At 60.0% G+C, this 55,953-nt stretch carries 57 protein-coding genes (2 of these 57 running past the window's edge); 31 read left to right on the top strand and 26 right to left on the bottom strand.

Going from position 1 to position 55,953, the window contains the following annotated elements:
* From ERD78_RS05080 to ERD78_RS05065, 4 genes are all read left to right on the top strand, one after another.
* A protein-coding gene (locus ERD78_RS05080; protein WP_129968137.1) for a trans-sulfuration enzyme family protein crosses the window boundary here: on the top strand, window positions 1–288 show its end. The gene continues 870 nt to the left of window position 1, outside the view; 288 of the gene's 1,158 nt are visible here — the last part of the coding sequence; its start codon lies off the left edge, out of view; its stop codon occupies window positions 286–288.
* A 188-nt stretch (window positions 289–476) separates the two neighbouring features.
* Window positions 477–1,217 carry a transporter substrate-binding domain-containing protein gene (locus tag ERD78_RS05075; protein ID WP_245152332.1) on the top strand — a complete coding sequence of 247 codons (741 nt, stop codon included), beginning with the start codon at window positions 477–479 and terminating at the stop codon, window positions 1,215–1,217.
* Between the two features lie 4 nt (window positions 1,218–1,221).
* On the top strand, window positions 1,222–1,872 hold the full coding sequence (locus tag ERD78_RS05070; RefSeq protein WP_129968135.1) for an amino acid ABC transporter permease: 651 nt from the start codon (window positions 1,222–1,224) through the stop codon (window positions 1,870–1,872).
* Window positions 1,869–2,636, top strand: coding sequence for an amino acid ABC transporter ATP-binding protein (locus tag ERD78_RS05065; RefSeq protein WP_129968134.1), 768 nt, complete (start codon window positions 1,869–1,871; stop codon window positions 2,634–2,636). The genes ERD78_RS05070 and ERD78_RS05065 overlap by 4 nt, the downstream gene beginning before the upstream one ends.
* A 51-nt stretch (window positions 2,637–2,687) precedes the next feature.
* Here the strand turns inward: ERD78_RS05065 and ERD78_RS05060 are convergent, their stop codons facing one another.
* The 6 genes from ERD78_RS05060 to gshA all read right to left on the bottom strand — a co-directional run bounded on the left by ERD78_RS05060 (window position 2,688) and on the right by gshA (window position 8,034).
* Entirely contained in the window at window positions 2,688–4,061 is a 1,374-nt protein-coding gene (locus ERD78_RS05060) for a sigma-54-dependent transcriptional regulator (RefSeq protein WP_245152331.1), read from the bottom strand.
* A gap of 169 nt (window positions 4,062–4,230) precedes the next feature.
* Complete coding sequence (locus tag ERD78_RS05055; protein WP_129968133.1) at window positions 4,231–4,533, bottom strand: hypothetical protein; 303 nt, start codon at window positions 4,531–4,533, stop codon at window positions 4,231–4,233.
* An 84-nt stretch (window positions 4,534–4,617) separates the two neighbouring features.
* Window positions 4,618–4,809, bottom strand: a complete 192-nt coding sequence (locus ERD78_RS05050; protein WP_129968132.1) for a DUF3008 family protein — start codon at window positions 4,807–4,809, stop codon at window positions 4,618–4,620.
* Window positions 4,810–4,894: 85 nt separating this feature from the next.
* The gene (locus ERD78_RS05045; protein WP_167668843.1) at window positions 4,895–5,758 is read right to left on the bottom strand and encodes a Crp/Fnr family transcriptional regulator; all 864 of its coding nucleotides are present in this window, start codon (window positions 5,756–5,758) and stop codon (window positions 4,895–4,897) included.
* Window positions 5,759–5,766: 8 nt separating this feature from the next.
* Complete coding sequence (locus tag ERD78_RS05040) at window positions 5,767–6,270, bottom strand: hypothetical protein (protein ID WP_129968130.1); 504 nt, start codon at window positions 6,268–6,270, stop codon at window positions 5,767–5,769.
* Window positions 6,271–6,462: 192 nt separating this feature from the next.
* Entirely contained in the window at window positions 6,463–8,034 is a 1,572-nt protein-coding gene (gene gshA / locus ERD78_RS05035; protein ID WP_129968129.1) for a glutamate--cysteine ligase, read from the bottom strand.
* Between the two features lie 55 nt (window positions 8,035–8,089).
* On the opposite strand from gshA, the gene ERD78_RS05030 reads away from it, so the two are divergent.
* Window positions 8,090–8,599: a hypothetical protein gene (locus tag ERD78_RS05030; protein ID WP_129968128.1), complete on the top strand. Its 510-nt coding sequence runs from the start codon at window positions 8,090–8,092 to the stop codon at window positions 8,597–8,599.
* Here ERD78_RS05030 and ERD78_RS05025 read toward each other — a convergent pair.
* Entirely contained in the window at window positions 8,526–8,810 is a 285-nt protein-coding gene (locus ERD78_RS05025) for a helix-turn-helix domain-containing protein (protein WP_129968127.1), read from the bottom strand. The genes ERD78_RS05030 and ERD78_RS05025 overlap by 74 nt on opposite strands.
* A 277-nt stretch (window positions 8,811–9,087) precedes the next feature.
* On the opposite strand from ERD78_RS05025, the gene metX reads away from it, so the two are divergent.
* The 4 genes from metX to ERD78_RS05005 all read left to right on the top strand — a co-directional run bounded on the left by metX (window position 9,088) and on the right by ERD78_RS05005 (window position 14,613).
* A complete protein-coding gene (gene metX, locus ERD78_RS05020) occupies window positions 9,088–10,338 on the top strand; it encodes a homoserine O-succinyltransferase MetX (protein WP_129968126.1) in 1,251 nt (416 codons plus the stop codon).
* Window positions 10,335–10,958 (top strand): methionine biosynthesis protein MetW, encoded by a 624-nt coding sequence (metW, locus tag ERD78_RS05015; RefSeq protein WP_129968125.1) that lies wholly within the window; start codon window positions 10,335–10,337, stop codon window positions 10,956–10,958. The genes metX and metW overlap by 4 nt, the downstream gene beginning before the upstream one ends.
* Entirely contained in the window at window positions 10,955–12,202 is a 1,248-nt protein-coding gene (locus tag ERD78_RS05010; protein WP_425331531.1) for a muropeptide transporter, read from the top strand. The genes metW and ERD78_RS05010 overlap by 4 nt, the downstream gene beginning before the upstream one ends.
* A 131-nt stretch (window positions 12,203–12,333) precedes the next feature.
* Window positions 12,334–14,613: a TonB-dependent receptor gene (locus ERD78_RS05005; RefSeq protein WP_245152329.1), complete on the top strand. Its 2,280-nt coding sequence runs from the start codon at window positions 12,334–12,336 to the stop codon at window positions 14,611–14,613.
* Between the two features lie 131 nt (window positions 14,614–14,744).
* On the opposite strand, the gene ERD78_RS05000 is transcribed toward ERD78_RS05005, so the two are convergent.
* The 3 genes from ERD78_RS05000 to ERD78_RS04990 all read right to left on the bottom strand — a co-directional run bounded on the left by ERD78_RS05000 (window position 14,745) and on the right by ERD78_RS04990 (window position 16,803).
* Complete coding sequence (locus ERD78_RS05000; RefSeq protein ID WP_129968123.1) at window positions 14,745–15,446, bottom strand: glutathione S-transferase N-terminal domain-containing protein; 702 nt, start codon at window positions 15,444–15,446, stop codon at window positions 14,745–14,747.
* Window positions 15,447–15,517: 71 nt separating this feature from the next.
* A complete protein-coding gene (locus tag ERD78_RS04995; protein WP_129968122.1) occupies window positions 15,518–16,297 on the bottom strand; it encodes an exodeoxyribonuclease III in 780 nt (259 codons plus the stop codon).
* A gap of 98 nt (window positions 16,298–16,395) precedes the next feature.
* Window positions 16,396–16,803, bottom strand: coding sequence for a DoxX family protein (locus ERD78_RS04990; protein WP_129968121.1), 408 nt, complete (start codon window positions 16,801–16,803; stop codon window positions 16,396–16,398).
* Window positions 16,804–16,930: 127 nt separating this feature from the next.
* Between ERD78_RS04990 and pyrE the strand changes: the two genes are divergently transcribed.
* Window positions 16,931–17,599 (top strand): orotate phosphoribosyltransferase, encoded by a 669-nt coding sequence (gene pyrE, locus ERD78_RS04985; protein WP_129968120.1) that lies wholly within the window; start codon window positions 16,931–16,933, stop codon window positions 17,597–17,599.
* Window positions 17,600–17,646: 47 nt separating this feature from the next.
* On the opposite strand, the gene gatB is transcribed toward pyrE, so the two are convergent.
* From gatB to gatC, 3 genes are read right to left on the bottom strand one after another with little or no spacing between them, the layout of a single operon-like run.
* Window positions 17,647–19,101 (bottom strand): Asp-tRNA(Asn)/Glu-tRNA(Gln) amidotransferase subunit GatB, encoded by a 1,455-nt coding sequence (gene gatB / locus ERD78_RS04980; RefSeq protein WP_129968119.1) that lies wholly within the window; start codon window positions 19,099–19,101, stop codon window positions 17,647–17,649.
* Entirely contained in the window at window positions 19,101–20,627 is a 1,527-nt protein-coding gene (gene gatA, locus ERD78_RS04975) for an Asp-tRNA(Asn)/Glu-tRNA(Gln) amidotransferase subunit GatA (RefSeq protein WP_129968118.1), read from the bottom strand. Before gatA ends, gatB begins: the two co-directional genes overlap by 1 nt.
* Before the next feature lie 14 nt (window positions 20,628–20,641).
* Window positions 20,642–20,950: an Asp-tRNA(Asn)/Glu-tRNA(Gln) amidotransferase subunit GatC gene (gene gatC / locus ERD78_RS04970; RefSeq protein ID WP_129968117.1), complete on the bottom strand. Its 309-nt coding sequence runs from the start codon at window positions 20,948–20,950 to the stop codon at window positions 20,642–20,644.
* Window positions 20,951–21,180: 230 nt separating this feature from the next.
* On the opposite strand from gatC, the gene ERD78_RS04965 reads away from it, so the two are divergent.
* Genes ERD78_RS04965 through rodA form a run of 5 tightly spaced genes read left to right on the top strand, consistent with a single transcriptional unit; the run spans window position 21,181 to window position 26,910 of the window.
* A complete protein-coding gene (locus tag ERD78_RS04965) occupies window positions 21,181–22,224 on the top strand; it encodes a rod shape-determining protein (RefSeq protein WP_129968116.1) in 1,044 nt (347 codons plus the stop codon).
* Between the two features lie 56 nt (window positions 22,225–22,280).
* Entirely contained in the window at window positions 22,281–23,171 is an 891-nt protein-coding gene (mreC, locus tag ERD78_RS04960; protein WP_129968115.1) for a rod shape-determining protein MreC, read from the top strand.
* Window positions 23,149–23,727: a rod shape-determining protein MreD gene (mreD, locus tag ERD78_RS04955; RefSeq protein ID WP_129968114.1), complete on the top strand. Its 579-nt coding sequence runs from the start codon at window positions 23,149–23,151 to the stop codon at window positions 23,725–23,727. Before mreC ends, mreD begins: the two co-directional genes overlap by 23 nt.
* A 16-nt stretch (window positions 23,728–23,743) precedes the next feature.
* A complete protein-coding gene (mrdA, locus tag ERD78_RS04950) occupies window positions 23,744–25,777 on the top strand; it encodes a penicillin-binding protein 2 (RefSeq protein WP_129968113.1) in 2,034 nt (677 codons plus the stop codon).
* On the top strand, window positions 25,774–26,910 hold the full coding sequence (rodA, locus tag ERD78_RS04945) for a rod shape-determining protein RodA (protein ID WP_129968112.1): 1,137 nt from the start codon (window positions 25,774–25,776) through the stop codon (window positions 26,908–26,910). The genes mrdA and rodA overlap by 4 nt, the downstream gene beginning before the upstream one ends.
* A gap of 28 nt (window positions 26,911–26,938) precedes the next feature.
* Here rodA and mutY read toward each other — a convergent pair whose 3' ends face one another.
* From mutY to ERD78_RS04930, 3 genes are all read right to left on the bottom strand, one after another.
* Window positions 26,939–28,021: an A/G-specific adenine glycosylase gene (gene mutY, locus ERD78_RS04940; RefSeq protein ID WP_129968354.1), complete on the bottom strand. Its 1,083-nt coding sequence runs from the start codon at window positions 28,019–28,021 to the stop codon at window positions 26,939–26,941.
* An 83-nt stretch (window positions 28,022–28,104) separates the two neighbouring features.
* Complete coding sequence (locus tag ERD78_RS04935; RefSeq protein ID WP_129968111.1) at window positions 28,105–29,013, bottom strand: cell division protein FtsX; 909 nt, start codon at window positions 29,011–29,013, stop codon at window positions 28,105–28,107.
* Window positions 29,010–29,678 (bottom strand): cell division ATP-binding protein FtsE, encoded by a 669-nt coding sequence (locus ERD78_RS04930; protein ID WP_129968110.1) that lies wholly within the window; start codon window positions 29,676–29,678, stop codon window positions 29,010–29,012. Before ERD78_RS04930 ends, ERD78_RS04935 begins: the two co-directional genes overlap by 4 nt.
* A gap of 164 nt (window positions 29,679–29,842) precedes the next feature.
* On the opposite strand from ERD78_RS04930, the gene ERD78_RS04925 reads away from it, so the two are divergent.
* From ERD78_RS04925 to ERD78_RS04900, 6 genes are all read left to right on the top strand, one after another.
* Entirely contained in the window at window positions 29,843–30,859 is a 1,017-nt protein-coding gene (locus tag ERD78_RS04925) for an amino acid ABC transporter substrate-binding protein (RefSeq protein ID WP_129968109.1), read from the top strand.
* Window positions 30,860–31,005: 146 nt separating this feature from the next.
* Complete coding sequence (locus ERD78_RS04920) at window positions 31,006–32,187, top strand: amino acid ABC transporter permease (protein ID WP_129968108.1); 1,182 nt, start codon at window positions 31,006–31,008, stop codon at window positions 32,185–32,187.
* Entirely contained in the window at window positions 32,187–33,287 is a 1,101-nt protein-coding gene (locus ERD78_RS04915; protein WP_129968107.1) for an amino acid ABC transporter permease, read from the top strand. Before ERD78_RS04920 ends, ERD78_RS04915 begins: the two co-directional genes overlap by 1 nt.
* A gap of 12 nt (window positions 33,288–33,299) precedes the next feature.
* Complete coding sequence (locus ERD78_RS04910) at window positions 33,300–34,040, top strand: amino acid ABC transporter ATP-binding protein (protein WP_129968106.1); 741 nt, start codon at window positions 33,300–33,302, stop codon at window positions 34,038–34,040.
* Window positions 34,041–34,191: 151 nt separating this feature from the next.
* Entirely contained in the window at window positions 34,192–35,196 is a 1,005-nt protein-coding gene (locus tag ERD78_RS04905; RefSeq protein ID WP_129968105.1) for a Bug family tripartite tricarboxylate transporter substrate binding protein, read from the top strand.
* Between the two features lie 262 nt (window positions 35,197–35,458).
* On the top strand, window positions 35,459–36,121 hold the full coding sequence (locus tag ERD78_RS04900) for a YiaD family glycine zipper/OmpA-like lipoprotein (RefSeq protein ID WP_180029187.1): 663 nt from the start codon (window positions 35,459–35,461) through the stop codon (window positions 36,119–36,121).
* Window positions 36,122–36,272: 151 nt separating this feature from the next.
* On the opposite strand, the gene ERD78_RS04895 is transcribed toward ERD78_RS04900, so the two are convergent.
* The gene (locus tag ERD78_RS04895; RefSeq protein ID WP_167668842.1) at window positions 36,273–36,665 is read right to left on the bottom strand and encodes a helix-turn-helix domain-containing protein; all 393 of its coding nucleotides are present in this window, start codon (window positions 36,663–36,665) and stop codon (window positions 36,273–36,275) included.
* Between the two features lie 159 nt (window positions 36,666–36,824).
* Here ERD78_RS04895 and ERD78_RS04890 point away from each other — a divergent pair, with 159 nt between their 5' ends.
* Window positions 36,825–37,580, top strand: coding sequence for a response regulator transcription factor (locus tag ERD78_RS04890; RefSeq protein WP_129968103.1), 756 nt, complete (start codon window positions 36,825–36,827; stop codon window positions 37,578–37,580).
* Here the strand turns inward: ERD78_RS04890 and ERD78_RS04885 are convergent.
* Window positions 37,556–38,821 (bottom strand): D-amino acid dehydrogenase, encoded by a 1,266-nt coding sequence (locus ERD78_RS04885; protein ID WP_129968102.1) that lies wholly within the window; start codon window positions 38,819–38,821, stop codon window positions 37,556–37,558. The two genes, ERD78_RS04890 and ERD78_RS04885, sit on opposite strands and share 25 nt — an antisense overlap.
* Before the next feature lie 168 nt (window positions 38,822–38,989).
* Between ERD78_RS04885 and ERD78_RS04880 the strand changes: the two genes are divergently transcribed.
* Window positions 38,990–39,478, top strand: a complete 489-nt coding sequence (locus ERD78_RS04880) for an Lrp/AsnC ligand binding domain-containing protein (RefSeq protein ID WP_129968101.1) — start codon at window positions 38,990–38,992, stop codon at window positions 39,476–39,478.
* Here the strand turns inward: ERD78_RS04880 and proB are convergent.
* From proB to ERD78_RS04855, 5 genes are all read right to left on the bottom strand, one after another.
* Entirely contained in the window at window positions 39,459–40,634 is a 1,176-nt protein-coding gene (gene proB / locus ERD78_RS04875) for a glutamate 5-kinase (protein WP_129968100.1), read from the bottom strand. The genes ERD78_RS04880 and proB overlap by 20 nt on opposite strands.
* A 90-nt stretch (window positions 40,635–40,724) precedes the next feature.
* Window positions 40,725–41,846, bottom strand: coding sequence for a GTPase ObgE (obgE, locus tag ERD78_RS04870; protein WP_129968099.1), 1,122 nt, complete (start codon window positions 41,844–41,846; stop codon window positions 40,725–40,727).
* A 127-nt stretch (window positions 41,847–41,973) separates the two neighbouring features.
* Complete coding sequence (gene rpmA, locus ERD78_RS04865) at window positions 41,974–42,234, bottom strand: 50S ribosomal protein L27 (protein WP_129968098.1); 261 nt, start codon at window positions 42,232–42,234, stop codon at window positions 41,974–41,976.
* Between the two features lie 28 nt (window positions 42,235–42,262).
* Window positions 42,263–42,574, bottom strand: coding sequence for a 50S ribosomal protein L21 (gene rplU / locus ERD78_RS04860; protein ID WP_129968097.1), 312 nt, complete (start codon window positions 42,572–42,574; stop codon window positions 42,263–42,265).
* Between the two features lie 112 nt (window positions 42,575–42,686).
* The gene (locus ERD78_RS04855) at window positions 42,687–43,628 is read right to left on the bottom strand and encodes a LysR substrate-binding domain-containing protein (protein ID WP_129968096.1); all 942 of its coding nucleotides are present in this window, start codon (window positions 43,626–43,628) and stop codon (window positions 42,687–42,689) included.
* 177 nt (window positions 43,629–43,805) lie between these two features.
* On the opposite strand from ERD78_RS04855, the gene ERD78_RS04850 reads away from it, so the two are divergent.
* Genes ERD78_RS04850 through ERD78_RS04840 form a run of 3 tightly spaced genes read left to right on the top strand, consistent with a single transcriptional unit; the run spans window position 43,806 to window position 47,071 of the window.
* On the top strand, window positions 43,806–44,789 hold the full coding sequence (locus ERD78_RS04850; protein ID WP_129968095.1) for a Bug family tripartite tricarboxylate transporter substrate binding protein: 984 nt from the start codon (window positions 43,806–43,808) through the stop codon (window positions 44,787–44,789).
* Between the two features lie 60 nt (window positions 44,790–44,849).
* Window positions 44,850–45,728 carry an N-formylglutamate amidohydrolase gene (locus ERD78_RS04845; RefSeq protein ID WP_129968094.1) on the top strand — a complete coding sequence of 293 codons (879 nt, stop codon included), beginning with the start codon at window positions 44,850–44,852 and terminating at the stop codon, window positions 45,726–45,728.
* Window positions 45,729–45,775: 47 nt separating this feature from the next.
* Window positions 45,776–47,071 (top strand): Zn-dependent hydrolase, encoded by a 1,296-nt coding sequence (locus ERD78_RS04840; RefSeq protein WP_129968093.1) that lies wholly within the window; start codon window positions 45,776–45,778, stop codon window positions 47,069–47,071.
* Between the two features lie 84 nt (window positions 47,072–47,155).
* Here ERD78_RS04840 and argJ read toward each other — a convergent pair whose 3' ends face one another.
* Together argJ and ERD78_RS04830 are read right to left on the bottom strand one after the other, a co-directional pair.
* The gene (argJ, locus tag ERD78_RS04835; protein WP_129968092.1) at window positions 47,156–48,382 is read right to left on the bottom strand and encodes a bifunctional glutamate N-acetyltransferase/amino-acid acetyltransferase ArgJ; all 1,227 of its coding nucleotides are present in this window, start codon (window positions 48,380–48,382) and stop codon (window positions 47,156–47,158) included.
* Window positions 48,383–48,512: 130 nt separating this feature from the next.
* Window positions 48,513–49,049: a MarR family winged helix-turn-helix transcriptional regulator gene (locus tag ERD78_RS04830; RefSeq protein ID WP_245152328.1), complete on the bottom strand. Its 537-nt coding sequence runs from the start codon at window positions 49,047–49,049 to the stop codon at window positions 48,513–48,515.
* A gap of 292 nt (window positions 49,050–49,341) precedes the next feature.
* On the opposite strand from ERD78_RS04830, the gene ERD78_RS04825 reads away from it, so the two are divergent.
* The 5 genes from ERD78_RS04825 (at window position 49,342) to ERD78_RS04805 (ending at window position 55,585) form a co-directional block, all read left to right on the top strand.
* Window positions 49,342–51,753: a bifunctional salicylyl-CoA 5-hydroxylase/oxidoreductase gene (locus tag ERD78_RS04825; protein WP_129968091.1), complete on the top strand. Its 2,412-nt coding sequence runs from the start codon at window positions 49,342–49,344 to the stop codon at window positions 51,751–51,753.
* A complete protein-coding gene (locus ERD78_RS04820) occupies window positions 51,750–52,565 on the top strand; it encodes an SDR family NAD(P)-dependent oxidoreductase (RefSeq protein ID WP_245152327.1) in 816 nt (271 codons plus the stop codon). Before ERD78_RS04825 ends, ERD78_RS04820 begins: the two co-directional genes overlap by 4 nt.
* 26 nt (window positions 52,566–52,591) lie before the next feature.
* Window positions 52,592–53,443, top strand: coding sequence for an enoyl-CoA hydratase family protein (locus ERD78_RS04815; RefSeq protein WP_129968090.1), 852 nt, complete (start codon window positions 52,592–52,594; stop codon window positions 53,441–53,443).
* Between the two features lie 73 nt (window positions 53,444–53,516).
* Window positions 53,517–55,166 carry an AMP-binding protein gene (locus tag ERD78_RS04810; protein ID WP_129968089.1) on the top strand — a complete coding sequence of 550 codons (1,650 nt, stop codon included), beginning with the start codon at window positions 53,517–53,519 and terminating at the stop codon, window positions 55,164–55,166.
* A gap of 8 nt (window positions 55,167–55,174) precedes the next feature.
* Window positions 55,175–55,585, top strand: coding sequence for a RidA family protein (locus ERD78_RS04805; RefSeq protein ID WP_129968088.1), 411 nt, complete (start codon window positions 55,175–55,177; stop codon window positions 55,583–55,585).
* Window positions 55,586–55,631: 46 nt separating this feature from the next.
* On the opposite strand, the gene hemL is transcribed toward ERD78_RS04805, so the two are convergent.
* Window positions 55,632–55,953: the 3' portion of a glutamate-1-semialdehyde 2,1-aminomutase gene (gene hemL, locus ERD78_RS04800; RefSeq protein WP_129968087.1), read on the bottom strand. The gene runs 956 nt beyond the window's last position; the window shows 322 of its 1,278 coding nt (coding positions 957–1,278); its start codon lies off the right edge, out of view; its stop codon occupies window positions 55,632–55,634.

Below are 55,953 nucleotides of genomic sequence, written 5' to 3'. Positions count from 1 at the left end.
CGCGACTACAAGCCGGGAGGATGCCTGTTCTCCCTGATTCTGCAGCCGGCGCCCGATCGGGCCTATGCGGCATTTTTTGATTCGCTTCGCCATTTCGCCATTGGAGCAAGCTGGGGAGGCGTTCATAGCCTGGCTGCATTCTATCCCGCCACATTGCAGAAGAACCGCCCGTTCCCTCTGACGGATCAACCCATCATCAGATTATCGATTGGTCTGGAGCCGACTGGACCGCTGATTGATGATCTGTCGAATGCGCTTGCGCAGTACGAGCGGCATGCGAGGCCTTGATTGACTGAGTCCGGCCGGAACGTATGTGGATGGCCGGCAATTTAACGACAGTAGAACTTCAGGAGACGACCAATATGTACAGCCTTACATCGACAGCTTCAACAAAAAATATGCTCAAAACCGGCCTTTGCGCCCTGTTCCTGACGGCTGCCGCCTGCGCACACGCGGGCGATTCGCTGGATCGAATCATGAACACGCAGGTAATCCGGATCGCCAACACACAGACCAGTCCGCCCTGGAGCATGTTGGGCGCCGATAACAAACCGACAGGCTATGACGTTGCCGTGGCAAAGGAGCTGGCCAAGCGCATGGGCGTCGCCAAGGTGGAATTTGTCGCCGACACGTACAAGAACTTTGTGTCTGGACTGAAAACCAGCAAGTACGACTTGGTGATGAATGACCTCACGCCAACCACCGAGCGCAAAAAGCAGATTGACTTTTCGATTCCGTATGGCGTGGAGCAGTTTCGAATTTTCGTACACAAGAAGGACACCGATATTGTCGACCAGGCGACGCTGGCCGGAAAGCGTGTCGGTGTGTCTTCTGGCTCGTCCAATGAAAGCTGGTCGCGAGCGCATTTGACCAATTCAGATATCCGGACATATGACAATGGTTCGCTCATATTCCGAGATCTGGCCATAGGGCGCATTGATGCTGTGATTATTTCCCATTTCGGTGGCATGAAATACGCCAATGCGAACAACGTCCCAACCAAGGAGGTGGGTCAGCCTCTGACTTATCAGCTCGCGGCGGCCGGGTTGGCCAAGAACCAGCCGGAGCTGTTGGCCGCTGTGAACAAGGGGCTGGAAAGCATGCTGAAGGATGGCACGATCGAGAAGCTGAGCAAGGAGTTTGTTGGCGCAGACTATGCCATGCTCGAATCCATAGAGAAGGCCAAAGCAGAGATCGCGGCGGCTTCGGGGAACTAGCGTCATGATCGAACTATTCCTGCGTGCGCTGCCCATGCTCAAGAGTGCGCTACTGATGACGATATGGCTGTCAGCGGTGTCGTTCCTGCTCGGATCCATACTCGGGCTGCTGATCGCGTTCTCGCGCATTTCACGGTTTCCGGTTTTGCGTGGATTTGCGTTCTGCTATGTGTCCATATTTCGGGGCACCCCCTTGCTGGTGCAGATGCTGCTGGTCTACTTCGGCCTTCCGACCATCGGTATCGCGCTGGATCCGGTTGCATCTGCAATCACGGCGTTGACTTTGTTTTCGGCTTCGTATCTCAGCGAGAATTTTCGAGCCGGCATACTGGCAGTGGATAAAGGGCAATGGGAAGCGGCCATGTCCATGGGCATGGGCTATTGGGTGTCGATGAAGCGCATTATTTTGCCTCAGGGCCTGGTTATCGCCATTCCCACGGTGGGCAGCCGGCTGATCGCTCTGGTCAAGGATACTTCTCTTGCCTCCACGGTCACGGTGGTCGAGTTGACGCGCGTGGCGGATCAGGTGGGCGCGGCGACGTTTCGCTATATGGAGATGTTCCTTACAGTCGGCGTGATCTACTGGGTGATCAATCAGATGCTGACAATATTGCAGACCTATCTTGAAGGCCGGTTTGCGGGGCGATATCTATGAGCATTAAGAATCAGTGTGCGGTACGCGTGCGGGGGCTGGAGAAGCGGTTTGGCGCCAATCAGGTACTGCACGGCGTGGATCTGGATGTGGATGAGGGCCAGGTCGTGGTGATAATGGGACCTTCTGGTTCGGGCAAGACCACGTTGCTGCGTTCGCTCAATTTTCTGGAAATCCCAGACGGCGGTTCGATTGAGGTTGCCGGTATTCGCGTCGAAACGGGGGGACGTGTGCAGGGAAAGCAGGAACGACTGGCGATACGCAATATTCGGCGCAGAACCGCCATGGTATTCCAGGCCTTCAATCTTTTTGCACACATGACCGCCATCGCGAATGTCATGGAAGGCCTGGTCAGCGTCAAGCATATGCCCAGGAACCAGGCAAAGAAGCGTGCAATGGACCTGCTGGAGCAGGTTGGACTCGCTCACAAGGCTGATGAATATCCGGTGCGGCTGTCGGGCGGCCAGAAGCAGCGGGTTGCCATTGCACGCGGGCTGGCTATGGAGCCACAGGTGATTCTGTTCGATGAGCCGACCTCTGCGCTGGATCCTGAATTGCGTGATGAGGTGCTTTCCATCATGCGGTCGTTGGCAAACGAAGGCATGACCATGTTGGTCGTCACGCATGAGGTGCGGTTTGCCAGGGAGGCCGCCGACCGCATTGTATTCATGGAGGATGGGCGGATACAGCATGACACGACGCCGGAGCAGTTTTTCTCTCAACAGGATAATGAGCGCATTTCGCGCTTTCTGGGGCGTATTGCCTAGCCGTGTCGGGCAAAGCCTGTACGCCGGGGCTGCAGGCCGCCTGCGGGGCGGTCAGGCTTCGGTTTCTATGTTGCTGTAGCCATACTCGTCGAGCTTCTTGTACAAGGTCTTGGTACTGATGCCGAGAATCTGCGCCGCCTGCTTTTTGGCACCGCCGGTCTGTTTCAGCGTTTCCAGAATGATCTGCCGGTTTGCATCCGCCAGTGGTATGCCGACCGGCACGGCGATTTCCGTACCGCCTTGGAAGGCAAGACTGCGTTCGAGCGGGTTGAACTCCCCCTGGATTTCATCGTCCGCGAGGATATAGCTTCGATAGACGTAGTTCCTCAGTTCCCGAATATTGCCCGGCCACGCATAGCGCCGCAGCATTTCTTCTATGTTGGGTGCAAACCGCTTGTCGCTGCCGTGCTCTGCGTTGAGTTCATCGAGGAAATGCTGTGCCAGCAACACGACATCGTCGTCTCGATCACGCAAAGGCGGAAGCTCCAGCGGAAATACGCTGAGCCGATGATATAGATCCTCTCGCAGCAGGCCCTGCGCCACGGCATGCTCGGGGTTGCGGTTGGTGGCGGCAATCACGCGAACATCCGCCTGAATTTCCTGATTCCCGCCGACAGACATGAAGCTGCCTGTTTCCAGCACGCGCAACAGTCTTACTTGCAGCTCCGCCGACATTTCGGTGATCTCGTCCAGGAAGAGCGTTCCGCCCTGTGCGCGGTCAAAGTAGCCCTTGTGATCCCGGTCGGCGCCTGTGAAGCTGCCTTTCTCGTGCCCAAATAGCTCGCTCTCTATGAGATTGGGTGAAATGGCGCCGCAGTTCACCGGTACGAACGCCTGATCGTATCGCGGACTGGCCAGGTGTATCGCCTCGGCGGCGATTTCCTTGCCCGTACCGCTTTCTCCAACCAGCAATACCGTGGCGTGCGTCGGCGCCACTTTGTGTATGTAGGTGCGAAGCAGCTGCACCGCGCGCGACGTGCCTTTCAGCCTTGCAAAGCATTCGTGGGTTGGCGGGCTGCCGGACTCCGCCTTTCTGTTGCGGGCCGTGGTCAGTACCGCGCGCAGACGGTTCAGGCTGATGGGTTTGCGCAGGTAATCTGCGGCGCCGGCGCGTAGCGCGCCGATTGCGCTTTCCAGCGTGGCTCTGCCGGACATGAATATGACGGGTGTATGTGCGGGGCCGAACTCTTTCCAGAAGGCCATGCCGTCGCCGTCCGGCAGTTGCACATCAAGCAGTACAACATCTGGATTGTTGGCCAGTGCTTCCTTGGCTTCTCGTATGCTGCCTGCTGTGTCGGCCGTATAACCCTCGCCCATGGCAATTTCGGCAACCAGCTCACAGATCGCAGGCATGTCGTCGACAACGAGAAGATGCGGCATAAGAAGAGTGAACCAGGGAACGAGGGAGGATGCATGTTGCAGCATGCATTCGTTCTAACTTTTTATGCCTTGATAATAGGACTTTTGCTGAAGGGTATTTGTTATAGCGGCAAGTTTAATGTAACAAATCGTACTTGAGACGCACATCGTTCTCGTGTAAGTCGTTGTTGCGGGCGGCATGCGGAGCGCATTTCGCTATTCGCGGTCTTGTTATTCAAGTGTCAGACTTTGAATGGTCCTCTTTGTGGCGCGGTGCATTTTGAACAGTACCCTCGGCCCGGTTTTCGCGTTCCACATCGTGGCCCTCAGGGTATCCCGCGGTATGTCCGTAGGCCTTGCTGCGGTTGAATTCGCCGGTTTCTCCCGCAGGGAGATCCGGATCATGAAAACCTCCCTTGCGCTGCCCGGGGTTTTTCTTCAGCGAGGAGAGGTAGACATAGTCTTCCTCGTCCGGCAACTGTTCAAATGGCTTGGCTCCGTGGTTCTGGTAGTCGCGTATGTCTACTTTTCTGGGCATGGTGAAACTCCTCCAAACGGCTGGCGTTAAAGGCGCCAGCGTCCGTGCACCTTCTGTGTCCGGCGTTACAGGCTGCCGGGATGGTCAGCTTGATTCGGATTTGTGCTTGGGTTTGTGGCGGGTCTCGGTATCGGCGAACTCGTGAAGTTCCTTCTTGCTCATGGACTCGTACATGGACTTGGACGGACCCTTGAGTTCACTGACCTTTTTCTTGCCTTCTTTGGCCGCAAATGCGATGCCTGCCGCTTGTTGCTGTGCCTTGGATTTTGCCGGCATATGACCTCCGCTATGTGTTGCGGTGTCCCGGGTGGCACACCGCGGTGTTTATTGACGAAGAGCAAGCAAGCGGCGTTCCTGCCTGCTAGATCGACATTTCACCTAGGCACGAGGAGAAGGCGTAGCCCGGGATGGAGGATGACCCGGAAAGGGCGTTGTTTGCGTCTGCCGTGGCTGGGTAGCGAGGGGGCGGCAGGTCGACTGCCCGGCACAGCCCTTCGATATCGAGCAGCGCAAGATTTCGGTTGCGCCCGTCTATCAGGCCCGCTCGTTTGAAGGCGTTGAGCTGACGGGAAAAAGTTTCGGGTGCAATGTTCAACTGGCGGGCGAGTACGTTCTGCTTGTGCGGGAGTACAAGCGACTTGCTGCGCTGGCGCATGTAGATATTCAGGAAGTAGGTCACCATGCGTTGGGCCGATCCGCTGATGGTAAGCAGATCTATCCGGTTCAGCGACTGGGAGATGCGGCTCGCCATGCCCTCCAGCATGCTGTAGCACAGATCGGGCGAGGCGCGCACGGCGTCGAGCAGGTGTTCGCGATGCAGGCGATAAACAGCGCTGCATAGCGAAGCCTGGGCTGATAGAGGATACTTGCATGGTGCGACAAACATGGTGGTTTCGGCCAGCAGGTCTCCAGGCATCGTGGTGTGGAAAATCTTGTTGTCGCCGTTGTAGCAAGGCCGGTACAGCACGATGCTGCCCATATGAACAAGGTAAAAATAGGCTGCCGTGTCACCCATATGGAATAGATGCTGCCGTGCCCTCAAGCGTATCAGGCGCGCGTCGGTGGCGAGCAGGCGCAAGGCGTGGTGGTTGGCCTTGCGGAAAGCCGGCAGCGAGGCCAGCCGGCTGATAAGCGCCTGTTGGTCGGTCTGGGTAGCTGGTTGGCATGCGGTATGCGAGTGCCCGCGGGCAGGGCCTGGACTGCGGTAGGCGGCCGATCGTTGCATGGGGCCCGTCATGCAGGCGCGCTCATTGTGGAGGCGTTCGGTGCGCCGTGCATGTAAGCGGTATAAGCCTTGCTTCCCGCATAGCAAAGCACGAGCGTTGTAGCGCACGCTGCCGCAGTGCGCCACCGCCTGTCGCGATTGAGGCCGGTGGATATACGCTCGGTGCAAGGCGCAGCGAGGGCATCGTTGCACAACGATGAAACAGGTTTTTCAGCCGCTTCTGGCTGGCTGCAGCCCGCGCGGCAATGAGGATGCAGCACGATGTGGCGAAGGCCGGCACCAGACAGGATGCTGCGGGCGGCGCGCAGCGTGGCCTGATCGGGCTGTGGGGGATGGGACGGATGGAGTATGGCGTGTACCCGGCAGCCGCGGGCTTCTTGGGCAATATGGGGCAGTTGCAGGGCGCCCATGCGTCTGGGCTTGCCATTGCGGCCGAACAGCACGTAGGGTAGAACGGATTGTGGGTGAAGGCGTTCTACGCGTGGAAGTGCGAGGCGCAGGTGTTTCTTCATGGCGGGACAAGGCAGAGAAAGCGAAATAGGAGAGGCGAATTGATGATTGTCACGAAATGATACGTAAAATCATCTAGCCATAAATTGACGATCGTCATTACCCGTCTAAATGGTATTTTGGCTACGCCGCTGAGCCAGGATTAGCCCGCGCGCAGGCCGCTCGTGTGCTGCCTGCATGGGGCGCAGGCAGCGTTATGGCCGTGGTATGCCCAGTGCCTGGTTGTAGCGCGCGACATAGCCGTCAAAATCGATGGTGTCGCCTGCTTCGAGCGCTGCCTGTTGCGAGATAGAGTCCCGGGCGGCGCGGGCGTACTGGCGCTGCGTCTCGGGGTCGAGAGGCTGAGCCTTCAGCGCGGCGCTGTGTTCCTGGCTCTGCCGCAGCGTGAAGTCGTGCAGGCTGAGACCACTGTCTCGTAGATCGGCCAGCAATCGCGCCGAGGGTGTAAGCGCCGAATCGCATAGCTTTTTGCGTTGCGTTTCGATGGCGTCGCCGTAACCTGTTTCCCCGAGCGCGTTATCGAGCAGCGTCGCATAGCCCGCAATGCGATTGACCAGCTGCATACCCCAGTCCTGCAATGAAATCGAGCGCCCCTCGTCAATCAATACAAGACCTGGCTTGCGGCCTTCCTTGACCACGGTCTTGAAATTACTGTGGCTGTTGACGCAGAAGCCGTTGTCCGGGAACAAGGCGCTGTCTTCCGCGGCGCAGAAGAGCAGGAAGGCATCCATGAAATGCGCTGTCTGGGTGCTGATGCCGATGGGTGAATAGGGGTCGATATCCAGGCAACGGACTTCGATGTATTGCACACCGCGTTCGGCGAGCGCGGAAATAGGCCGTTCGCAGCGTCCTGTGGTGCGCTTTGGCCGTATGCTTGAGTAGTACTCGTTTTCGATTTGGATGATGTTGGTGTTCAGCTGTATCCATTCGCCATTGCGATGGGTGCCGATGGCCTCGTAGGCCGGCCATGGCGTGGTTACGGCCGTGTACATGCGCGCCAGGAAGGTTTCGAGGTCGTTGTAGCACAGCTGTAATTCGGCCTGGGCTTTGTTGTTCTGGTAGCCCAGGTCGCTCATGCGCAGGCTGGTGGCGTATGGCAGATGAAGTGTGTCGGGATCCAGTGTCTCCAGCGCATGGCGCGAGGCGTTGCGCATAAAGCTGCGCGAGACCGCCGGCGATGCGCCAAACAGATACATGAGCAGCCACGAATACCGGGAGAAGTTGCGTATCAGGGCCATGTAGCCGCGCGAGCGGCGCTGCGTGTCGTCGCCTTTCATGCCCAGCAGCGCCCAGAGCGCCTCGGGTACTGAAAAGTTGTAGTGCACGCCGGCGATGCATTGCATGGCCTTGCTGTATCGTTCGGCCAGGCCCCGCCGGTAGACATGCTTGAGCATTCCGGTGTTGGATGTGCCGTACCAGGCGATGGGAATATCGGCTTCCGAAGGCAGGAGCGCCGGCATGGATTGGTTCCAGAGCAGCTCGTTGCCGAGTTGGGCGGCTACGTAGCGGTGGGTGCGCGTAAGCTCACGCAGCAGGCTTTCGGTAGAATCATGCGTACCGGTGATGAGCTCGAGCAATGCCTCGGAATAGTCGGTGGTGATGTGCTCGTGCGTGAGCGCCGCGCCCAGTTGCGGCGGGTGGGGAGTGCGTGCAAGCGCGCCCTGGACATCGACTCTGAGGCTTTCTTTTTCGATACCCCGCAATATGCCTCGCAGGAGGGGGAGATTACGGGCGAGCGTTGTGTGGCCTGCGCTGCTGAGAGTCATGAGGTCATGTTCAGGGTTGGTTGCGGTTTGGTGGCGATTTTAACTGAGGTATGGGGTGTTACGTATAAGTCTTGTCGTCCTGCTTGGCATTGTGCTGTGCGGCTGTTCACCAGACTATAACTGGCGGGAGGTCACACTGAATGACGGCGCGGGTACCGCTTATTTTCCCGATAAACCCAAGACACAGAAGCGGGACATGCAATTCGAGGGGCACACCATCGTATTTGCGCTGACCAGCGTCGCGGTCGATGATGTGCTTTTCTCTGTTGGCCACGCCATCCTGCCGGAAGCGTTCCGGCAGGATGCGGCCGCGCGCCAGCGTTTTACGCAGGCGGTGCTGGCATCGCTGTATCAGAACCTTGGACACACGCCGCCCACGACCTTGCCGGACGATGGCCAGGCCTTTGTTATCGAAGGGCGTTCGGCGCATGGCCCGGTGCGCCTGCAGGCCGCATTGTGGCTGACGGATCGGGTGTTGGTCGAAGGCCTGGTTACGGCTGATACCCGGGATTTTCCGGCGGCGCCGGCACAGGAGTTTCTGCGCGGGATAACCCCGGCGCGCTGATGCCCGGCACCAATCCTGCTGTCAACGCCATGGTAATGGCGGCCTGGCGGCTGTGCACGCCCAGCTTGCGGCAGGCATTGTGAATATGAAAATTGACTGTGCGCTCGGTGAGGCCGAGAATCACCCCGGTTTCCCAGCTTGTCTTGCCCGTTGACGCCCATTGCAGGCATGTCAGCTCTCGGGCGGTGAGCGGCTTGTTTCGATAATTCACGCGACCGACTCCATTGTTTGCATTACGTATTTAAATGTAACAAACAATAACGTAAATAGGAATCATTACCAATGACAAATTTGCACTAACTGAGCGGGCAGGGGCCATGGGCCCGCAGGAGGGGATATCCCCTCGGCTTGTAGGGTGGCGAAGCGCTCGCGGGCCGCACAGTGATAAACTACCGTTTTTCGGGCTGCAGACAGCCTATTGTTACGTAGAGCGCCGATTTGCTTGATCTGCTTGCGGGCGCCTCATAAATCCAGCTAAAGAGGTCCATATGGCCGAAATATCTACTATCACCGCAACGCCCATTCCTGTTCCCGTTGCTGGCGCGTCCTCCGGCCCGGATGCCAACGGCTCCGTTGGCATCGTCTCCCCCCAGATCATCCCTTTCAGCGAGCCTTTGCATCTGGCCAGCGGACAGGTGCTGCCTCATTACGAACTGGCGGTGGAAACATACGGGCACCTCAACGAGCGGCGCAACAATGCGGTGCTGGTCTGCCATGCGCTGAATGCATCGCACCACGTGGCGGGCATCGCCGCCGACAACCCAAAAGATATCGGCTGGTGGGACAACATGGTTGGTCCGGGCAAGGCTGTCGATACAGATAGATACTTCGTGATCGGCGTCAACAATCTGGGTTCCTGCTTCGGATCCACAGGACCTGCAAGCATCAATCCGGCTACCGGGAAACCATGGGGCGCATCGTTTCCCATGCTCACGGTCGAGGATTGGGTGCAGGCACAGGTTCGTCTGGCGGATCATTTCGGAATTGAAAAATTCGCCGCCGTCATGGGCGGCTCCCTGGGTGGCATGCAGGCATTGAGCTGGGCTATTACCTGTCCCGAGCGCATTGGCCATTGTGTCGTCATTGCCAGCACGCCGCGTCTATCCGCGCAAAATATCGGGTTCAATGAAGTCGCGCGCCGCTCCATCATCAGTGATCCCGATTTTCACGGTGGCGACTATTACGCGCACGGAACGGTGCCGCGCCACGGCTTGTCCGTGGCGCGCATGGTGGGGCACATCACCTATTTGTCTGACGAGGACATGGCATCCAAGTTTGGCCGCGCCCAGCGTGCGCCTGGCGACAATGGCGCCTTCCACTATGGCTACGATGTCGAGTTCGAGGTCGAGTCCTATCTGCGCTATCAGGGCGAAAAGTTTTCCACTTATTTTGACGCCAACACGTATCTGCTTATTACGAGAGCACTCGACTATTTCGATCCCAGCCGCAATTGCGGTGGCGATCTGGCGAGCGCACTGCAGCCGGCCCAAGCGGACTTCCTGCTGGTTTCCTTCACGACCGACTGGCGTTTCCCACCGGAGCGCTCCCGCGAGATCGTGCAGGCTCTGCTCAAGAACAAGCGCCCGGTGACCTACGCGGAAATCAATGCGCCGCACGGCCACGATGCATTTCTGCTGGATGATGCGCGGTACCACGCGGTGGTGCAGGGGTATTATGATCGGATCGCCGCGGGGTTGGGGCTGCCGGAACGTCGGCGTACCACAGGAGTGCTGGCGTGAACCAAGCTACTGTTGCCCCGCGCCATGTGCGTGCCGACCTTGTTCGCATTGCAAGCTGGATCGCGCCGAACAGCAGGGTGCTGGACCTTGGCTGCGGCGACGGCACGCTGCTGGCTTATCTGCAAAACAGCAAGAATGTGGTTGGCGCGGGTGTGGAGCTCAATGATGAATCGGTCATTGCCTCGGTCCGGCGGGGCGTGCAGGTAATACAGCAGAACCTCGAAGAGGGCCTGGCGCTTTTCGATAATCAGCAGTTCGATACGGTTGTGCTGTCGCGCACGCTGCAGTCTATGCATCACACCGAACATATTCTGCGCGAGATGGCGCGTGTGGCGCGCTATGGCATAGTGTCCTTTCCCAATTTCGGCCACTGGCCCCATGGCTGGTCCATCCTGCGCGGACGCATGCCCGTCACGGGCGAAATGCCCTATCAGTGGTTCGACACACCCAATATTCATCTGTGTACACTCAAGGACTTCCAGGATCTAGCGGCGTCGCTTGAGTTGCGGGTAACGCAAATGGCCACTTTCAACGGCAATCGTGAGATCAAGGTGCTGCCAGGTTGGCGTAGTACGCTGGCCGTCTACCGTTTCGAGTCGCCTCTCTTCAAGGAGTCCTGACCATCGTCCGCCTGTCCGGTGTCTATGCCAGCCCGCGCGTATTCCCTTTGCTGCTGCTGGGCTTTGCGAGCGGCCTGCCGCTTGCGCTGACAAGCGGCACACTGCAGGCATGGGCGACGCTCGACGGCGTCTCGCTGCAGAACATCGGCTTTCTGACGCTGGTTGGCACGGCCTATACGCTCAAGTTCCTGTGGGCGCCGCTGGTGGACCGGTACGCGCCTCCGTGGCTTGGCCGACGGCGTGGCTGGGTGTTTCTCACGCAGATACTGCTGGCGCTTTCCGTGGCTGCCATGGGCACTCTATCTCCATCTGCGCACCTTGGTTTGCTGGCGGCGCTGGCTGTTCTGGTGGCATTTCTGTCGGCCACGCAGGATATCGCCTTCGACGCCTACAGCACCGACGTTCTGCGACACGAAGAGCGCGCGGCAGGCGCGGCGGTCAAGGTGCTGGGCTATCGGCTGGCCATGATAGTCTCGGGCGGCCTGGCGCTGGTAATCGCCGATCGCTGGCTGGGCTGGCACAATACGTATTATCTGATGGGCGCCTTCATGGCCTTATGCTCTGTGGCCACTGTGTTGGCGCCGGAGCCTGAAGTCGCCGCAAAAACGCCGGCCTCGCTGGTCATGGCCGTTGTCGAGCCGCTGTCAGAGTTCTTCAGTCGCCGTGGCGCATGGTCCATCCTGGTGCTCATTGTCCTGTACAAGCTGGGAGATGCATTTGCAGGCGCCCTGTCCACGACCTTTCTGTTGCGCGGCGCGGGTTTCAGCGCCACAGAAGTGGGCTCCATCAATAAGATCTTCGGTCTGGCCGCGACTATCGCCGGTGCCCTGGCTGGTGGCTCCATTATGGCCCGCTTGGGCTTGTATCGCTCGTTGATGCTGTTCGGCGTGCTGCAGGCGATATCCAATTTTGGCTATTGGGTGCTGGCTGTCACGCCCGCGCACCTGTATTCCATGGCGCTGGTTGTGGCAATTGAAAATCTATGTGGCGGATTGGGCACTGCGGCTTTCGTGGCATTGCTCATGGCATTGTGCCGGCGCGATTTTTCGGCGACGCAGTTCGCGCTGCTGTCCGCCCTGTCTGCCATCGGCCGCACTTATCTGGCTGGCCCGCTTACGCCGGTGCTGGTCGAGTCGGTGGGATGGCCTGGCTTCTTCGCCCTTACGGTCGTGATCGCTCTGCCTGGCTTGCTGCTGCTCTATGTGCGGCGGCCGGAAATCATGCAGCTGGACAGATCTGAATGAGACCGGCTCCCTTCAGGGAAGGGTGGCCATTGCTTTGCCGTTACGCATATATTCTTTACAAAACCTTGCAAACAGGATCACAATAAGAATCTTTCGTGTTTAGATTCCCTTTTTTCTTGCAACAGTCTTTCGTGATCTTCACCAAAGGCCTGCCCTCGATTATGCCTATCAAGACATTGCCCTTCATTTCTCACCGCCTGCCTCGTGTTTCCCGCTACGTCACCCAGATGCGTTCCGCCGCGTGGATTGCCGCGTCGTTGTCCTTGGCTGCCGCAGCACAAGCGCAGACTGTGTCAGATTCGACATCACACGATAGTGTAGAGACACTTGAAACTGTGACCGTGCAGGCAAGCGCGGATGCGTCGGCCAGCGGGCTGTCTCCTGTTTATGCAGGAGGGCAAGTCTCGCAGGGAAGCCGCGTCGGCATCCTCGGCAATATTGATAGTATGGATAGCCCTTTCAGTAGCACTCAGTACACAAGTCAGCTGATACAAGATCAGCAGGCTGGAAGTGTGGGGGACATTCTTCAGAATGATCCAGCAGTCCGAAACGCCCGCGGATATGGAAATTACCAGCAGGTCTATATGATCCGCGGGTTTCCTCTGTACTCCGACGATATAACGTATAACGGCCTCTATGGGCTTCTGCCACGTCAGTATCTGGCGAGTGAGTTTATCGAGAGGTTGGATGTGTTTCGTGGCGCAAGCGCATTTCTGAATGGTGCCGCACCGGGAAATAGTGGCGTCGGCGGATCTGTCAACGTGGTACCCAAGCGCGCTCCCAATGAACCATTGTCACTTGCTACTTTAGGGTGGGAAAGTGGTAATCAAGGCTATGCGTCAGTAGATCTGGCTCGGCGTTTTGGCCCTGATGACAGCACAGGCATTCGTATCAACGCTGCGCGTCATGCGGGAGGTACGGCGGTGGAGGATGAACACCGCGAGCTGAATATGCTTGGGCTTGGTTTGGACTGGCGCGGCGAAAGAGTGCGTTTATCTGCAGACATAGGCTGGCAGGAGCATAACCTGGATCGTAGCCAGCCAAGCGTGACAATCAGCCCCGGGTTAGCGATCCCTGATGCCCCCGACTCGAGTAACAGTCTTGCACCCGATTTCACATACTCGAATGAGAGAGATGTATTCGGTACGATTCGGGGTGAAGTGGATCTGACTGATAAAGTGACTGCGTGGGCTGCTGTGGGTGCAAGAAGTAGCAAAGAATCTTCGTTTCTTTCTTCGCTGACAGTTCTAAATTCCGCTGGTGATATGTCGGTGTCAAGCTCGACGTTCGGAAGAAAGGATCTGATAAAAACGGGAGAAATTGGCTTGAGAGCTAAGTTCGACACTGGAGGTGTCGGACATACCATAAATGCCTCGGCCAACTACTATAATTTCGAAAGTCGTAACGCTTACGTGTTCTTTTCAGATGCGGGCACGTCCAATTTATACGACCCGCGCTATGTCGCGAAGCCGCAGGTGCCGTGGATCGCAGCCGGCGACCTCGATAATCCATATATGCAGTCCAGCACGACGACAGCCAGCTATGCAATCTCGGATACGCTATCGCTCCTCAATGATCGTGTATTACTGACTGCCGGATTGCGTCATCAAAAAATCGAGAACAAATCGTACGACGCTGCAACCGGCGAATATACGCCTCCGCGTACGTCGACCAGTCGCACAACCCCTGTCGCTGGAGTTGTGTTCAAGGCAACGGATGAAATTTCATTATATGCAAACTACATTGAAGGTCTGACCACGATCGGCCCTGCTTCTGGCTTTCCCCCACCAGCCAATCTGGGGGAAACGTTTGAAGCAGTTCGCACCAAGCAGAAAGAGGTTGGAGTCAAATATGATGGTGGCCGTTTTGGAGGAAGCTTGGCACTATTTACGACCAAGCAGCCGCTGGCTTATATCGATCCCACAACAAATTTGTATGGGCCTTATGGTGATCAACGAAATCGTGGTGTAGAGCTGATGATGTTTGGTGAACCCCTGCGTGGTTTGCGTCTTTTGGGTGGTGTAACTTGGCTCGACGCGGAGCAAATGAATACGCAAGCTGGAGTTACTGACGGAAATCGCGTTATTGGTGTGCCACGTACCATGGCAAATTTTGGGGTGGAGTGGGATGTCCCTAAAGTGGACGGACTTACTTTAACGGGCCGTGCGGTTTATACATCATCTGAGTATGCGGATGCCGCTAATACGCAAAAATTGCCCTCGTGGACCCGGTTTGATGTTGGTGCTCGCTACATGACTGATGTGGGCGGCCATTTGCTCACACTGCGGGCAAATGTAATCAACGTTGCAGACAAGAATTATTGGGCTTCTGCGGGCGGTTTTCCAGGGAGTGGGTATCTTGTCTTGAGCACACCGCGGACATTCATGCTGTCGGCCACCCTGGAGTATTAAAGACTAGGATAAGTACATTATCCGCGCGTATATCTGGCTGAGCCCTTGCAGTTACTCAAGATTATAAGTGTACGAAGATGTCTGATAACGTTCGACATCTTCGCTCAGAAATGCGCAATTATTAGACTGTATTAGCCGCGAGGCGGAATATTCAGGCCCTTCTGCACGGCGGGGCGGGCGACGAAGGCATCCAGAACGCGCTGGACGTCCTTGAAGTCGCCGAAACCCACCAGATCGCCGGCACCATAGAAGCCGACGAGGTTGCGTATCCATGGAAAGGTGGCGATGTCCGCAATGCTGTACTCGTCACCCATGATCCAGGCACGGTCTTTCAGATGGCTATCCAATACCTTGAGCAGCCTGCGAGACTCATTGACGTAGCGGTCGCGCGGGCGCTTGTCCTCGAAATCCTTGCCGGCGAATTTGTGGAAGAAGCCGACCTGGCCGAACATGGGGCCGATACCGCCCATTTGAAACATCAGCCATTGCAATGTCTGATAGCGTTCGCCGGCGTTCGGCGAAAGAAAGCGGCCTGACTTGTCGGCAAGATAGACGAGGATCGCGCCGGACTCAAAAAGCGGCAGCGGTTGCCCGTCCGGGCCTTGTGGGTCGATGATGGCAGGGATCTTGTTGTTGGGATTCAGGGAGAGAAATTCCGGCGACGTCTGGTCGTTTGTGTCGAAACTGACCAGATGTGCTTCGTAGGGCAGGCCGGTTTCCTCCAGCATGATGGATACCTTGACGCCATTGGGTGTAGGCAGCGAGTACAGCTGGATGCGGTCTGGATGACGAGCCGGCCATTTGCTGGTGATGGGGAAATCGGATAGTTGCATTGATCGGAACTCCATCTGAAAGGTCATGAGCTATGGTAACGCAGTACGTGAAAGCGCCGTGCTTACGCCCGTCATTCATAGTCGTAATCGATGATCAGCGGCGCATGGTCGCTGAAGCGTTCGTCCTTGTAGATGGTTGCTTGCTGCGCCGTGGCGGCGATGGCTGGTGTCGCGATCTGGTAATCAATGCGCCAGCCTACGTTTTTGGCCCATGCCTGCCCGCGGTTGCTCCACCAGGTATAAGCGTCGCCAGTGGCATCTGGATAGAGGCTGCGGTATACATCCACCCAGCCTATGTCGTCGAAAACGTGTGTAAGCCAGGCACGTTCCTCGGGCAGGAACCCGCTGTTCTTGCGGTTGCCTTTCCAATTTTTCAGGTCGATTTCCTTGTGGGCGATGTTCCAGTCGCCGCACAGAATCACCTGGCGGCCACAGCGGGCAAGGTTCTCGAGGTGCGCGAAGAAATGCTCCATGAACACGTACTTGGCGGCCTGGCGATGGTCTCCGCTGCTGCCGGAGGGCAGGTAAACCGAGATGATGGATAGCGTATCGTAGACGAGTTCGAGATAGCGCCCTTCGGCATCGATTTCGGGCACGCCAAGGCCCTGAATGATTTTCAGCGGCTGCGTGCGTGCATAGAGCCCCACGCCGCTGTAGCCCTTCTTCTCGGCGTAGTGGAAAAAGCCGTAATAGCCCTCGGGGTTGAGCATCGCCGCTGTCAGGTTGTCTGCCTGAGCCTTGAGCTCCTGCATACAGACGAAATCGGCATTCTGCTTGGGCAGCCAGTCGAGAAAGCCTTTGTTGACGGCGGAGCGGATGCCATTGAGATTCGCCGATATGACACGCAGCATGATAGGTTCCGGAAAGAGTGAATATGGCTTCGAACGGCACCCGGCTGTCTGCCAGGTGCCGCACGGCATTTATGACGGATTGAATGCGTTTGTGGTGGCTATGCCTTGTTGCGTGCCGAATCCACGCTCCACGGGCCAGGGCCTGCGAAGAAAATATACAGGTAGGCAAAGCAGTACAGAATGGCCGCGTCGCCGCCATTGAGCACCGGCAGGAACAGGGCGCCCTTGGCTGCCACATGGCCAATAAAGTAGGCTGCCGCCGTGAAGCCGGATGCCAGAAATGCGGCGGGACGGGTAAACAGGCCAATCAGAAGCAGCGCGCCGCACACGAGCTCGATGATGCCCGCCACGCCCATAAGGGAGGCGAGCTGCAGGCCGTCGAACATGCCCACATGGGGCACGCCGAACAGCTTGGCGGTGCCGTGCAGCAGGAGCAGATAACCTGAAACGATACGCAAGATACTCAATACACGTGGCGTCCAGATGGTGCATGCATTCGAACTCATGGTGACCCCCAATTGAAAGATAGCCGTCTGGCGCGAATCGGCCCATCGGCATGGGCAGTGTAATGGAAGGTCTGCGAAAAAGTATATCGATGTACGATAATGTCGGTTTTCCCAAACACCATTTATTATGAGTCCTTCAAGTCACCGCGCCGATTTCGTTCGTTTTTCGCTGGAACAGGGCGTATTGCGCTTTGGCAGCTTCAAAGTCAAGTCAGGCCGCATCAGCCCCTATTTCTTCAATGCGGGCTTGTTCAACACCGGCCGTTCGGTGGGTCGGCTCGGCGGTTTCTATGCCCAGGCGCTTGTCGATTCCGGATTGGCCTTCGACATGCTGTTCGGGCCCGCCTACAAAGGGATTCCGTTGTCGACAGCCACGGCGGTGGCGCTGGCTGATCATCCTGGCTGGACAGGTGACGTGCCCTTTGCCTTCAATCGCAAGGAGGCCAAGGATCATGGGGAAGGCGGAACGCTGGTGGGCGCGCCGCTGCAGGGCAGGGTGGTCATCATAGACGATGTCATAACCGCCGGCACGTCAGTGCGGGAGTCTGTGGATATCATTCGCAACGCCGGCGCGGAGCCGGCCGCCGTGGTCATTGCCCTGGATCGCATGGAGCGCGCGGGGGCCGACGATGCATTGTCGGCGCATTCCGCCGTACAGGACGTGGCCGCCACCTACGGCATGCCCGTGGTGAGTATTGCATCGCTGGAAGACATCATGGCAGTGCTGCGCGATGATCCTGCGCTTGGCGAGCACAAAGAGGCCGTGGCTGCCTACCGCTCCCGCTATGGCGTGTAGGCTCTGCCGCGCGTCAGGCGTGTGCGGCACGACCTGACGCCCTGCGCCTAGCTCAGCTTTTGCTTGAGCAGCTCATTGACCTGTTGCGGGTTTGCCTTGCCTTTGGCCGCTTTCATGACCTGGCCAACCAGCGAATTAAAGGCTTTCTGCTTGCCCGCGCGGTACTCCTCGACAATGGCCGGATGCGCCGCCAGGACCTCGTCTATCATGCCGCTGATGGCGCCCGTATCGCTGATTTGCTTGAGGCCGCGAGCTTCGATGATGGCGTCGGGGTCGCCGCCGTTTTCGCCCGCCCACATGGCACTGAAAACATCGCGCGCCATCTTGTTTGAGATGGTGCCGTCTATGATGCGGGCAATGAGTGCCGCCAGCCTTGCTGGTTCGACCGGGCACGAGGAAATTTCGCGCTCTTCACGATTCAGCGCTGCCGATACCTCGCCCAGCAGCCAGTTGGCGGCCAACTTGGCCTGACCAGCCGGCAGCGCGGCGGCGCAGGCCTCGAAATAGTCTGCCATCGCCCGGTCCATGGTGAGCTGGGCGGCGTCGTAGGCAGTCAAGCCAAGATCGCGCTCGAAGCGCGCGCGTTTTTGGGCCGGCAACGCCGGCATGCTGTTGCGCACTTGCTCCACCCACTCCGTGGCGATGATCAGCGGAGGCAGGTCGGGATCTGGAAAATAACGGTAGTCATGCGCATCCTCTTTACTGCGCATGCTTCGTGTTTCGTCGCGATCTGCATCATACAGGCGGGTTTCCTGCACGATTTTTCCGCCATCTTCCAGTATTTCTATCTGTCGGCGAACTTCGTACTGGATGGCGCGCTCAAGGAAGCGGAAGGAGTTGACGTTCTTGGTTTCCGTGCGGGTACCGAATTCCGCCTGGCCTTTGGGGCGCACGGAGACATTGGCATCCATGCGGAAAGATCCTTCCTGCATATTGCCGTCGCAGATACCCAGCCACACGACCAGCGCATGCAGGGCGCGCCCGTACGCCACCGCTTCGGCAGCCGAGCGCATCTCGGGTTCGGAGACGACTTCAAGCAGCGGGGTGCCGGTGCGATTGAGGTCGATGCCGGTTGATGATTCGCCGTGAGGGCCACGGAAGTTTTCATGCAGAGACTTGCCCGCATCCTCCTCCAGGTGAGCCCGGGTCAGGTTGATGGTTTTCTCGACGCCGTCGACGAAAAAGGAGATCTTGCCTCCCTGGACGACGGGAATCTCGAACTGGCTGATCTGATAGTTCTTGGGAAGGTCAGGATAGAAATAATTTTTGCGCGCGAATACCGACAGGGGAGCAACGTGGGCATCGACGGCCAGGCCGAACTGAATGGCCCGCTCGACAGCGCCGCGATTGAGCACCGGCAGGCTGCCCGGGAGCGCCATGTCGACCTCATTGGCCTGCGTATTGGGCAGAGCGCCAAAGCGCGTGCTGCTGTCAGAAAAAATCTTGGACTGGGTGGAAAGCTGTACGTGCGTTTCCAGCCCGATGACGATTTCCCATTCCATTATGCGTGTTCCGGTTTGCGTTGATGCCAGTCTGTTGCCTGCTGGAAGCAGTCGGCCAGCGCCAGCAGCTTGCCTTCGCTGAAGTAGTTGCCGATGACCTGCAGGCCTATGGGCAGCCGGCCGCTTTCGCCGCCAAAACCGCAGGGCAGCGACATCGCGGGCAGGCCGGCGAGGCTGACGCCCAGCGTGTAGATATCGGCCAGCCAGTCGGCGACGGGATCCTCGCGGTTTTCGCCTATGCGCTTGGCGACGGTCGGCGTGACGGGGCCCATGATGACGTCGCATTGGTGGGCAAAAGCCTGCTGGAAGTCATTGACGATCATGCGGCGCACCCGCTGGGCTTGCAGATAATAGGCGTCGTAGTAGCCATGGGACAAGACGTAGGTGCCGACCATGATGCGGCGCAGGACCTCCGAGCCGAAGCCTTCGGTGCGGGATCGGCTGGTCATTTCGGCCACGTCGCCATATTGGGCGGCGCGATGGCCGTAGCGAACGCCGTCGTAGCGGGACAGGTTGCTGGAAGCCTCGGCGGGGGCGATGACGTAGTAAGTGGGTATGGCCAGCTCGGTGCGGGGTAGGGAGATGCCAACGCGTTCTGCGCCCATGGCTTCGAAGCTGGCGAGGGCCGCTTCAATGGCGCTGGCGACATCGGGCGCCAGACCTGGGCCAAAGAATTCGGCGGGTACACCGATACGCAGCCCTTTCAAGGGCTGGCTGCCTGCTTGCTGACAGCGTTCTGCCTGGGCTTGGAACTGCGCACGGATGCGGCCGGGCGCATTGGTTTGGCCGTCGCAGGTTTCGAGGCTGGTGGCGTCGCGGGGGTCGAATCCGCTCATGGGATCCAATAATTCAAGCAGGTCGCGCGCATGGCGGGCGAGTGGGCCGGCCTGATCCAGGCTAGAGCCGTAGGCAATCATGCCGAAGCGCGAGACCGTGCCGTAAGTGGGCTTGATGCCGCTGACACCGCACAGGGCAGCTGGCTGGCGCACTGAGCCCCCGGTATCTGTGCCTGTGGCCGCCATGACCAGGCCTGCCGCCACTGCCGCTGCAGACCCGCCCGACGAGCCGCCCGGCACGGCGTCGTGATCCCAGGGGTTGCGCACTGGGCCGAAGGCGGAGTTCTCGTTGCCCGAACCCATGGCGAATTCATCGCAGTTGAGCTTGCCCAGGCTGACGGCGCCCGCTTCGCGCAGCCTGCTGACCACCGTAGCGTCGAAAGGGCTGACATAGCCAGCCAGCATTTTGCTGGCGGCCGTGCTGCGCCAGCCTTGCGTGACGAATAAGTCTTTGTGGGCAATGGGGATGCCCGCCAGTGGGGCGGCCTTGGCGCCGGCGGCGAGCAGGCTGTCGGCTTCATCGGCCTGGGCAAAGGTAAGTGCTGGATCTATATGCAGGAAGACATTAAGCGACTGGGCCGCCTGGGCTGCCTGCAGCGCGCTGGAGGCAAGCTCGCGAGCGCTGACGCGATGTGCGCGCAATGCGTCGCGCATGGCGGCGATGCTGTCGAATTCGGTGTGCAGGGACATACTGGATCGCTTTGTTATTCGATGACCGTGGGGACCAGGAAGAGGCCTTCGTGCCGGGCAGGCGCATTGGCCATGAGCGCATCGCGCTGTTCAGCGGTATGCGTGGCGGCAGCCGCGTCTGGCCGCAGGCGCAGGCTAATGTCCTGGTGCGCCGCGAGAGGGTGTGCCATGGGTTCGATGCCCTGGGTGTCGACAGCCTGGAGCTGCTGGATGAGCTGCAGGATGCCGTTCAGCTCGGCCTGTGCCTGCGCGCTTTGCTCGGAAGTCAGTTCGATGCTGGCCAGGCGTGCGATGCGGGCCACATCTTGCTCGGTGATTGCCATGGATGCGAGGGATGGGAAAGGGGTTGCGACGGAGGGCCGCGGTGCCGTTGGAGGCGAGAGGCCCTGGTTACATAATAAATATGCCGTTAATTGAGCTATTTCAGAGGCAATTATAAGTTATCATTGCTGGTTTAATTCGTTAGTCAAATTTCAGGCGCCTATGCTGGGCTGGTCGGCTGCCCCGCGCTGACGGATTCCCTTCTGTATTCCTTTGATATCATCGAGCGCCCATGTTCGGATTCCTTCGCAGTTACTTTTCCACCGACATGGCGATCGACCTCGGTACCGCCAATACCCTTATCTACGTTCGCGGCAAGGGTATCGTGCTGGATGAGCCATCGGTCGTCGCCATTCGCCACGACGGCGGCCCCAGCGGCAAGAAAATCATTCAGGCGGTCGGGCGCGAAGCCAAGCAGATGCTGGGCCGCGTACCGGGCAACATCGAGGCCATCCGGCCCATGAAGGACGGTGTCATCGCCGATTTCACCGTCACCGAGCAAATGCTCAAGCAGTTCATCCGTATGGTGCATCCGCGCAGTATGTTCGCACCCAGTCCGCGCATCATTGTCTGCGTGCCTTGCGGCTCCACCCAGGTCGAGCGGCGCGCAATCCGCGAGTCGGCGCTGGGCGCGGGGGCCAGCCAGGTCTATCTCATCGAAGAGCCCATGGCGGCGGCCATCGGCGCCGGGCTGGCCGTATCCGACGCCAGCGGATCCATGGTGGTGGACATCGGTGGCGGTACCACCGAAGTGGCCATCATCTCCCTGGGCGGCATGGTGTACAAGGGTTCGGTGCGCGTCGGCGGAGACAAGTTCGACGAAGCGATCATCAACTACATCCGCCGCAATTACGGCATGCTTATCGGCGAACCTACCGCCGAGCTCATCAAGACGCAGATCGGCTCAGCTTTTCCGGGCTCGGAAATCCGCGAGATCGAGGTCAAGGGCCGCAATCTTTCCGAGGGCGTTCCCCGCAGTTTCACGGTATCGTCCAACGAAATTCTCGAATCGCTCACCGATCCGCTCAACCAGATCGTGTCCGCCGTCAAGACGGCATTGGAGCAGACGCCACCGGAACTTGGCGCCGATATCACGGACAAGGGTATTGCGCTCACCGGCGGGGGCGCCTTGCTGCACGATCTCGACCGGCTGCTCCAAGAGGAAACCGGCCTGCCGGTTGTTGTGGCTGAAGATCCTCTCACGTGCGTTGTGCGCGGCTGCGGGGAGGCTCTCGAGCACCTCGAGCGCCTGGGCACGGTGTTTATTTACGACTGATTCTCTGCTTTCCGGGCCCGGCAGGCGGGGCGCCGGGCCATTTAGTTCTTTTCCCCATGCAAGAATCCGGCACGATCAGGCTCTTCAAGCGCGGCCCCACTGCCGAACTGCGGCTGCTCGTGCTTGTGATTCTGGCCGTGGCCCTTCTGGTGGGCGACGCACGCTGGGCGGTGCTTGAACCCGCCAGGCAGGCCATTTCCGTCTTTCTGTATCCCTTCCAGCGCCTTATGCTTGCGCCGCGCGATGCGGTGGAGCACTTCAACGACTGGAAGGACGCCGCATCGCTTGCGCGTTCCGAGAAAGAGGCCCTGCAGCGCCAGCGCATCGAACTGGCGCAGCTGTCCACCCATGCGGCACAGCTTGCCACCGAAAACGAACAGCTTCGCCGCCTGCTGAAAGTGGCGGACGAAGTGACCCAGCCGTCCGTCGCGGTCGAAGTGCTTTACGAGCCGCCCAATGCGTTCTCGCGCCACCTGATTTTCAACAAGGGATCGTCCAGCGGCATCAAGCCGGGGATGCCGCTTATCGACGAGGGCGGCATAGTCGGGCAGATAGTGCGCGTCACGCCTTTCACCTCCGAGGCGGCTTTGCTTACGGACGACACGGTGTCCATACCCGTCCAGGTGCTGCGCAACGGACTGCGGCTCATTGCCTTCGGCGGCAATGTATCCGGCAAGGTCGAAGTGCGCTATCTTACGGGTGATGTCGACCTGGTGCCCGGCGATGTGCTCATTACCAGCGGCATAGGCGGGCTCTTTCCGGCGGGGCTCTCTGTCGCCACGGTCGACACCATCGTGCGCGATCCAGCCACGGGCTTTGCCCTTGCGCGGGCCACCCCCTTGTCGCATCCGGAGCGCCACCGGCATTTTCTGGTCCTGCTGGTCGATGTATCGCCGCAGGATCTTGATCAGGAAGGACTGAGCCATGTCCCCGCAATCGGACAATAGGGCGCGCGTGCTGCGCCGGCCCGCGTCGTCGCTCAGCTCGCTCGAACCCATCGACACCTCTCCGTTCAAGCGGCCGTCCAACTGGCTGTTCGTCTGGTTCACTGTCATTCTGATATGGCTGATTTCGCTGTTGCCATGGCGTCTCTGGCAGCCTGCGCCCGACCTGCTGCTGCTGGTGCTCGCCTTTTGGTGCCTGCATGAGCCCCAGCGTGTAACCATGCTCACCGCCTTTGTGTTTGGCTTGCTTATGGACGTGCACGACGGCATGCTGCTGGGCGGCCATGCCCTGGTCTATTCCCTCGCCGCCTACGGTGCCGTCATGCTGCACCGGCGCCTCCAGCATTTCAATGCGGTCATCCAGGCCATGCACATGCTGCCTGTGTTTCTGGTGTCCGAAACGCTGGGCCAGCTTGTCTACGCCTGGGTTGCAGGCGAGTGGGGAGGCTGGCAGTGGCTTTGGTCCGTGTTGTTCACCGCGGTGCTCTGGCCGCTGGCTGACATCCTTCTGTTGCTGCCCCAGCGTAGGCTGGACGAGAAAGACGCGGGCTCGGTCTAGGTCGACGCGAGAGCCTATGTTCGAGTTCAAGAAAACCACCCACCACCAGAAGCGGCGCATGATGATACGCGCCCTGGTGGCGGGCGCGTTCGTCATGGTGTGCTTCCTGGGCCTGGCCGCGCGGCTATGGTATCTGCAGGTGGTCCGCTACGAGGGTCTGGCCGCAAGGGCCGACCGCAACCGTATCGCCATTGTCCCGCTGCCGCCGAGGCGGGGGGAAATTCTTGACCGGAACGGCGTGGTGCTCGCGCGCAATTATCGCGATTACACGTTGTCGGTAACGCCCGCCAACATGGACCGCGATGTGGCGCAGATGCTCGACGACCTGGGTCATCTTGTATACCTGAGCGCGGGAGACCGCCGCCGCTTTGTCCGCAATGTCGGCCAGACCGGGCGCTATTCCTCCATTGTGCTGCGGAACAACCTGAACGACGTCGAGGCTTCCTGGTTTGCCGCCCACGCCTACAAGTTCCCAGGTGTGGAGTTGAGTGCAAGATGGGTGCGGGAGTACCCCGAAGGCGAGGCCGCCGCGCACGTCCTGGGCTATGTGGGGCGCATCTCGGAAGCGGACCAGGACATGCTCGAGAAGGAGGGGCGTCTTGGCAACTACCGCGGCAGCAATACCATAGGCAAGAAAGGGATAGAAAAAACCTGGGAAGAGGCGCTGCATGGCCGTACGGGAATAGAGGAGGTCGAAGTCACGGCGACGGGCCGGCCCGTCCGAACCTTGAGCCGGGTCGATCCCCTTCCGGGCGCCAACTTGCATCTATCGCTGGATATCAACCTGCAGAAGGTTGCCGAAGCGCAGTTCAAGGGCGAGCGCGGCGCCTTGGTGGCCATCGAGCCGCGCACGGGAGAAGTGCTGGCGTTTGTATCGGCACCATCGTTCGATCCGAATCTGTTCATAGACGGCATCGATGTCGAAAACTGGCGCAAGCTCAATGAGTCCCCCGACCATCCCCTGATTAACCGGCCGTTGTACGGCACCTATCCCATTGGCTCGACATACAAGCCATTCGTTGCTCTGGCTGCGCTTGAACTGGGTGTGCGGTCGGCCACCGAACGCATTCCGGATCCAGGCTATTTCGAACTCGGAGGCCAGCGCTTTCGCAATGCGGGCGGCGCCGTGTATGGCCCCACCGACATGCATCGCGCCATCGTGAAGTCGTCCGATACGTATTTCTATTCGCTGGGACCTGAAATCGGCGTGGACAGGCTGCACGACTTCACAAAGCAGTTCGGTTTCGGACAGATCACCGGCATAGATCTGGACGGCGAGCGTCGGGGCATTCTGCCCTCGAAGGAATGGAAGCGGAAAACCTACAAGAAGCCCGAGCAGCAGCACTGGTATGCCGGGGAATCGGTATCGGTGGCGGTGGGCCAGGGATATAACGCGTTCACGCTGTTGCAGCTTGCGCAGGCTACGGCCGTGCTTGCCAACAATGGCGTTTATATGCGCCCTCACCTTGTCAGCGACGTGGAGGATGTGCGCACGGGGCGGCTCAAGCCTACTGTGACCAAGCCCATGTACACCATTCCGCTAAAGCCTGAGAACCTGAAGGTCATCCACGATGCCATGGCGGATGTGGTTCGCGTCGGGACGGCCCGTGCCGCTTTTAAGGGCGCCACATACCAGGCGGCTGGCAAGACCGGTACGGCCCAGGTATTCAGCTTGCGGGGAGAGCGATATCGCGCTGACCAGCTTGATGAGCGTCTGCGCGACCATTCCCTGTTCATGGCATACGCCCCGGTGGAAAATCCCCAGATCGCGGTGGCCCTGATCGTTGAAAACGGCGGGTGGGGCGCCACCGTGGCAGCGCCCATTGCGCGTACCATTTTCGATTACTGGCTCGATCCGGACAGGCGGCGGGCCCGTGAGCTTGCGGCGGATGCGGTGGGGGCCGTTGCGTCTGGCGGCCTGGCGGGCGTTGAGGCCGCCGAGGCAAAAATCCGGGATGCCCACGATGGCAATGCGCCTGATGCCCCCCGCCATACGCCGCCGGTCGCGCGGCCGGAAACCGATCCCGCCAGCACGGAGGCAGGCCGATGAAACGCATACTCTACTGGCTGCATCGCGCCTTTGGCGCCTTTGATCCGCCGCTGCTGGCGCTGCTGGTCATGATGGCGCTGCTGGGGCTGACCGTCATGCATTCGGCCGTCGGCGGAACCGACTGGCGTTTTGCCGATCAGTCCCGCAATTTCCTGATTGCCCTTGTTGTAATGTGGGCGATTGCCATGACGCCGCCGCCTGTATTAATGAAAATGGCGCCGTATTTCTATGGCCTGGGCGTGCTGCTGCTGCTTGGCGTGGAATTTTTTGGCGAGACCAGCAAGGGTGCGACGCGCTGGCTGGACTTGGGTGTGGTGCGCATCCAGCCATCGGAAATGCTCAAGATCGCTGCCCCCATGATGCTGGCCTGGTATTTCCATCGGAATCAGGGCCGTCTGCGCGTGGTGGACTTTCTGGTGGCCGGCGTACTCCTTGCCGTTCCGTTTGGGCTCATCGTCCTGCAGCCTGACCTGGGCACGGCCCTGTTGGTCTTTGCCACGGGCTTTTTCGTCATCTATTTTGGCGGCCTGTCATTCCGGTTGCTCATACCGCTCACCATCGCCATCGTCATTGGCTTGGGCACGCTGGTTTACTACGAGAAGGACATCTGCCAGCCCGATGTCGATTGGGTGGTACTGCACGATTACCAGAAATTCCGGGTTTGCACATTGCTCGACCCGAGTTCCGACCCCTTGGGCAAGGGCTTTCACACCATTCAATCCATGATAGCCGTCGGATCCGGAGGCATTTATGGAAAAGGCTACATGAAGGGCACGCAGACCCACCTGGACTTCATCCCCGAACGCACCACCGACTTCATTTTTGCCGTCTACGCCGAGGAGTTCGGCCTGTACGGAGGAATCATGATGCTGGTGCTCTATCTGTTGATCATCGCCCGCGGCCTGACCATTGCCATGCGGGCGCATACCCAGTTTGGCCGGCTGATGGCCGGATCCATGGCCATGATGTTCTTTGCCTATGTCTTTGTGAACGTCGGCATGGTAACCGGCATATTGCCGGTGGTCGGGGTGCCGTTGCCTTTCATGAGCTACGGCGGGACGGCCTTGATGACATTGGGCATAGCCAGCGGGCTGCTGATGAGCATCGGGCATTACCGGCCTGTGCGACACTGAAAGCCTGCTGCCGGCCGATTGAGGCCGATCAGGCGCCGGACTGCGCCGGAAACAGGCCCGTCAATATCTTGCGCACGGGCGCGGGCAGCGCGGTATCCGCTAGGGAGGCTATGGGAACCCAGGCCCTGGCATCGGTTTCTCGCAAGGCGGGCGGGACGTGGCTGGCTTGCAGCAGCCACGGGTCTATATCCAGCCGGAAGTGTGTGAAGACGTGCGTCAGGCCCGCCATGCGTTGCGGAGAACCCGCCGCGCCGCAGGCAGCCTGCAGATCCTGGGCCTGATCAAAGCGTGGAAGGCTCCAAAGGCCGCCCCAGATGCCTGGCGAAGGTTGCTCCTCAAGCAGTATCTGATCATCGCACACCGCAACCAGCATGGCACAGTTTCGTTGAGGTATGGGCTTTTTTGCGCGCGGCGTGGGTAACGACTGCTGGCAGCCATGCTGCCGGGCATGGCAGTCTTGAGTGAGCGGGCAAGCATCGCAGCGCGGCCGCGAGCGGGTACAGACCATGGCGCCAAGATCCATCAGGCCCTGAGTGTAGGCCGTCATGTCCAGATCGGCGGGTGCGTTGTCCACCATGGCGCGAGCCAGCCCCCAGAGAGCATTTTCAGTGCGACGCAAGCCTGGCTGGCCGTGTACGCCGAAAAAGCGCGCAAATACGCGCCTCACGTTGCCGTCCATGATGGGGCTGCGTTCGCCTTGCGAAAAGGCTGCGATGGCGGCAGCCGTGGAAGCGCCGATGCCGGGGAGGGTGGCGATGTCCGCGGCCTGAACGGGAAAGCGCCCATCCCATTCATTGCAAACCACCTGAGCGCAACGGTGAAGATTGCGCGCGCGGGCGTAGTAGCCCAGCCCTGCCCAGTAGGGCATGACTTCTTCCTGTGTTGCGCTGGCCAGCGTCTGGATATCGGGAAAGCGTTTGAGGAACCGCTCGTAATAGCCTACGACAGTACTGACTTGCGTCTGCTGGAGCATGATTTCCGACAGCCAGATCCGGTAGGGGTCGCGCGTGTCCTGCCAGGGCAGGCCGCGGCGGCCGTGTCGGATCTGCCAGCGCGCAATCTTTGCCGCGAACTCCTTGGTGATGTGGGGAGCAGGCGCTGCGGAGGCCATCTGCATCGTATTGCCGCCGGAGGTGTCCGTAGCGGATTGCGCAAGCGGGCGCCCGCCCAGGGAAGCCTTGGGAACGTTAGCCATCAGACCCGCGTATTGCGCGTTACGGACCAGCGGGCGGACAGTGCGCACAGGATGACGATGATCAGGAGGCTGAGCAGCAGGTCGAGACGGTCGGGCAGGTGCAGTTCAAGTTCTGCGCCATAGCTCCTGGCCAACCTGGCCAGGGCGGCATTGAGGGGAAACAGGCAAAGCGAGGCGAGCCCGACAGCCACGGCGCTGGATATCAGGCCGCTGAGCGCGCCCAGGTAGAGGAAAGGCCGACGGACGAAGGATTCCGTGGCGCCGACCAGGCGCGCAACGCCGATTTCCTCTCTTTGTGTCAGCGCCTGCATGCGCACGGTATTGAAAACGGTGGCCAGAACGACCAGGGTGACCCCGCCGGCCAGCAGAATCAGGCCGATACGCGCAAAGCGCAGCAGAGCCTCGAGGCGGCGGACCCACTCGCTGTCCAACTGTACTTTGTCCACCTGATCGAGCTGCTGCCACGATTGCGCCAGCGTGGTGGCGACGCCGGAGAAATTTTCGGTTTCGCGCAGTGTGACGACGACCGCGTCAGGTAACGGGTTGCCCGGCAAGGCCGCCAGCGCATCGCGCCAGGACGGGTTGTCCTTGAGCTTTTCCAGAGCCTGGTCGCGTGTAACGACGCGCGCCTGCTGGATGTCGTCCGCATAGTCGCGCCGCAGCCGCTCGGCCAGGCTATTTGCGGCGGACGGCGGCGCCGACAGTTTCATGAAAAGCGTGATCTCTGGCGATACCGGGATATCGCGGGCGACGGGCTGTACCGAGACCAGGATGGACGCGGCCAGCAGCGGGATGGTCAAGGCCAGGCTGATGACCATAATATTGGACAGCGACGAAAAGGGCTGCGTGAGCAGCCGCCGCAAAGCAACGCGCAATGCGTAGCGGTGTTGTCTGAGCCAGCGTCTCATGCCACACCTCTCAAGTCGAAGAAACGGCCGTCCTCTATGCGCAATGTTCGCGATGCGTAAGAGGTCATCAGCGGCTTGTCGTGCGACGCTATGAGCGTGGTGACGCCGACCCGGTTGAAGTCGCGGAACACATCCAGGATGCGGCGGCCGGTTTCCTGGTCGAGGTTGGCCGTGGGCTCGTCGGCGATCAGAATGGTTGGCCTGTTGACGATGGCCCGTGCAATGGCCAAACGCTGCTGTTCGCCGCCTGATATTTCAACAGGATTGAGGTCCTCCTTGCCTGCCAGGCCTACTTTTTCCATGGCCGCGCGTGCGCGGTTGCGGGCCTGGCGTCTGTCGAGACCAATGACCGCCAGCGGCAGCATGACATTGTCGATGGCACTGCGGTCATAAAGAAGATGCATGTCCTGCAGTATGACGCCCACGGCGCGGCGCAGGTAAGGGCGCGCCCGGGCCGGCATCCTGTCGATGCGATGGCCGTTGACATGCACGGATCCGCGGCTGGGCGGCTCCAGGCCTCCTATGAGTTTGAGCAGCGTGGATTTACCCGCTCCCGAAGGCCCGGACACGAAAATGAACTCGCCGGGCTCGACGCGAAAATTAATGTCGGCGAGGATATTGCGCCCGCGCCCATAGGATTTGAAGACGTGCTGGAATTCGATCATGACGGAAAAAATGTGTGAAGCCTAATGATAACGTTCCGCAAGGGATATCCCTCATGTTTTTAATAATTACCAACAGCTACGATGCAAAACGAAAAGATTCGCTGGCACCGGCCACACCCGGCCACGTGCTGGTCAAATGATACCTACAACCAAGAGGTACCCTTATGAAATTCGTCACAGCAGCAGCTCTGGGTTTATCAATCTTTGCATTTGGCGCCGCGGCACAGGCAGGAGAGACTTATGATGCCGTCAAGGCCAAAGGCTACGTCCAGTGCGGCGTGCATACCGGCTTGCCGGGGTTTTCCATTGCCGACAGCAAGGGCCAATGGTCCGGCATCGACATTGACATGTGTCGGGCGATTGCCGCCGCCATGTTCGGCGATGCCAGCAAGTTCAAGACTACGCCGGTGACGACGCAGCAGCGTTTCACGGCGCTGCAGTCTGGCGAGATCGACGTGCTGACGCGCAATACCACCGCCACCATGACACGCGACACCACGCTGGGTCTGATGAGCGCCGGCATCAACTACTATGACAGCCAGGGCATCATGGTGGCCAAGAGCCTGGGCATCAAGAGTGCCAAGGAACTGAGCGGTGCAGCCGTATGCGTGCAGCCGGGCACCACGACGGAACTGAATCTGGCCGACTGGTTCCGTTCGCACAATCTCGAATTCAAGCCTGTGGTTATCAACAGCCCGGACGAAGCGATGCGCTCCTACGCGGCGGGCCGGTGCGATGCCTATACAACCGATAAATCGGGTCTGGCCACTATACGTACCACGCTTGCGAATCCGGACGACCATGTGATTCTGCCGGAGGATTTTTCCAAGGAGCCGCTTGGTCCCATGGTGCGGCAGGGCGACGATACGTGGTTCATGGTCGTGCGCTGGGCGCTCAATGCCATGATCGAGTCCGAAGAGTACGGCATTACGTCCAAGAATGTCGACGAGATGCTCAAGAGCTCCAACCCCAATATCCAGCGAATCCTGGGTGTTACAGGGGAAATGGGCAAAGGCCTCGGCCTGGACAAGAAATGGGCTTACAACATCGTCAAGCAGGTGGGCAACTATGGCGAGTCGTTCGAACGCAATCTTGGCATGAGCACACCCATGAAGCTTGAGCGCGGCCTGAACGCGCAATGGAAGGATGGCGGCCTGATGTACGCCTGGCCGATCCGCTAAGCCTGGCGGACGCAGGCAGAGTTGCCGCGGGAAGGGCCCGACCATCCGTCTGGCCCGCCTGCCCAGTCATCCGGACGCCGAGGCGTGCCGGTGGCTGGCGCGGTTCAGGCCTGCGGCGCGGTTTACATTTTCTGTAGCTGGTACCCATGGCGACCAAAGCTCCCGCTCCCCGTCCAAAGCGGCGCCTGTCCTGGAACGATCCTGGCATACGCGCGCTGATTTATCAGGTCCTGGTTGTAGGCATAGTCGGTGCCATCATCTGGTATCTGGTCTCCAACACACTGCACAATCTGGCTGTTCGCAACATCGCCACCGGTTTCGGTTTTCTGCACCGGGAGGCTGGCTTCGCCATCGGCGAAACCATGGTGGACTACACGCCTGCCGATACCTACGGTCGTGCCATCTGGGTAGGCATACTGAATACCCTGCGTGTGTCGGTCATCGGGATTGTGCTGGCCACGATATTCGGCACCATCCTGGGTGTGGCGCGTCTGTCTTCCAACTGGCTGGTGTCACGCATGGCGGGCATCTATGTAGAGGTGATGCGCAACATTCCGCTGCTTTTACAGCTGTTTTTCTGGTACGCCATCATCACGGAAATCATGCCTGGCCCGAGGCAGGCACTGCACCCCATTCAAGGCATCTTCATTTCCAACCGGGGGCTGAAGCTGCCCGCGCTGGTTGGCGACGGGCTAGACTGGATGCTGGCTGGCCTGGGCATTGCCATTGTGGCCATCCTGGCCATTGCGCATTGGGCCCGCAGGCGTCAGGAAGCCACAGGCAGGATCTTTCCGCTGGGGCGCACGGCCGTATTGCTGATTGTCGCGCTGCCGGTGCTGGCCTGGCTGCTGGGCGGTGCGCAGCTCAAGATCGAATACCCCGAACTCAAGGGCTTCAATTTCCAGGGCGGCATTACGCTCAGCCCTGAGTTTGCTGCCCTGCTGGCCGGTCTGGTGCTTTACACTTCGGCATTCATTTGCGAGGTGGTGCGCTCGGGCATCCAGGCTGTCAGCAAGGGGCAGTGGGAGGCAGCCGGCTCGCTCGGGCTGCCGCGTGGGCGCATGTTGCGGCTGGTGATTCTGCCGCAGGCGCTGCGCGTGATTGTGCCACCCATGACCAGCCAGTACCTGAATCTCACCAAGAACAGTTCGCTGGCCGTGGCAATTGGATATCCGGATATTGTTTCCGTGGTCAACACCACCTTGAATCAGACTGGCCAGGCTATTGAAGGCATTCTCATTATCATGGCGGCCTACCTGACCGTCAGCCTGTCCATCTCCATATTCATGAACTGGTACAACAAGCGCATAGCGCTGGTGGAGCGTTGATGGCTGCCAATCCCGCTACCCTGAACTCGGGCGACCGTCCGCCCCAGATGCACGAGGGCATCATTGGCTGGCTGCGCACCCGTCTGTTTTCCACGCCGCTCAACGCCTTGGTGACCGTGCTGATCGCATGGCTGCTGCTGATGTCCATCCCGGCGCTGTTCGAATGGCTTTTCATCAAAGCCGATTTCGGCGCGACGACATCCCAGGAGTGCCGGGCTTCGGGCGGCGCATGCTGGGCTTTTATCGCCGAGAAGCACCGGCTTATTCTATTTGGGGTCTATCCCTACGAGGAACAATGGCGGCCATTGATTGCAAGTGTCATCCTGGTGGCGGTCATAATCTGCAGCTGCATGCGCCGCTTCTGGCGCCCGTCGCTGGCCCTGATCTGGATCGTCGCGCTAGTGGTGGTGGCCGTCCTTATGTGGGGAGGGGTGCTGGGCCTGCAGTACGTCTCCAATGACCGCTGGGGCGGCTTGCCGCTCACGCTGATCCTGTCCACCTTTGGCATTGCCTTTGCATTTCCATTCGGCCTGCTGCTGGCGCTCGGACGACGCTCAAACATGCCGGCGGTCAAGGCAATCAGCGTCATCTATATCGAGCTGATCCGCGGCGTACCGCTTATCAGCCTGTTGTTCATGTCGTCGGTGATGCTTCCCCTGTTTCTGCCGGAAGGGTTCAGCATAGACAAACTGCTGCGCGCGCAGATCGCCATCATCCTGTTTGCGGCCGCCTATATTGCCGAAACGGTGCGAGGTGGCCTGCAGGCTATTCCCAAGGGGCAGTACGAGGGGGCCGACTCGATCGGCCTGACTTACTGGCAGCAGATGCGCAAGATAATTCTGCCGCAGGCGCTGAAGGTGGTTATTCCGCCGCTGGTCAGTATTTTCATCGCCCTGTTCAAGGATACGTCGCTGGTTGTGATCATTGGTATTTTCGACCTGACTCAGGCGGCCAAGACGGCTGTGTCGGATGCGGCATGGCGCGGGTACAGCACGGAAGCCTACCTGTTCATTGCTGTCATCTACTTTATTTTCTGCTTTTCGATATCCCGCTACAGCAGGCACTTGGAGCATGTGCTTGCGCGGGGGCACGAGCGTTGAGGGAGTACTAGCATGGCCGAGGCCATTATCCGCATGGAAGACGTCAACAAATGGTATGGCCAGTTCCATGTGCTGCGCAATATCAACCTGGATGTGGCACCCAGTGAGCGCATTGTTATCTGCGGGCCTTCGGGGTCGGGCAAATCCACGATGATACGTTGCATCAATCGCCTTGAGGAGCATCAGCAGGGCCAGATCATCGTGGATGGCACGGAACTCACCAACGACCTGAAGCAGATCGAAGCCATACGGCGTGATGTCGGCATGGTTTTCCAGCACTTCAATCTTTTTCCCCACCTTACCGTGCTTGAGAACTTGACGCTGGGGCCGGTATGGGTGCTCAAGAAGCCTAAGGCGGAGGCTGAAGCCACGGCCATGAAATACCTGGAGCGCGTGCGCATTCCCGATCAGGCGTCCAAGTATCCTGGGCAGCTTTCGGGCGGGCAGCAGCAGCGCGTGGCCATTGCGCGTTCGCTGTGCATGAACCCCAAGATCATGCTGTTCGATGAGCCAACCTCGGCGCTGGACCCGGAAATGGTCAAGGAGGTGCTGGACGTCATGGTGGGCTTGGCCCAGGAAAGCGGCATGACCATGCTGTGCGTGACGCACGAGATGGGTTTTGCGCGCAAGGTTGCGGATCGCGTCATTTTCATGGATCAGGGTGAGATCATCGAAGAGAATACGCCGGACGAGTTTTTCGACAACCCCCAGAACGAACGCACCAAGCTTTTCCTGAGCCAGATTCTGCACTGACGTCCGGGGGCGCCAGATTGCCGTGCGCCGCTCGGCAGAGATTGCGGCATTTGCTTTCCCTGTTTGCCGGCGGCCGGTCCACTTGGACGGAACGGCCGAATTTGGTGTAGGGTTATGGCTTTCCTTCTCCACACATAACAAGGTATTTCATATGTTTGCCCGTTTGAAGCCTGCCTCCAAGGTTGCCGCGCTGCTCGCAGCCACTGTCCTGGCACTGCCGGCTGCCCATGCCGCGGAGGCCGCGGATGATTACCCATCCAAGCCCATCACTTTTGTCGTGCCGTATTCCGCTGGCGGTCCGCTTGACGGCATGGCCCGCCTCATGGCTGAAAAGGTCAAGGATGACCTGGGCAGCGTTGTGGTGGAAAACAAGCCTGGCGCGGGCGGCAATATCGGCGCCAGCTATGTGGCCAAGACCAAACCCGACGGTTACACGCTGATGATGGGTGCCGTGGCCATCAACGCCATCAACCCCTGGCTCTACAAGGATTTGCATTTCGATCCGATCAAGAGCTTCTCGCCGGTAACGCTGGTGGCATCGGTACCAAACGTGCTGATCGTCAACAAAGAGTTTGCCGACAAGAACAAGATCGGCAGCGTTCAGGATCTTGTCGACTTTGCCAAGGCGCATGACGGCGAATTGAACTTCGGATCGGGTGGAAACGGCAGCGCCGGCCACCTGGCCGGCGAGCTGCTCAATGTGCGCACCGGCATCAAGACCGTCCATGTTCCCTATGCTGGGGCGGCACCCGCGAAACTGGCGCTTCTTGCCGACCAGGTCAATTTCATGTTCGATAATCTGGCATCGGCGGCCAGCTTGATCAATGATGGAAAGGTCAAGGCGCTGGCGGTCACGACAACCGACAGATCCACCATTTATCCGGATCTGCCCACCATGCAGGAAGCGGGCGTCGAGAACTTCGACCTGGGAACGTGGTTCGGCGTGTTTGCCACGGGCGGTACGCCGCCGGCCATTATCGACAAGCTGAATGCTGCCTATTCCAAGGCGCTGATGGACCCGGAAGTACGCAAGAACCTGCGCACCATGGGGTCGACCGCGGAGCCCAATTCACCCGAGGCATTTGCCGCTTTCGTCAAGAGCGAATTGGCCAAGTACAAGGAAGTCGTGGCTGCATCCGGCGCCAAGCTTTTCTGATCAAGGACAGACCAGACGAACAAGGGCCGCGCATGCGGCCCTTGTTCATGCGATGCCGCAAGCCTTCCTCCCGACACTGGCCTCTCGCGGCCTGGCGCTACTCCTGGAAAGGCGGGCGTAAACGGCGGTTGCCGGCCGCCAAACCGTCAATAAAAGTCAATTCCGCTTACCCTGAATAACAATGTAACACCGTGTTCGCGAATCATTGCTAGCATGGGTGCCCAGGCAGACTGCGCTGCCCACTAGCAATAAGGAGAATGACATGAAGGTAACCATGCGGACAGGCCAACTCGCCACGGCAATCACAGCGATTGCCTTGATGGCTGGCTGCGCGAACATGAACCAGATGGGCACTGGCGGCAAGACTGCCGTGGGTGCCGGCGCGGGAGCCGCAGTGGGCGCCGGCCTTGGCGCGCTCATTGGCGATAGCAGCGAGGCGGCGGCCATCGGCGCCGGCATTGGCGCTGTGGCTGGCGGCATCGCGGGCTACAACTGGTCCAAGGTGAAAAACGATGTGGAGCAGTCGGGCGCGTCCAATCTGGGTGTGGACGTGACCGAGATGCCCGATGGCACACTGCGCGTGAACATTCCTAGCAATGTGTCGTTCGATACCGGCAAGTACCAGCTTAAGCCGGCGCTTCTGCCTGTGCTTGACAGCGTTGCCCGCGCTCTTGTCCAGCATCCAGAGCTGCGCGCGAAATCCATCGGCTATACCGACAGCACTGGCTCGGCGTCCGTCAACCAGACATTGTCGGTGAACCGTGCCACCGCCGTCACCAACTATCTGGCGCAGAAGGGCGTCCCGGCGAGCAATCTGACGGCCGAAGGCCGCGGCCCCAGCAATCCTGTGGGCGATAACGCCACGGCGGAAGGGCGTGCCATGAACAGGCGCGTCGAGCTGTATCTGTACGCGGTCCAGAAATAGTAAGCCGCGCCGTTGTACGGCTGAAGAAGAAGGCCCCCGCAAGGGGGCTTTCTTTTTTGGGGAGCCAGGGTGCTGATTGGCTGCGTGATTGGCGTGCCGGCGCGGCACGGCAAATAATGTGAGCTGGCCGGCTTGCGTCGTTCGGGCCGGCTTAGCGCTTTCTTTGAAAAGACTGCGTCAGGCTGATCACCGTGTCTTCGATGATGGCGCGCTCGGCATGGCTCAATGCCCAGTATTCATCGGCCGAGATGCCGGTAAATGGCCAGCCGGACGGCAGGCCCCGCATTATGGCCATGGGCTGGCTGATCCGATTGCGGGACAAGCCTGATTCGTCGGCCTCCATAGGGCCCGTGCCATAGGCCAGCCACGCCGCATTCACCCTCAATACCTGGGCAAGCGCAACCAGATCCTTGGCGGACTTGCGGCTGCCATTCTCGTAGTTGGAAATAGCGCCCTGCGAAAGGCCACAGGCCTGGGCCAGCTCCTGCTGGTTTAGGCCGCGTTGGCGCCGAGCATAACGAAGGCGGTCAGAAAACAGATTCACGTTTGTGATTGAACGATGTAATGACACCACAGTGGTGATAATCACAATTACAAACGTGATTTGTTGTTGTAAACTTATGTAAAAATATAATTCTTTGAGTATCTTAATGGTGCCAGGCCGATTGGCCTTGTTGCCATTCGCCAATAAAACGAGGCTCGCTTGACTCAGACAATCTCATACGCCACGCCGGCTATGCAGCCCGCCGTCATGCTTTTTGCACCGCCAGGCATCGAAACATCCATTGGCAATTGCCTGCGCCGCGGTGATGAGCTCGAAGCCCACGGCTTTCGCGTGCAGCATTGCACAGACATGCCGGCGTTGTGCCGGGCGGTTCATCATCACGCCAACGCCGGCAATCTGTCGGCCATTGTGCTGGGCGGGGCGCATGCCCAGAACTGCATTGCGGCGTCGCAATTGCGCGCGCTGCACCCAGCCTTGGGCATCGTTGTGCTGGTGGACAGCCATCACGAATCCAGCCTGCTTCATGCGCTGCAAAGCGGGGCTGATTGTTATTGCCCCGCGTCGGCGTCGCCTCAACTGGTTGCCGCGGTTCTATACCGTCTGCTCTGGCGCCTGGATGCGCTGGGCGCGCGTGCCGACACGGCGCGCAAGGCCGTGTGGTCGCTGCCTGAGCAGGCCTGGATACTCGCAAGCCCCGACGGCAAGCGCATTGCCCTGACTACAGGCGAACGCGCATTCCTCATGGCACTGCTGGCCGCACCCAACCAGCGTGCAACGCATACTACCTTGATTCAGGCGGTCAATGCAGCCTACGAGCTGGAATCCTCCACGTTTCTGCAGAGCCGGCTCAGTGTGCTGGTCAGTCGTCTGCGGCGCAAATGCTCGGAGCAGGGGCTGGGCCTTCCGCTGAAGTCAGTGCACAACTGGGGCTATATGTTTACGGGAGCCGTATAACGGCTGATGGCTAGATCGTCGCTGCGGATTTCCGTTGGCTTGCCAGACACAATATCGGCAATCAGTTGTCCGCTGCCGCAGGACATCGTCCAGCCCAGCGTGCCGTGTCCCGTGTTCAGGTACAGCCCGCGCACAGGCGTGGGTCCGATAATCGGTGTGCTGTCCGGCGTCTTTGGCCTGAGCCCGGTCCAGAACTTCACGTCGCCAGGCTCGCGCGCGCCAGGAAATAAATCGTCCACCACCATTTCCAGCGTTTGCTGGCGCTTGGGATCAAGGGTTTTGTCAAAGCCCTTGATCTCGGCCATGCCCCCAATGCGTATCCGCTGGTCAAAACGCGTGACGGCGACTTTATAGGTCTCATCCAGCAGGGTCGATACCGGTGCGCGCCTGTCATCGGCGATTGGCACTGTGATCGAATAGCCCTTCATGGGGTAGACAGGCAGCCGCATCGCGGCGCTCAGCAATTGGGTAGACCATGATCCAAGTGCCACCACATAGGCGTCGCCCGTTACCAGCTCAGTGCCGCATTGCACACCGCGCACGTTCGAGCCTTCGATGTGAATGCGATCTATGGAAGTGTTATAGCGAAAATCCACGCCTGCCTCGGCGGCAATGGCAGCCAGACGATTTGTGAACAGGCTGCAGTCGCCTGTTTCGTCATCTGGCGTGCGCAACCCGCCGACGAGTGCATGCGTCGCATGTGCCAGGCCGGGTTCAACCTCGACCAGGTCGGCGCCATCCAGCAGCTCGTAGGCCACCCCGGCATTCTGGAGTACTTCAATGTCCTTGCCCGCCTGGTCCATCTGGGATTGTTTGCGGAACACCTGCAACGTGCCTTGTCGACGCCCCTCGTACTGAATGCCGGTAGCCTCGCGCAACGTGCTCAGGCAGACGCTGCTGTATTCCGACATGCGTATCATGCGTTCCTTGTTGATGGCATATCGGTGCGCATTGCAGTTGCGCCACATCTGAAACATCCACCAAAGCTGGAACAATGTGCCGTCCGGCCGGAACGACAGGGGCGGATGTTCGGCAAACAGCCATTTCAATGCCTTGACAGGCACGCCAGGGGCAGCCCACGGCGAAGAATAGCCAAAGGACACCTGTCCGGCATTGGCAAAGCTGGTTTCAAGGGCCGGGCCTGCAAGGCGCTCAAGCACGGTAACCTCATGTCCCGCCTTGGCCAGGTAATAGGCGCTGGTCACGCCAATCACGCCCGCGCCCAGTACTATGACTTTCATCAGTACGCTCGCTCAAGTGAATTTGGGCAGATGATAAGTCAGATACTCAATAAAATTTTATTGAAAATCGTGGCTTTTCAGTAAAATCTGCTGATTCAACAAGACCGCCATCATGCCTTCCCGGAGGCGCACATGAAGTGGCCAAGCCGAAATTGAGGGAGTACTGTCTTGCGCATACAACGAAAACCGGTTGCTACGCTCGATCGGCTGGATCGCCATATTATCGACATTCTCCAGCGCGACGGTCGCATATCCATGACGGATCTGGCCGATCAGGTCGGGCTTACCGTTACGCCTTGCATAGATCGCGTCAAGCGGCTGGAGCGCGAAGGTATTATTACGGGCTATCACGCAAGCATATCGCCGGCCGCGCTCGATGCCGGCCTGCTGGTGTTCGTGGAAGTCACCATATCCCATAAGTCCGATCGCAGTTTCGATGACTTCCGGCGTGAGGTGCTGGCTATACCTCACGTCATGGAGTGCCATCTGGTGTCGGGCGACTTCGACTATATGGTCAAGGCCCGCATACGGGAAATCGGCCAGTATCGCAATCTGCTGGGCGATATATTGCTGCGTCTTCCGGGCGTCACGCAAACCAAGAGCTGCGTGGTCATGGAGGAAATCAAGGAAACGATGTTTATTCCGGCTCAGAAGTAAGCCCGCCGCCCGGCGTAGTGCGTACAAACACCATGTTGTCGCGGTGCATGAGCTCGGGGTCTGACATGCTGCCCAGGATGTCGGCAATACGGCGGCTGGGCTGGCGCAGAATGCGTCGCGTGTCGCGCGCCGAGTAGTTGATGAGGCCGCGGCCCCACTCGATGCCGTCGGGGCCGACACAGGCCACCACGTCGCCGCGCTCGAACTCTCCCTCGACCGCGGTGACGCCGACCGCAAGCAGGCTTTTGTGGCCTTGCATGAGGGCATTGACCGCGCCGGCGTCCAGCATCACGCGGCCCCGCAGGCGCAGGTGGTTGACCAGCCAGCGTTGGCGCGCAGACCGTACGGGCAGCAGGGCGCGCAGCGTCGTGCCGATGGACGCGCCGTCAGCCAGGCGAAGCAGTACATCTGGCTCGCGGCCGGATGCAATCACTGTATTTCCTCCGCTGTTTGCCGCGCGCTTGGCCGCAAGCACCTTCGTGAGCATGCCGCCAGTACCGATGCTGGTGCCGGAGCCTCCCGCCATGCGCTCCAGCGCCGGATCGCCTGCCTTGGCCTCGGTTATGAGTTGTGCATTGGGATTGTTGCGCGGATCGGCATCATACAGCCCCGCTTGGTCGGTAAGTATGACCAGCGCTTCCGCTTCAATAAGATTGGTGACCAGTGCGCCGAGCGTGTCATTATCGCCCAGCCGGATTTCATCTGTCACCACGGTGTCGTTTTCATTGACGATGGGTACTACGCCCAGCCCCAGCAGTGTGTACAGCGTGCTTCGGGCATTCAGGTAGCGGTGCCGGTCAGCCAGATCCTCATGTGTGAGCAGGATTTGCGCCGTGCGTATGCCATGCCGGGCAAAGGCGACCTCGTAGGCCTGCACCAGCCCCATCTGCCCGACAGCCGCAGCCGCTTGCAGCTCATGCATGGCATTGGGCCGGCGCGGCCATCCGAGCCGCGCCATTCCTTCGGCAATGGCGCCGCTGGATACCAGCACCATCTGTTTCCCGTGGGCATGGAGAGCGGCAATCTGCCCGGCCCATTGGTCGACTGCGGCCAGGTCCACACCCTTGCCTTCATTGGTGACCAGGGACGATCCCACTTTGACGACCAGCCTTCTGGCCTGGGATACGGCAGACGATTGTGGATTGGAAGCAGCCATGGACGGAAACGAAAGAATATGCGGTCGGGAAGCCTGTGGTGCGGTATGGATGGAGCAGGCCCGGGATAGGGGCGGGCCGGGCGAGGCAGCTCAGGCCGGGGGCGCCGTGTCGGGAGTGCCGCGATTTTCGTCGAATCGCGGGTCTTCCGCCACATAGCTGCCGTCGGCCTTGTCCTGTACCTCGTTGTCCAGCCGGCGCTGGGCGTCCAGCCATTCCTGGAGCTTAAGCATAAGATGCTGTGTGCCGACGCCTGTAAGTGCCGAAATGGCAAATACGGGGTCGGTCCAGCCCAAGGCCTGAACCAGCGCCCGCTGGACGGATTCGGGCTCGGCAACCATGTCGAGTTTGTTGAGAATCAGCCAGCGCGGCTTGTTGTACAGATCGGCATCGTAGCGCCGCAGCTCCTCGGAAATGGCACGGACCTCCGCCTCGGCCTGGGCGACGATATCGGCATCGGGATCGGGCGATGATACATCGACCAGATGGAGCAGAACCCGCGTGCGTGACAGATGCCGCAGAAATAGGTGGCCGAGCCCGGCGCCCTCGGAAGCGCCTTCGATCAGGCCCGGAATGTCGGCGATGACGAAGCTGTGCGAGGGGGAAGTGCGTACGACCCCCAGATTGGGATGCAGTGTGGTGAAAGGGTAGTCAGCCACTTTGGGCCGGGCGTTTGATACCTTGCTGATCAATGTGGATTTGCCCGCATTGGGCATGCCCAGCAGGCCAACATCGGCCAGTACCTTGAGCTCCAGCCGCAGCTTGCGCTGCTCGCCCTCCTTGCCGTATGTGAACTGGCGCGGTGCGCGATTGGTGCTGGACTTGAAATGCAGATTGCCGAGGCCGCCCGCACCGCCGGCGGCAAGCGTGGCCTTCTGGTTATGGCGGTCCAGGTCGAAGAGCTGCTCTCCGGTTTCCGCGTCGAAAATGACAGTGCCCACGGGCACCCGCAGCAGGATGTCCGGCGCGCCTGCGCCGTATTGATCGGAGCCGCGGCCGTTTTCGCCGTTTTTTGCGCGGTGCAGCCGGGAAAACCGGAAATCGACCAGCGTGTTGATATTGCGGTCGGCCACCGCATGAATGCTGCCGCCGCGACCGCCGTCGCCGCCGTCCGGGCCGCCCTTGGGAATGAATTTTTCGCGGCGAAAGCTCGCCGCGCCATTGCCGCCTTTGCCGGCAATGACTTCTATGGTGGCTTCGTCTACGAATTTCATGGTGTATGTGTTGGATAAGGCTGCCATCCGGCGCTCGGCTGGAGGCGCGCCGGTGCTTGCGCTATTCTAAAACAAAAGCCCTGCCACGATGCCGGCAGGGCTTCTGGGTAAACGGCTGGCGAGTTGCTTACTCTGCGGCAACCACCGAGACGGTACGCTTGTTGAGCGCGCCCTTGACTGCAAACTTAACGGTGCCATCGACCAGCGAGAACAAAGTATGGTCTTTGCCAATGCCGACGTTGGTGCCGGGGTGAAACTGCGTGCCACGCTGGCGCACAATGATGGAACCAGCCGAAATAAGCTGGCCGCCGTAGGCCTTGACGCCCAGGCGTTTCGATTCTGAGTCGCGGCCGTTACGGGTTGAGCCGCCGCCTTTTTTCTGTGCCATGTTTAGCTCCTGCTAAATACCGCGTGCATCAGGCCGTAATGGCTTCGATGCGAACTTCGGTGTAGTTTTGACGATGGCCCTGGCGCTTTTGGTAATGCTTGCGACGGCGCATCTTGAAAATTTTGACCTTGTCGTGGCGGCCTTGCGCAAGAACGGTTGCCTTGACCACGGCACCGGAGACCAAGGGCGTGCCAATCTGCAACTGCTCGCCCTCGCCAACCGACAATACCTGGTCCAGCGTGATTTCTTGCCCAATGTCTGCCGGTATCTGTTCTATCTTCAGTTTTTGGCCAGCGGCAACGCGATACTGCTTGCCACCGGTTTTTATGACCGCGTACATGTGGGAAATTCCTAAAAATGAATAGCCTTGGCCGAAAATGCCAAGCTCATGATTCTACCTGGAAATTTCAATTGAAGTCAAACGAATGCCTGTACGGGGTGCCTCGGCGTCCTCAGGCGGAAAGGGCCGCCTCGCCGGCCGGCACGTCCTCGTCGTTCACGCGTGTGGGCGCCGCCTCCATCGCATCAAGCATCCATGTCCGAAAGGCCTGCAGCGTGGGTAAGCGGCTCTTGTGCTCTGGATAACAGAGGTAGTAGCCATTGTGCGCCGTAATGGGCACATCCAGAGGGACGATCAGCTTTCCGTCCTGCAATTCCTCTTCCACCAGGCAGCGGGGAATGAGCGCCGTGCCGAAACCGGCGATGGCTGCCTGTGTCAGCAGTGTGAACTGGTCAAAACGCGCGCCCTCCCGGCTGTGCGGGGTGTCGTGCCCGGCGTCGCGGAACCAGTCGGGCCAGGACTGTTGCGCCGTTGTGTGGTGCAGCAGTGGCCGCGACAGCAGATCTTCCGGCGATTCGGGCGGCGTCTTGAAGAGGTTGGGCCGGCACACGGGCACGACCTCCTTGCCCACAATGTAGTCCGCCCGGCTGCCGGGCCATACGCCATTGCCGAAGCGCACCGCCGCATCGACATCGGGAGACGAGAAGTCATAGCCCATGCGATGCGGAAGAAAGCCTATGTGCAGGTCGGGATAGCGGCGGCGAAGCTTGGGCAGGCGGGGAATGAGCCATTTTGCCGCGAAAGAGGGCATACAGGTGAGATTGAGCGTGCCGCCCAACCCTTGATGGGCGATGAGCGCAAGCGAGGCGGCCTCGATGCGGTTCAGGCTGGCCCGTACATCATGCAGATAGCTGTGGCCGGCATGGGTCAGCACCAAGCCGCCGCGCGTGCGCAGGAATAGATCGACTCCAAGGAATGTTTCCAGATGTTTTATTTGCTTGCTCACCGCGCCCTGGGTGATGCACATTTCATGTGCGGCGCGGGTAAAACTTCCTTGCCTGGCGGTCACTTCGAAGGCTTGAAGGTCGGTGATGGAAGGGCAAAAGCGGCGCATGGAAGAGATACAAGCCTGAGGGATCAGACCTCAGACAAGGCTTTAAGTATGACAAAACGGAATAGGTTAGTGAAATTCTTTCGTTTGCACAAATTGGACAGCCGCGGCAAGAATGTCGCCTCGACGCGGCATGTGGAGGCATGACCGCGCCTTTCAATTAATCAATCTGGAGACGCTATGCAACGTCGCAAACTGATACTCAGCCTATGTGTGGCGGGCGCCGCCGCTTTCACTTCCACTTTCGCCGGTGTTGCGAGCGCCGCCTACCCTGACAAGCCCATTCGCCTCATCGTGCCGTTTGCGCCAGGCGGCACAACCGACATAGTCGGCCGCCTGGTGGCCGAGAAGTTGGGCACAGCGCTGGGCCAGCCCATTGTCGTTGAAAACCGCGCCGGCGCAGGCGGTTCCATTGGCACGGGCACTGTGGCGCAGGCCAAGGCGGATGGCTACACGCTGGGCATCGCTACGGTCAGCACGCATGGGATCAATCCCGTGGTTTACAAGAGCCTGCCGTTCGACGCTGAAAAAGACTTCCAGCCCATCACCAACCTGGCATCGGTGCCCAATATCATGGTTGTGAACCCCAAGGTTCCAGCCAAGAACATGAAGGAATTCATTGCCCTGGCCAAGAAGTCGCCTGGCAAGTATGCCTATGCTTCCGCCGGCAATGGCTCGGTTTCCAACATGATGGGAGAGCTGTTCAAGATGGCGTCGGGCACAGACCTGCTTCACGTCCCCTATCGCGGCGTGGGTCCCGCCCTGACCGACACACTCGCCGGTCAGGTTGATGTTCTGTTCGACAATCTTCCCTCCTCGCTGCCGCATGTCAAGGAAGGCAAGCTGGTCGCGCTGGCCGTGGCCGCGCCCGAGCGCAGCGCCACGCTGCCCGATGTCCCCACGTTTGCTGAAGTGGGCCTGGAAGAGGTGAACGATCCTTCATGGTTCGGCCTGGTTGCACCCGCCGGCATTCCCGCCGATGTGCTCAAGACGCTGAACGAGGCGGCCGTCAAGGTCCTGGCCCAGGAAGACGTCAAGACGCGTCTGGCGCAGCTTGGCGCCAGCCCTGTTGGCAATAGCCCAGAAGATTTCGCCAAGACCATTTCCGCGACGATTGCCCGCAATGCGCGCATCGTGAAAGAAGCCCATATAGAGCTCAAGTAATACGCTCCACAGACCACCGGCCCGATAATTCGGGCCGGTTTTGCATATAAGCCTCGCATCATGCATTTTTCGACTCAGCCCCTTTCATACCGATACATTGCGCCGGACAATTACCCGGCCTCAGACAACGCCGCTCCTCTGGTGCTGGACTCGCCGCACAGCGGCACGGATTATCCGCCCGATTTCGATCCCGCCATCGCGTTGGGGCCTCTGCGCACGGCGGAGGATACCTGGGTGGCAGACCTATGGAACAACGCGCCTGCCCAGGGCGTACCGCTGCTGGCGGCGCGCTTCCCTCGCAGTTATATCGATGCGAATCGTGGCCCCGAGGAAATAGACCCTCAGCTGCTGGCCCAGCCATGGCCCGAGCCGCTTCCCGAGTCTCCCAAGGTCAAGCTCGGAAAAGGACTGATCTGGCGCATGATGGACGACGGCACGCCGCTGTATAGCCGCAAGCTGTCGCATGATGAAGTGCGCCATCGCATCCAGGCCTGCTGGGAGCCTTATCACGAGGCGCTCAAATCATGTCTGGATGCGGCACATGCACGTTTCGGCCAGGTCTGGCACATCAACTGCCACTCCATGCCCAGCGTCGCAGGCGCCTATGCCACAGACAAGCCCGGGCTTGTTCATCCTGATTTCGTGCTGGGGGACCGCGACGGCGCCACCGCGGCGCCCGCCTTCAGGGAGTTCGTGGCCGAATGGCTGCGCGCACGAGGCTACGACGTCGCCGTCAACGATCCGTACAAAGGCGTGGAAATCGTGCGGCGCCATGGTGATCCGGCAAACGGTCGTCACAGTCTTCAGGTGGAAGTGAACCGCAAGCTGTACATGGATGAGATCAGCCTGCGTCCGAACGCGGGCTACGAGAAGCTGCGTGCCGATCTGAGAGATCTCGTTGCGGCGCTTGTCGTCTGGACGCAGGGCCAGACGGGCTAGCGCCGGAAGCCATACCGTAAATCAATCCAATAGCACAGGAGGCCGGCATGCCGGAAAATGCGCAATTCGCCCTCGCGCCGCCCAATCGAGCGGTTCTGGCATGTCTGAATGCAGAACGTTTGTGGCATCGGGTGCAGACGCTTGCGGGCTTTACCGATGCGCAACGTCCGTGGACACGCCGCGCCTTCAGCGCATTGCATGCTCAGTCGCGCGATTGGCTGCGCGGCCAGATGCAGGAAGCGGGCCTGCAGACATCGCTGGATGCGGCGGGCAATCTCATCGGGCGACGTCCGGGCCGCCGGGCGGATGCCGCGCCGCTCGTCACGGGCTCGCACTGCGACACGGTCATGGACGGCGGCCGCTTCGATGGCATCATAGGCGTGCTGGCCGGCATAGAATTCGCGCACGCCTTGCATGACGCGCAGGTTCAGCTTGACCACCCTCTGGAGGTCATAGACTTTCTTTCCGAAGAACCCAGCGACTATGGCATTTCCTGTGTTGGCAGTCGCGGTATGACGGGCCTGCTGGATGACGCCATGCTGGCTTCCGCACGTCTGGACGGCGAAACCCTGGCTCAGGGCATGGTTCGGGTGGGCGCCGCGCCTGACCGGCTGCAGACTGCCCTGCGCGGCAAGGGCGATACGGCTGCATTTGTCGAATTGCATATCGAGCAGGGCCCGGTCCTGGAAACACGAGGGCTGCCTATCGGTGTGGTCAGCCATATTGTCGGCATACGGCGGGTTGCATTGACGGTGACGGGCCGGCCAGATCACGCAGGCACCACACCCATGGACCTTCGCCGCGATGCCCTGGTGGGCGCCGCGCGGCTGATCGAAGGCGCGCATGCCAGGGCTCAGGCCCTCGCTGCGGGGACCGATTACGTAGTGGCCACGGTGGGTCGCCTGGACATGACGCCCAATGTTCCCAATGCCGTACCCGGCCACGTTGAGCTGGTGCTGGAGGTACGTAGCGACAACGACCAGGTACTGGCCGGTTTCCCCGAGGCGGTGCTCGCCGGCACTGCTGAGGGACTGAAGGCGCTCCGGGTATCTGTGGACATGCGCGAGCTGAGCCGGTCCCGGCCGACGGCGTGCGATCCTGATGTCATGCGGGTTATAGAAGCGGCGTCATCGGGGCTGGGCTATGCGAGCGCCGTATTGCCCAGCGGCGCCGGCCATGACGCGGCCTACATGGCCCGCAGCGGGCCCATGGGCATGGTGTTCATTCCATGCAGGGACGGCCGCAGCCATTGCCCGGAAGAGTGGACCGAACCAGAGCAACTGATGGATGGCGCGCGCGTACTGGCGGCCAGCCTGATGCACCTGGACGTCGCAAGACCTTGACCCTCGTGCCGCTCGCCTCCTTGCGGCACGGCCTTGCCGGATGCAGTGTCACGAGGGCCGAGGCCCGATGTTGCGTGCGGAACCTCAGGATCGATAGTCGGCGTTGATGCTGACATACTCGTGCGAGAAATCGCAGGTATATACCGTTTCAGACGCGTTGCCGCGTCCCAATGCAATACGCACCAGGATTTCGGCCTCTTTCATGACGCGCTGGCCATCTTCCTCGCGGTAGCTTGCATGGCGTTCACCGTTGCTCGCCACCAGCACATCACCCAGCCAAAGCCTGATTCCGCCAATATCCAGATCGTCGATGCCGGCGTAGCCGATGGCGCACAGGATGCGGCCGAGATTCGGGTCGGACGCATAGAATGCGGTCTTGACGAGAGGCGACTGGGCGACCGCATAAGCGACTTTCAAGGCTTCTGCGGATGTGCCGGCCTCCTGCACCTGTATGGTCATGAATTTGGTGGCGCCTTCGGCATCGCGCACGATTTTCTGCGCCAGTTCGCATGCGGCCTCGGAAAGCGCCTGCAGTAGCTGCGTATAGCGCGGATCGGATACCGCCTCGATGCTCACATCCGCCTTGCCCGTGGCTGCGATAATGAACGAATCGTTGGTGGACGTATCGCCATCGACGGTGATGCGGTTGAACGATTGATCGGCGACCGTGCGCACCATGTCCTTGAGCAGTTCGGGCGCAATGCCGGCGTCGGTCGCAAGAAAACCGAGCATAGTCGCCATGTTGGGGCGTATCATGCCCGCACCCTTGCTGATGCCGGTAATGGTGACCAGCGTGTCGCCCAGCTTCAGTCGGCGCGACACGACCTTGGGCTGAGTGTCGGTGGTCATGATGCTGTGGGCGGCCTGCAGCCAATGGGCGTCGTCCAGGTCCGCTGCGGCGCGAGGCAGCGCTGCCACCAGTTTTTCCACAGGCAGGGGTTCCAGGATGACGCCTGTTGAGAATGGCAGCACTTGCTGCGGCTTGATGTCCAGTACCTCTGCCAGTGCGATACAGGTTTGCGAGGCGGCCTGCATGCCTGCCTCGCCTGTACCAGCGTTGGCATTGCCTGTATTCACGACAAGCGCCTGAATGTCCAGGCTGCCGGCCAGGTGGGTCTCGCATACGCGCACAGGCGCGGCGCGAAAACGATTGCGGGTGAACACGCCCGCAACGCTGGTGCCTTCGCAAAAACGGAACACTGTCAGGTCCCGCCGCCCTGCCTTGCGCACGCCCGCCTCCGCGGTGCCTATCTGCACGCCGGGAACGGGGAAGATATTGGATTCTGGAGGAATGACCAGGTTGACAGCCATGACGCGACTCTGAAACGTGAAGTGAAAGCGTTCATTCTATATCAGGCCGGGCAACCGGCCCGGCGCGGACGCGCCGAACGGAAAAGCAAGGCCTGCCCACACCCCGGGGGCAGCCGGATGGATGCCGGCGTCAGGCTTGTCCAGAGAGTGGCGACCCATCGGCGAGGGCCTGGCGCTGCGCACGCTTAAGTTCTCCAAGGGCGTCGAACAATGCTTGCCGGCTGGGCTCGGACAGGCCTCCGAACATGGATTGTATCCATGACTCGTGCGCCTGGGCCATCTTGCGGAAGTTGCGCTTGCCTTTGCTGGTGAGCCGGATAAGCGAACTGCGGCCATCGCTTGCGTTGGGAATGCGCTCCACCAACCCTTCCTTCTCGAGCTGGCCGGTGATACCGGTGATGTTGCCATTCGTAACCATCATGTGGCGTGATACCTCACTCATTTTCATGCCTTCGGGGGCGCGTAGCAATTGCGCCATGAGGTCGAAGCGCGGCAGGGTGGTGTCGAACTGGGTGCGCAGGCGGGTGCGCAGTTCGCTTTCTATGAGATTGCAGCAGGTGAGCAGACGCAACCACAGGCGCAGATCGCGGTGGTCCTCCGGGACGGTGCGGCTTTCCAGATCGGGAAAGTCGGAAACCATGCTGGCGGCGGGAAGAAATTCACTCATAGGATCGATCTCGGCGACAAACGTGGGCCTGACTATTTTAACCTTCAATTAGATAGCAGTAACACCGAATTGTCACGGGCCCGAGTGCGATGGACGCGCAGTGACGACAGTGTAGGCGTTTCCCCTGATCCGGCGCTTGATAAATGAAGCACTTTAAAAAAATCCTTGCAAGACGGTTTCTGTGCCGATATAGTTTAGACTTAAACTAAATTGGATGTATGGTGTGGCGCCAGGCATCTGCTTTTCGGACGCGGGCTGCGTCCGGGAAGCGCGCAGTAATACGGGAGAGAGCATGAATATCGTATGCATAGGCGGCGGACCGGCAGGGCTGTACTTCGGCCTGCTGATGAAGCTCAGCGATCCGGCCAACGAGGTGACGGTGATCGAGCGCAACCGTCCATATGACACATTCGGCTGGGGAGTCGTGTTTTCCGACGCCACGCTGGAGAATCTGAAGGAAGCGGATCCGGTATCGGCCGACCAGATCATCCAGGCATTCAATCACTGGGACGATATTGCCATTCACTTCAAGGGCCAAAGCCTGCGCAGCAGCGGACACGGCTTCATAGGGATAGGTCGCAAGAAACTGCTGAATATCCTTCAGGCGCGCTGCGAGCAGGCGGGAGTGAAGCTGGTCTTCGAAACGGAAGTCACCGACGACCAGGTGGCGGCGCAGCGCTACGATGCGGATCTGGTCATCGCCGCCGACGGTCTGAACAGCCGGGTGCGTACCCGATATGCCGATACTTTCAAGCCTGATATCGACGTCCGGGAGTGCCGTTTCGTGTGGCTGGGCACTGAGAAAACCTTTGATGCCTTTACCTTTGCATTCGTACAGACCGAGCACGGCTGGTTCCAGGCGCATGCCTATCAGTTCGAGCCAGGCATGTCCACGTTCATTGTCGAGACGCGCGATGAAACATGGAAGGCGTCGGGTCTGGAGTCCATGTCACAGGAAGAGGGCATTGCATTCTGCGAACGGCTTTTCGCGCCATGGCTGGATGGCAAAGGGCTTATATCCAACGCAAAGCACTTGCGCGGCTCAGCCATATGGCAGCGTTTTCCGCGCGTCATCTGCGATACCTGGGTGCATGAACAGTCATTGCCTGGCGGACGCCGCGTACCCGTCATCCTGATGGGCGATGCAGCCCATACTGCGCATTTTTCAATAGGCTCGGGCACCAAGCTCGCTCTGGAGGACGCCATAGAGCTGCATCGCTCGATTCAGGCGCATCGGGGCGATCTGCCTGCTGCCCTGCAGCATTATCAGGACGTCCGCAGTCTTGAAGTACTCAAGATACAGAATGCGGCGCGCAATTCCACGGAATGGTTCGAGAATGTGGCGCGCTATGCGGAATTTGCGCCGGAGCAGTTTGCCTATTCATTGTTGACGCGCTCTCAACGGATTTCCCACGAAAACTTGCGGGTGCGCGATGCGGGCTGGCTTGAGGGTTATGAGCGCTGGCTGGCGCAGCAGGCGCGGAAGCAGGTGTCCGGCGTCGGGGGCCAGGGGGCCGATGGTGCACGGGCGGTTTCCACACAGGATGCGCAGCCTGCCGCCGGTCAGGACGCTCATCCCATGCCGCCCATGCTTACACCCTATCGTGCGCGTGAAGTCGTGCTTAAGAATCGCATCGTGGTGTCGCCGATGGCCATGTACTCATGCGTGGACGGCATTCCGAGTGATTTCCATCTGGTGCACCTGGGAGCGCGCGCGATGGGCGGCGCAGGTCTTGTCATGGTTGAAATGACTTGCGTATCGCCTGAAGCGCGCATCACCCCCGGATGCCCGGGCTTGTGGAACGACACGCAGATGCAGGCCTTCAAGCGAATTGTTGATTTTGTTCATCAGAACACGGACGCGCGCATCGGCATACAGTTGGGGCACGCCGGCCGCAAAGGATCGACGCGGGTCAGTTGGGAGGGCACGGACCAGCCGTTGCCCGAAGGCAACTGGTCGCTGGTCTCGGCATCGGCGCTGCCCTATATCGAAGGCGTGTCACAAATACCGCAGGCTATGACGCACCAGCAGATGGAGGAGGTCAAGGAAGAGTTCGTGGCAGCGGCCCGTCGCGCTGAGCAGGCCGGATTCGACTGGCTGGAATTGCATTGCGCGCACGGCTATCTGCTGTCCAGCTTTATCTCGCCCCTGACGAACCTGCGTGACGATGAGTATGGCGGCTCGCTGGACAACCGGTTGCGCTATCCGCTGGAAGTCTTCAGCGCCGTGCGCGAGGTGTGGCCGGCGCACAAGCCCATGTCGGTGCGGATATCGGCCACGGATTGGGTGGAGGGCGGCATCACGGCGGACGACGCGGTGGAAATTGCGGCGCGCTTCAAGGCTGCGGGTGCGGACATGGTGGATTGTTCCTCGGGCCAGGTCAGCAAGGCGGAGCAGCCGGTATTTGGCCGCATGTACCAGACACCATTTGCCGATCGCGTGCGCAACGAGGCCGATGTGCCCACCATTGCCGTGGGCGCCATTTTCGAGGCCGACCACGTGAACAGTATTATTGCTTCGGGCCGCGCCGACCTGTGCGCGCTGGCGCGCCCGCACCTCGCCGATGCCGCCTGGACCTTGCGCGAAACGGCTCGCATCGGCTTCGAGGACATCAGTTGGCCGCGGCAATATTTCCCGGCCAAGCGCCAGATGGAAACCAATTTTGAACGAGCGGCCGCCTATGCGCAGTCGATAGGCAAATGATGCAAGCCAGTTCAGAGAAGTCAGCGCCGGCATTACATGCATCGTTGGAGGGGCGGCATGCGCTGGTGACCGGCGGGTCGCGCGGCATCGGGCTGGCTGCCGCAAAACGCCTGCTGGCACTGGGGGCGAAGGTCACCATCATGGGGCGCAACCAGGACGTACTGGAGGCGGCCAAGGCGGCGCTCGAGCCCATGGGCGGGGTGGCGATCGCATGTGGCGATGTCGCTCAGCGAGACCAGGTGCAAGCCGCTTTTGAGCATGCACGGGCGCTGCATGGGCCCGTCGGCATCCTGGTCAACAATGCCGGTCAAGCCGTCAGCCAGCGCTTTGATCGCCTGGATGAACAGGGATGGCACGACATGTTGTCGGTCAACCTGACGGGAGTTTTTCATTGCACCCAGGCCGCGCTGCCGGACATGCTGCATGACAGCTGGGGCCGTATTGTCAATGTTGCCAGCACGGCGGGCGTAAAGGGCTATGCATATGTCAGCGCCTACTGCGCGGCCAAGCATGGCGTGGTGGGACTGACACGAGCATTGGCACTGGAGGTTGCAGGCAGGGGGATCACCGTGAATGCAGTGTGTCCGGGCTATACCGATACGGACATTGTGCGCGAGGCGGTCGCCAACATCAGCCGCAAAACCGGATCGTCCGACGATGAAGCACGCAGTGCGCTCACGGCGCGCAACCCGCAGGGCCAGCTGGTGCGGCCGGAAGAGGTTGGCTCGGCGATAGCATGGTTGTGCCTGCCGGCTTCATCGGCAATCAATGGCCAGACCGTTCCTGTGGACGGTGGAGAAACCGCGGGCTGATGCAGTCCGCAAGCGAGGAGAATGACATGGATCAGCAGGCGCACACCATGGCGCATCACACGAAATCCTATGCATCGTACGAGGCGCGGCATTTCCTGTGGCAGGCGAGTGAGGACGGCAAGGTGGCCACCATCACCTTGAACAGGCCGGAGCGCAAGAATCCGCTGACGTTCGATTCCTATGCGGAACTGCGTGATCTTTTCCGTGGCCTGCAGTACGCAACGGATATCAAGACCGTGGTTGTGACGGGCGCGGGCGGTAATTTCTGCTCGGGTGGCGATGTTCATGAAATCATCGGTCCCCTGACCCGCATGACCATGCCGGAAATGCTGGCGTTCACGCAGATGACGGGCGATCTGGTCAAGGCCATGCGCAACTGTCCCCAGCCCATTGTCGCGGCGGTGGACGGCATATGCGCAGGGGCGGGTGCCATGATTGCCTTGGCTTCCGACATGCGGCTGGGCACGCAGGCCGCGCGCACAGCCTTCCTGTTTACACGCGTCGGCCTGGCGGGTGCGGATATGGGGGCATGTAGCTTGTTGCCGCGCATGATAGGCCAGGGACGCGCCTCCGAGCTGCTGTACACGGGCCGGTCCATGAGTGCCGATGAGGGCATGGCCTGGGGCTTCTTCAACAGCCTGCATGAAGGGCCGGCGGTGCTGGAGGCCGCCCAGGATCTGGCTCGCAAGCTGGCGGATGGACCGACCTTCGCACACGGTATGACCAAGAAACTGTTGCGGGAAGAATGGGACATGGGGCTGGACCAGGCTATCGAGGCGGAAGCGAATGCACAGGCGATCTGCATGCAGACGCAGGACTTCCGGCGCGCATACGAGGCATTTGCGGCCAAGCGTGCGCCGCGCTTCGAGGGCGACTAGAGCGAAAAAACACGAGGCGGCGCACAGCGATGGTTAAAACCAGCGGCCGTAACCGAAAACAAGGAGCAACATCATGGAAGCATCTGGCCATATTGACACTTATGCGCGCGACCATCTCCCTCCGGAGGGCGACTGGCCGGAATTGCTGCTGGACGGAAATCCCGACGTCGATTATCCCGCTCGACTGAACTGCGCCGTGGCGCTGGTCGATGATCTGGTAGCGCAGGGGCAGGGTGATCGCATCGCCTTGTGGTGGCATGATGGCCAGGGCAAGCGCAGCCTGAGCTATCTTGAGCTCATGCGCTTGACCAACCGTATCGCGCATGTGCTGGTTGAAGACATGGGGCTGCAACCGGGTAATCGCGTCCTGGTGCGCGGGCCAAACAACGCCATGATGGCCGCCTCATGGCTGGCGGCGGTCAAGGCGGGTATGGTCACGGTGCCAACCATGCCGTTGCTGCGGGCCGGGGAGCTGAAGAAAATCATCGACAAGGCGCAGATTTCGGCGGTGCTGTGTGATGTCCGCCTGTCCGGCGAGGTGCGTGACTGCATGACCCCGGGGCATGCCGCCTACAGCGACATGCTGCGCCAAGCCTGCTTTTTCGGCGGTGACGATCCGGACAGCCTGGACGCGCGCGCGGCGTCCAAGCCGGATACTTTTTCCGCCTGTGACACGGCACTTGACGATGTCTGCCTGATTGCCTTTACCAGCGGCACGACGGGCATTCCCAAAGGTTGCATGAATTTCCATCGGGATGTGCTCGCCATGTGCGATACCTTCTCTCGCCACGTGCTGCGCATGAGTGCCGCCGACGTGGTCTGCGGCACGCCGCCGCTGGCTTTCACTTTCGGATTGGGCGGCCTGTTGTGCTTTCCGCTGCGTGTGGGCGGCGCCGCCGTGCTGTGTGAAAAGCTGACCCCCGACACACTTTTGCAGACCGTGCAGGATTTCGGCGTGACAATGACGTTTACGGCGCCCACTTTCTATCGCCAGATGGCGGAACGCGCGGGCAACTATGATCTGTCCAGCCTGCGTGCCAGTGTGTCCGCCGGCGAGGCCTTGCCGGACAGTACACGCCAGCTCTGGAAGCAGGCCACTGGCATAGAAATGACGGACGGCATAGGCGGCACGGAGATGATCCACGTCTATCTGTCTAGCCGTCCCGAGGATGTGCGCCGCGGCGCAATCGGTAGGGTGGTGCCCGGCTACGTGGCGCAGGTGGTCGACGAAGCCTTTCAGCCTGTGCCGCCGGGCACGCCGGGCCGGCTGGCGGTCAAGGGCCCGACCGGCTGCCGCTATCTGGATGACGCACGGCAACGCAATTTCGTCCAGCATGGATGGAACGTGCCGGGTGATACGTTCACGATGGATGAGGACGGTTACTTCTTCTACCAGGCGCGCAACGACGACATGATTATCTCGGCGGGCTACAACATCGCCGGCCCTGAGGTCGAGGATGCACTGCTGTCGCACGAGGCCGTGGCCGAGTGCGGCGTGGTGGGCAAGCCCGATCCGCAGCGCGGCAACATTGTTAAGGCGTTCGTGGTGCTCAAGCCGGGCCGTGCCGGCGATGCCGCCTTGATCAAGGCGCTGCAGGACCACGTGAAGGCTGTCATCGCGCCCTACAAATACCCTCGGGAAATCGAGTTCACCGACAGCTTGCCCAGAACGGAAACGGGCAAGCTGCAACGTTTTGTCCTGCGAACGCAGGCGAATGCATGAGGATCAGCATGAAAATATTGCAACCCCCATTCTGGACCGAGCCGCGCGGTTATGCCAACGGCATCATGACGGAAATGCAAGCCGGCAGCCGGCTGCTGTTCATCGGGGGCCAGATAGGCTGGAACGCGCAGCAGGAATTCGAGACGGAGGATTTTGCCGAGCAGGTTGGCCAGACACTGAGAAATATCGTGGCGGTCCTGGCCGAGGGCGGTGCCGGTCCCGAGCATATTGCGCGCATGACCTGGTATGTATGCGACAAGAAGGAATACATGGAATCGCTGCAGGATATAGGCCGCCATTACCGCGAGGTCATAGGCCGTCATTATCCAGCCATGACGGCGATCGAGGTGGCCGATCTCGTAGAGGACCAGGCCAAGGTGGAAATAGAGGTGACGGCGGTGGTGCCGCCTGCAGCATGATGTGTACGCAGGCTGGGCGGATCGTCCCAGCCCTCGGCCGTGCCGCCTAGATTTTTTCCAGCACCTGCTGCGCTATATCCAGTGTTTCCTGTATGACGCCGTCGTCGTGCGCAGCCGAAACGAAACCCGCTTCGAAGGCGGAGGGCGCCAGATATACGCCGTGTATCAGCATGCCGTGGAAGAATTTCTTGAATTTTTCCACGTCGCAGCGTGAAACCTCGTCAAACAATGTCGGCACGCTGTCGCTGAAATACAGGCCGAACATGCCGCCTATGCTGTCGGCGCACATGGACACGCCGGCGGCGCGCGCACGCTCAGTCAATCCGTCCGCCAGCTTTCGCGTTTGCGCCGAGAGCCTGTCGTAGAAG

The sequence above is a fragment of the Allopusillimonas soli genome, assembly GCF_004153445.1.
GTDB classification, from domain to species: domain Bacteria; phylum Pseudomonadota; class Gammaproteobacteria; order Burkholderiales; family Burkholderiaceae_B; genus Allopusillimonas; species Allopusillimonas soli.
This window is presented reverse-complemented; position numbering and strand designations above follow the sequence as displayed.

Excerpts from the sequence above, each read along its gene's own strand:
- ERD78_RS05040 (WP_129968130.1), bottom strand. The coding sequence starts at position 6,270 with ATGAAGAAACACCTGCGCCTCGCACTTCCACGCGTAGAACGCCTTCAC.
- mutY (WP_129968354.1), bottom strand. The coding sequence starts at position 28,021 with ATGGCCTCCGCAGCGCCTGCTCCCCACATCACCAAGGAGTTCGCGGCA.
- ERD78_RS04805 (WP_129968088.1), top strand. The coding sequence starts at position 55,175 with ATGAAAATATTGCAACCCCCATTCTGGACCGAGCCGCGCGGTTATGCC.
- ERD78_RS04905 (WP_129968105.1), top strand. The coding sequence starts at position 34,192 with ATGTTTGCCCGTTTGAAGCCTGCCTCCAAGGTTGCCGCGCTGCTCGCA.
- rplU (WP_129968097.1), bottom strand. The coding sequence starts at position 42,574 with ATGTACGCGGTCATAAAAACCGGTGGCAAGCAGTATCGCGTTGCCGCT.
- ERD78_RS04990 (WP_129968121.1), bottom strand. The coding sequence starts at position 16,803 with ATGAGTTCGAATGCATGCACCATCTGGACGCCACGTGTATTGAGTATC.
- ERD78_RS04920 (WP_129968108.1), top strand. The coding sequence starts at position 31,006 with ATGGCGACCAAAGCTCCCGCTCCCCGTCCAAAGCGGCGCCTGTCCTGG.
- ERD78_RS05070 (WP_129968135.1), top strand. The coding sequence starts at position 1,222 with ATGATCGAACTATTCCTGCGTGCGCTGCCCATGCTCAAGAGTGCGCTA.
- ERD78_RS04930 (WP_129968110.1), bottom strand. The coding sequence starts at position 29,678 with ATGATCGAATTCCAGCACGTCTTCAAATCCTATGGGCGCGGGCGCAAT.
- ERD78_RS04815 (WP_129968090.1), top strand. The coding sequence starts at position 52,592 with ATGGATCAGCAGGCGCACACCATGGCGCATCACACGAAATCCTATGCA.
- ERD78_RS04845 (WP_129968094.1), top strand. The coding sequence starts at position 44,850 with ATGCATTTTTCGACTCAGCCCCTTTCATACCGATACATTGCGCCGGAC.
- ERD78_RS05060 (WP_245152331.1), bottom strand. The coding sequence starts at position 4,061 with ATGCTGCAACATGCATCCTCCCTCGTTCCCTGGTTCACTCTTCTTATG.
- gatA (WP_129968118.1), bottom strand. The coding sequence starts at position 20,627 with ATGTCCCTGCACACCGAATTCGACAGCATCGCCGCCATGCGCGACGCA.
- ERD78_RS04995 (WP_129968122.1), bottom strand. The coding sequence starts at position 16,297 with ATGCTGCGTGTCATATCGGCGAATCTCAATGGCATCCGCTCCGCCGTC.
- ERD78_RS04810 (WP_129968089.1), top strand. The coding sequence starts at position 53,517 with ATGGAAGCATCTGGCCATATTGACACTTATGCGCGCGACCATCTCCCT.
- ERD78_RS05075 (WP_245152332.1), top strand. The coding sequence starts at position 477 with ATGAACACGCAGGTAATCCGGATCGCCAACACACAGACCAGTCCGCCC.
- ERD78_RS04885 (WP_129968102.1), bottom strand. The coding sequence starts at position 38,821 with ATGAAAGTCATAGTACTGGGCGCGGGCGTGATTGGCGTGACCAGCGCC.
- metX (WP_129968126.1), top strand. The coding sequence starts at position 9,088 with ATGGCCGAAATATCTACTATCACCGCAACGCCCATTCCTGTTCCCGTT.
- ERD78_RS04825 (WP_129968091.1), top strand. The coding sequence starts at position 49,342 with ATGAATATCGTATGCATAGGCGGCGGACCGGCAGGGCTGTACTTCGGC.
- ERD78_RS05055 (WP_129968133.1), bottom strand. The coding sequence starts at position 4,533 with ATGCCCAGAAAAGTAGACATACGCGACTACCAGAACCACGGAGCCAAG.
- ERD78_RS04830 (WP_245152328.1), bottom strand. The coding sequence starts at position 49,049 with ATGAGTGAATTTCTTCCCGCCGCCAGCATGGTTTCCGACTTTCCCGAT.
- ERD78_RS04855 (WP_129968096.1), bottom strand. The coding sequence starts at position 43,628 with ATGCGCCGCTTTTGCCCTTCCATCACCGACCTTCAAGCCTTCGAAGTG.
- obgE (WP_129968099.1), bottom strand. The coding sequence starts at position 41,846 with ATGAAATTCGTAGACGAAGCCACCATAGAAGTCATTGCCGGCAAAGGC.
- ERD78_RS05000 (WP_129968123.1), bottom strand. The coding sequence starts at position 15,446 with ATGCAACTATCCGATTTCCCCATCACCAGCAAATGGCCGGCTCGTCAT.
- ERD78_RS05050 (WP_129968132.1), bottom strand. The coding sequence starts at position 4,809 with ATGCCGGCAAAATCCAAGGCACAGCAACAAGCGGCAGGCATCGCATTT.
- rpmA (WP_129968098.1), bottom strand. The coding sequence starts at position 42,234 with ATGGCACAGAAAAAAGGCGGCGGCTCAACCCGTAACGGCCGCGACTCA.
- mrdA (WP_129968113.1), top strand. The coding sequence starts at position 23,744 with ATGTTCGAGTTCAAGAAAACCACCCACCACCAGAAGCGGCGCATGATG.
- argJ (WP_129968092.1), bottom strand. The coding sequence starts at position 48,382 with ATGGCTGTCAACCTGGTCATTCCTCCAGAATCCAATATCTTCCCCGTT.
- ERD78_RS05045 (WP_167668843.1), bottom strand. The coding sequence starts at position 5,758 with ATGCAACGATCGGCCGCCTACCGCAGTCCAGGCCCTGCCCGCGGGCAC.
- ERD78_RS04900 (WP_180029187.1), top strand. The coding sequence starts at position 35,459 with ATGAAGGTAACCATGCGGACAGGCCAACTCGCCACGGCAATCACAGCG.
- ERD78_RS04850 (WP_129968095.1), top strand. The coding sequence starts at position 43,806 with ATGCAACGTCGCAAACTGATACTCAGCCTATGTGTGGCGGGCGCCGCC.
- mreD (WP_129968114.1), top strand. The coding sequence starts at position 23,149 with ATGTCCCCGCAATCGGACAATAGGGCGCGCGTGCTGCGCCGGCCCGCG.
- ERD78_RS04935 (WP_129968111.1), bottom strand. The coding sequence starts at position 29,013 with ATGAGACGCTGGCTCAGACAACACCGCTACGCATTGCGCGTTGCTTTG.
- ERD78_RS04840 (WP_129968093.1), top strand. The coding sequence starts at position 45,776 with ATGCCGGAAAATGCGCAATTCGCCCTCGCGCCGCCCAATCGAGCGGTT.
- ERD78_RS04915 (WP_129968107.1), top strand. The coding sequence starts at position 32,187 with ATGGCTGCCAATCCCGCTACCCTGAACTCGGGCGACCGTCCGCCCCAG.
- ERD78_RS04910 (WP_129968106.1), top strand. The coding sequence starts at position 33,300 with ATGGCCGAGGCCATTATCCGCATGGAAGACGTCAACAAATGGTATGGC.
- rodA (WP_129968112.1), top strand. The coding sequence starts at position 25,774 with ATGAAACGCATACTCTACTGGCTGCATCGCGCCTTTGGCGCCTTTGAT.
- ERD78_RS04925 (WP_129968109.1), top strand. The coding sequence starts at position 29,843 with ATGAAATTCGTCACAGCAGCAGCTCTGGGTTTATCAATCTTTGCATTT.
- ERD78_RS04965 (WP_129968116.1), top strand. The coding sequence starts at position 21,181 with ATGTTCGGATTCCTTCGCAGTTACTTTTCCACCGACATGGCGATCGAC.
- gshA (WP_129968129.1), bottom strand. The coding sequence starts at position 8,034 with ATGACTCTCAGCAGCGCAGGCCACACAACGCTCGCCCGTAATCTCCCC.
- gatC (WP_129968117.1), bottom strand. The coding sequence starts at position 20,950 with ATGGCAATCACCGAGCAAGATGTGGCCCGCATCGCACGCCTGGCCAGC.
- ERD78_RS05065 (WP_129968134.1), top strand. The coding sequence starts at position 1,869 with ATGAGCATTAAGAATCAGTGTGCGGTACGCGTGCGGGGGCTGGAGAAG.
- proB (WP_129968100.1), bottom strand. The coding sequence starts at position 40,634 with ATGGCTGCTTCCAATCCACAATCGTCTGCCGTATCCCAGGCCAGAAGG.
- mreC (WP_129968115.1), top strand. The coding sequence starts at position 22,281 with ATGCAAGAATCCGGCACGATCAGGCTCTTCAAGCGCGGCCCCACTGCC.
- gatB (WP_129968119.1), bottom strand. The coding sequence starts at position 19,101 with ATGGAATGGGAAATCGTCATCGGGCTGGAAACGCACGTACAGCTTTCC.
- pyrE (WP_129968120.1), top strand. The coding sequence starts at position 16,931 with ATGAGTCCTTCAAGTCACCGCGCCGATTTCGTTCGTTTTTCGCTGGAA.
- ERD78_RS04820 (WP_245152327.1), top strand. The coding sequence starts at position 51,750 with ATGATGCAAGCCAGTTCAGAGAAGTCAGCGCCGGCATTACATGCATCG.